57 protein-coding genes and 1 tRNA gene (2 of these 58 cut by a window edge) are annotated in these 54,394 nt (G+C 65.3%); 29 read left to right on the top strand and 29 right to left on the bottom strand.

Going from position 1 to position 54,394, the window contains the following annotated elements:
- The 7 genes from ACFDR6_RS29000 to ACFDR6_RS29030 all read left to right on the top strand — a co-directional run.
- Window positions 1-221 carry the 3' portion of a response regulator transcription factor gene (locus ACFDR6_RS29000; RefSeq protein WP_317243670.1) on the top strand. Its footprint begins 427 nt before the window's first position, so only the last 221 of its 648 coding nucleotides appear in the window; the start codon falls outside the window, past its left edge; it ends in the stop codon at window positions 219-221.
- Between the two features lie 179 nt (window positions 222-400).
- Complete coding sequence (locus ACFDR6_RS29005) at window positions 401-802, top strand: curlin subunit CsgB (RefSeq protein ID WP_212092822.1); 402 nt, start codon at window positions 401-403, stop codon at window positions 800-802.
- A gap of 121 nt (window positions 803-923) precedes the next feature.
- A complete protein-coding gene (locus ACFDR6_RS29010) occupies window positions 924-1,316 on the top strand; it encodes a curlin (RefSeq protein WP_375860339.1) in 393 nt (130 codons plus the stop codon).
- 26 nt (window positions 1,317-1,342) lie between these two features.
- Window positions 1,343-1,753, top strand: coding sequence for a curlin (locus tag ACFDR6_RS29015; RefSeq protein ID WP_375860340.1), 411 nt, complete (start codon window positions 1,343-1,345; stop codon window positions 1,751-1,753).
- 45 nt (window positions 1,754-1,798) lie between these two features.
- Window positions 1,799-2,260, top strand: coding sequence for a curlin (locus ACFDR6_RS29020; RefSeq protein WP_375860341.1), 462 nt, complete (start codon window positions 1,799-1,801; stop codon window positions 2,258-2,260).
- A 12-nt stretch (window positions 2,261-2,272) separates the two neighbouring features.
- Complete coding sequence (locus tag ACFDR6_RS29025; RefSeq protein ID WP_212092825.1) at window positions 2,273-2,551, top strand: hypothetical protein; 279 nt, start codon at window positions 2,273-2,275, stop codon at window positions 2,549-2,551.
- A gap of 175 nt (window positions 2,552-2,726) precedes the next feature.
- Window positions 2,727-3,167, top strand: coding sequence for a hypothetical protein (locus ACFDR6_RS29030; RefSeq protein ID WP_212092826.1), 441 nt, complete (start codon window positions 2,727-2,729; stop codon window positions 3,165-3,167).
- Window positions 3,168-3,173: 6 nt separating this feature from the next.
- Here ACFDR6_RS29030 and ACFDR6_RS29035 read toward each other — a convergent pair whose 3' ends face one another.
- Window positions 3,174-4,016, bottom strand: coding sequence for a GNAT family N-acetyltransferase (locus ACFDR6_RS29035; RefSeq protein WP_375860342.1), 843 nt, complete (start codon window positions 4,014-4,016; stop codon window positions 3,174-3,176).
- Window positions 4,017-4,132: 116 nt separating this feature from the next.
- Here ACFDR6_RS29035 and ACFDR6_RS29040 point away from each other — a divergent pair, with 116 nt between their 5' ends.
- Window positions 4,133-4,837 carry an SDR family oxidoreductase gene (locus ACFDR6_RS29040; RefSeq protein ID WP_375860343.1) on the top strand — a complete coding sequence of 235 codons (705 nt, stop codon included), beginning with the start codon at window positions 4,133-4,135 and terminating at the stop codon, window positions 4,835-4,837.
- A 269-nt stretch (window positions 4,838-5,106) separates the two neighbouring features.
- Window positions 5,107-5,931 (top strand): outer membrane protein, encoded by an 825-nt coding sequence (locus ACFDR6_RS29045; RefSeq protein ID WP_375860344.1) that lies wholly within the window; start codon window positions 5,107-5,109, stop codon window positions 5,929-5,931.
- 60 nt (window positions 5,932-5,991) lie between these two features.
- On the opposite strand, the gene ACFDR6_RS29050 is transcribed toward ACFDR6_RS29045, so the two are convergent.
- Window positions 5,992-7,053 (bottom strand): serine hydrolase, encoded by a 1,062-nt coding sequence (locus tag ACFDR6_RS29050; protein WP_375860345.1) that lies wholly within the window; start codon window positions 7,051-7,053, stop codon window positions 5,992-5,994.
- A 283-nt stretch (window positions 7,054-7,336) separates the two neighbouring features.
- On the opposite strand from ACFDR6_RS29050, the gene ACFDR6_RS29055 reads away from it, so the two are divergent.
- Window positions 7,337-7,726: an ArsR/SmtB family transcription factor gene (locus tag ACFDR6_RS29055; RefSeq protein WP_317243676.1), complete on the top strand. Its 390-nt coding sequence runs from the start codon at window positions 7,337-7,339 to the stop codon at window positions 7,724-7,726.
- Window positions 7,726-8,217 carry an SRPBCC family protein gene (locus ACFDR6_RS29060; RefSeq protein ID WP_212092832.1) on the top strand — a complete coding sequence of 164 codons (492 nt, stop codon included), beginning with the start codon at window positions 7,726-7,728 and terminating at the stop codon, window positions 8,215-8,217. Before ACFDR6_RS29055 ends, ACFDR6_RS29060 begins: the two co-directional genes overlap by 1 nt.
- Before the next feature lie 49 nt (window positions 8,218-8,266).
- Here ACFDR6_RS29060 and ACFDR6_RS29065 read toward each other — a convergent pair whose 3' ends face one another.
- The 4 genes from ACFDR6_RS29065 to ACFDR6_RS29080 are packed head-to-tail and all read right to left on the bottom strand — an operon-like array spanning window position 8,267 to window position 12,627.
- Window positions 8,267-9,490 carry an ABC transporter substrate-binding protein gene (locus tag ACFDR6_RS29065; RefSeq protein WP_375860346.1) on the bottom strand — a complete coding sequence of 408 codons (1,224 nt, stop codon included), beginning with the start codon at window positions 9,488-9,490 and terminating at the stop codon, window positions 8,267-8,269.
- Between the two features lie 19 nt (window positions 9,491-9,509).
- Window positions 9,510-10,490, bottom strand: a complete 981-nt coding sequence (locus ACFDR6_RS29070; protein WP_375860347.1) for a Bug family tripartite tricarboxylate transporter substrate binding protein — start codon at window positions 10,488-10,490, stop codon at window positions 9,510-9,512.
- Between the two features lie 54 nt (window positions 10,491-10,544).
- A complete protein-coding gene (locus ACFDR6_RS29075; RefSeq protein ID WP_212092835.1) occupies window positions 10,545-11,741 on the bottom strand; it encodes a CaiB/BaiF CoA transferase family protein in 1,197 nt (398 codons plus the stop codon).
- A 1-nt stretch (window position 11,742) separates the two neighbouring features.
- Window positions 11,743-12,627 (bottom strand): IclR family transcriptional regulator, encoded by an 885-nt coding sequence (locus tag ACFDR6_RS29080; RefSeq protein WP_375860348.1) that lies wholly within the window; start codon window positions 12,625-12,627, stop codon window positions 11,743-11,745.
- A gap of 211 nt (window positions 12,628-12,838) precedes the next feature.
- Here ACFDR6_RS29080 and ACFDR6_RS29085 point away from each other — a divergent pair, with 211 nt between their 5' ends.
- Window positions 12,839-13,681: a hypothetical protein gene (locus ACFDR6_RS29085; protein ID WP_212092837.1), complete on the top strand. Its 843-nt coding sequence runs from the start codon at window positions 12,839-12,841 to the stop codon at window positions 13,679-13,681.
- A gap of 101 nt (window positions 13,682-13,782) precedes the next feature.
- Here ACFDR6_RS29085 and ACFDR6_RS29090 read toward each other — a convergent pair whose 3' ends face one another.
- The 4 genes from ACFDR6_RS29090 to ACFDR6_RS29105 form a co-directional block, all read right to left on the bottom strand.
- On the bottom strand, window positions 13,783-14,994 hold the full coding sequence (locus tag ACFDR6_RS29090) for an ABC transporter substrate-binding protein (protein WP_375860349.1): 1,212 nt from the start codon (window positions 14,992-14,994) through the stop codon (window positions 13,783-13,785).
- A 42-nt stretch (window positions 14,995-15,036) separates the two neighbouring features.
- Window positions 15,037-15,888: a fumarylacetoacetate hydrolase family protein gene (locus ACFDR6_RS29095; RefSeq protein ID WP_375860350.1), complete on the bottom strand. Its 852-nt coding sequence runs from the start codon at window positions 15,886-15,888 to the stop codon at window positions 15,037-15,039.
- A gap of 24 nt (window positions 15,889-15,912) precedes the next feature.
- On the bottom strand, window positions 15,913-17,421 hold the full coding sequence (mhpA, locus tag ACFDR6_RS29100) for a bifunctional 3-(3-hydroxy-phenyl)propionate/3-hydroxycinnamic acid hydroxylase MhpA (RefSeq protein ID WP_375860351.1): 1,509 nt from the start codon (window positions 17,419-17,421) through the stop codon (window positions 15,913-15,915).
- Between the two features lie 75 nt (window positions 17,422-17,496).
- On the bottom strand, window positions 17,497-18,288 hold the full coding sequence (locus ACFDR6_RS29105) for a DNA-binding transcriptional regulator (protein WP_375860352.1): 792 nt from the start codon (window positions 18,286-18,288) through the stop codon (window positions 17,497-17,499).
- A 143-nt stretch (window positions 18,289-18,431) separates the two neighbouring features.
- Here ACFDR6_RS29105 and ACFDR6_RS29110 point away from each other — a divergent pair, with 143 nt between their 5' ends.
- On the top strand, window positions 18,432-19,415 hold the full coding sequence (locus tag ACFDR6_RS29110) for a VOC family protein (RefSeq protein WP_375860353.1): 984 nt from the start codon (window positions 18,432-18,434) through the stop codon (window positions 19,413-19,415).
- Between the two features lie 19 nt (window positions 19,416-19,434).
- Here ACFDR6_RS29110 and ACFDR6_RS29115 read toward each other — a convergent pair whose 3' ends face one another.
- On the bottom strand, window positions 19,435-20,097 hold the full coding sequence (locus tag ACFDR6_RS29115) for a response regulator (protein ID WP_212092843.1): 663 nt from the start codon (window positions 20,095-20,097) through the stop codon (window positions 19,435-19,437).
- A complete protein-coding gene (locus ACFDR6_RS29120) occupies window positions 20,094-21,476 on the bottom strand; it encodes a sensor histidine kinase (RefSeq protein ID WP_375860355.1) in 1,383 nt (460 codons plus the stop codon). The genes ACFDR6_RS29115 and ACFDR6_RS29120 overlap by 4 nt, the downstream gene beginning before the upstream one ends.
- Window positions 21,477-21,668: 192 nt before the next feature.
- On the opposite strand from ACFDR6_RS29120, the gene ACFDR6_RS29125 reads away from it, so the two are divergent.
- Window positions 21,669-22,565, top strand: a complete 897-nt coding sequence (locus ACFDR6_RS29125; protein WP_212092845.1) for a DUF3280 domain-containing protein — start codon at window positions 21,669-21,671, stop codon at window positions 22,563-22,565.
- Window positions 22,566-22,638: 73 nt separating this feature from the next.
- Here ACFDR6_RS29125 and ACFDR6_RS29130 read toward each other — a convergent pair whose 3' ends face one another.
- Genes ACFDR6_RS29130 through ACFDR6_RS29140 form a run of 3 tightly spaced genes read right to left on the bottom strand, consistent with a single transcriptional unit; the run spans window position 22,639 to window position 25,672 of the window.
- Window positions 22,639-23,670: an L-idonate 5-dehydrogenase gene (locus ACFDR6_RS29130; RefSeq protein WP_375860356.1), complete on the bottom strand. Its 1,032-nt coding sequence runs from the start codon at window positions 23,668-23,670 to the stop codon at window positions 22,639-22,641.
- 23 nt (window positions 23,671-23,693) lie between these two features.
- Window positions 23,694-24,461: an SDR family oxidoreductase gene (locus ACFDR6_RS29135; protein ID WP_212092847.1), complete on the bottom strand. Its 768-nt coding sequence runs from the start codon at window positions 24,459-24,461 to the stop codon at window positions 23,694-23,696.
- Window positions 24,462-24,472: 11 nt separating this feature from the next.
- Window positions 24,473-25,672, bottom strand: coding sequence for a mandelate racemase/muconate lactonizing enzyme family protein (locus ACFDR6_RS29140; RefSeq protein WP_212092848.1), 1,200 nt, complete (start codon window positions 25,670-25,672; stop codon window positions 24,473-24,475).
- 172 nt (window positions 25,673-25,844) lie between these two features.
- Between ACFDR6_RS29140 and ACFDR6_RS29145 the strand changes: the two genes are divergently transcribed.
- Window positions 25,845-26,609, top strand: a complete 765-nt coding sequence (locus tag ACFDR6_RS29145) for a GntR family transcriptional regulator (protein WP_212092849.1) — start codon at window positions 25,845-25,847, stop codon at window positions 26,607-26,609.
- Window positions 26,610-26,632: 23 nt separating this feature from the next.
- Window positions 26,633-27,997 (top strand): MFS transporter, encoded by a 1,365-nt coding sequence (locus tag ACFDR6_RS29150; protein ID WP_375860357.1) that lies wholly within the window; start codon window positions 26,633-26,635, stop codon window positions 27,995-27,997.
- A 51-nt stretch (window positions 27,998-28,048) separates the two neighbouring features.
- Here ACFDR6_RS29150 and ACFDR6_RS29155 read toward each other — a convergent pair whose 3' ends face one another.
- The 4 genes from ACFDR6_RS29155 to ACFDR6_RS29170 all read right to left on the bottom strand — a co-directional run bounded on the left by ACFDR6_RS29155 (window position 28,049) and on the right by ACFDR6_RS29170 (window position 33,623).
- Complete coding sequence (locus tag ACFDR6_RS29155; RefSeq protein WP_375860358.1) at window positions 28,049-28,285, bottom strand: hypothetical protein; 237 nt, start codon at window positions 28,283-28,285, stop codon at window positions 28,049-28,051.
- A gap of 97 nt (window positions 28,286-28,382) precedes the next feature.
- A complete protein-coding gene (locus ACFDR6_RS29160; protein WP_375860359.1) occupies window positions 28,383-29,633 on the bottom strand; it encodes an arsenic transporter in 1,251 nt (416 codons plus the stop codon).
- 25 nt (window positions 29,634-29,658) lie between these two features.
- The gene (locus ACFDR6_RS29165) at window positions 29,659-30,933 is read right to left on the bottom strand and encodes an MFS transporter (RefSeq protein WP_375860360.1); all 1,275 of its coding nucleotides are present in this window, start codon (window positions 30,931-30,933) and stop codon (window positions 29,659-29,661) included.
- A 212-nt stretch (window positions 30,934-31,145) separates the two neighbouring features.
- Window positions 31,146-33,623, bottom strand: a complete 2,478-nt coding sequence (locus ACFDR6_RS29170; RefSeq protein WP_375860361.1) for a hybrid sensor histidine kinase/response regulator — start codon at window positions 33,621-33,623, stop codon at window positions 31,146-31,148.
- A gap of 222 nt (window positions 33,624-33,845) precedes the next feature.
- Here ACFDR6_RS29170 and ACFDR6_RS29175 point away from each other — a divergent pair, with 222 nt between their 5' ends.
- The 4 genes from ACFDR6_RS29175 (at window position 33,846) to ACFDR6_RS29190 (ending at window position 38,393) form a co-directional block, all read left to right on the top strand.
- Entirely contained in the window at window positions 33,846-34,931 is a 1,086-nt protein-coding gene (locus tag ACFDR6_RS29175; RefSeq protein ID WP_317243693.1) for a zinc-binding metallopeptidase family protein, read from the top strand.
- Window positions 34,932-35,096: 165 nt separating this feature from the next.
- On the top strand, window positions 35,097-37,112 hold the full coding sequence (locus ACFDR6_RS29180; RefSeq protein WP_317243694.1) for an acetyl-CoA carboxylase biotin carboxylase subunit: 2,016 nt from the start codon (window positions 35,097-35,099) through the stop codon (window positions 37,110-37,112).
- 118 nt (window positions 37,113-37,230) lie between these two features.
- Window positions 37,231-38,097 (top strand): isocitrate lyase/PEP mutase family protein, encoded by an 867-nt coding sequence (locus ACFDR6_RS29185; protein ID WP_317243695.1) that lies wholly within the window; start codon window positions 37,231-37,233, stop codon window positions 38,095-38,097.
- Entirely contained in the window at window positions 38,094-38,393 is a 300-nt protein-coding gene (locus tag ACFDR6_RS29190) for an acylphosphatase (RefSeq protein ID WP_317243696.1), read from the top strand. Before ACFDR6_RS29185 ends, ACFDR6_RS29190 begins: the two co-directional genes overlap by 4 nt.
- 70 nt (window positions 38,394-38,463) lie before the next feature.
- On the opposite strand, the gene ACFDR6_RS29195 is transcribed toward ACFDR6_RS29190, so the two are convergent.
- Window positions 38,464-39,984, bottom strand: coding sequence for a PAS domain-containing hybrid sensor histidine kinase/response regulator family protein (locus ACFDR6_RS29195; RefSeq protein ID WP_375860362.1), 1,521 nt, complete (start codon window positions 39,982-39,984; stop codon window positions 38,464-38,466).
- A gap of 144 nt (window positions 39,985-40,128) precedes the next feature.
- On the opposite strand from ACFDR6_RS29195, the gene ACFDR6_RS29200 reads away from it, so the two are divergent.
- Genes ACFDR6_RS29200 through ACFDR6_RS29210 form a run of 3 tightly spaced genes read left to right on the top strand, consistent with a single transcriptional unit; the run spans window position 40,129 to window position 42,801 of the window.
- Window positions 40,129-40,686 carry a GbsR/MarR family transcriptional regulator gene (locus ACFDR6_RS29200; protein WP_375860363.1) on the top strand — a complete coding sequence of 186 codons (558 nt, stop codon included), beginning with the start codon at window positions 40,129-40,131 and terminating at the stop codon, window positions 40,684-40,686.
- Window positions 40,687-40,702: 16 nt separating this feature from the next.
- The gene (locus ACFDR6_RS29205; RefSeq protein ID WP_317243699.1) at window positions 40,703-41,368 is read left to right on the top strand and encodes a DUF4166 domain-containing protein; all 666 of its coding nucleotides are present in this window, start codon (window positions 40,703-40,705) and stop codon (window positions 41,366-41,368) included.
- The gene (locus ACFDR6_RS29210; protein ID WP_375860365.1) at window positions 41,365-42,801 is read left to right on the top strand and encodes a TIGR01777 family oxidoreductase; all 1,437 of its coding nucleotides are present in this window, start codon (window positions 41,365-41,367) and stop codon (window positions 42,799-42,801) included. Before ACFDR6_RS29205 ends, ACFDR6_RS29210 begins: the two co-directional genes overlap by 4 nt.
- Window positions 42,802-42,806: 5 nt before the next feature.
- Here the strand turns inward: ACFDR6_RS29210 and ACFDR6_RS29215 are convergent, their stop codons facing one another.
- Complete coding sequence (locus ACFDR6_RS29215) at window positions 42,807-43,661, bottom strand: LysR family transcriptional regulator (protein ID WP_375860367.1); 855 nt, start codon at window positions 43,659-43,661, stop codon at window positions 42,807-42,809.
- Window positions 43,662-43,773: 112 nt separating this feature from the next.
- Here ACFDR6_RS29215 and ACFDR6_RS29220 point away from each other — a divergent pair, with 112 nt between their 5' ends.
- A complete protein-coding gene (locus ACFDR6_RS29220; protein ID WP_317243702.1) occupies window positions 43,774-44,196 on the top strand; it encodes a tautomerase family protein in 423 nt (140 codons plus the stop codon).
- A gap of 40 nt (window positions 44,197-44,236) precedes the next feature.
- Here ACFDR6_RS29220 and ACFDR6_RS29225 read toward each other — a convergent pair whose 3' ends face one another.
- Both ACFDR6_RS29225 and lipB read right to left on the bottom strand, forming a co-directional pair.
- Window positions 44,237-44,950, bottom strand: coding sequence for a DNA helicase (locus tag ACFDR6_RS29225; RefSeq protein WP_375860368.1), 714 nt, complete (start codon window positions 44,948-44,950; stop codon window positions 44,237-44,239).
- 171 nt (window positions 44,951-45,121) lie between these two features.
- Window positions 45,122-45,859, bottom strand: coding sequence for a lipoyl(octanoyl) transferase LipB (gene lipB / locus ACFDR6_RS29230; protein ID WP_317243704.1), 738 nt, complete (start codon window positions 45,857-45,859; stop codon window positions 45,122-45,124).
- 67 nt (window positions 45,860-45,926) lie between these two features.
- On the opposite strand from lipB, the gene ACFDR6_RS29235 reads away from it, so the two are divergent.
- Together ACFDR6_RS29235 and ACFDR6_RS29240 are read left to right on the top strand one after the other, a co-directional pair.
- Window positions 45,927-46,169, top strand: a complete 243-nt coding sequence (locus ACFDR6_RS29235) for a FliM/FliN family flagellar motor switch protein (RefSeq protein WP_018647371.1) — start codon at window positions 45,927-45,929, stop codon at window positions 46,167-46,169.
- A 202-nt stretch (window positions 46,170-46,371) separates the two neighbouring features.
- Window positions 46,372-46,456: transfer RNA gene (locus tag ACFDR6_RS29240), tRNA-Leu, on the top strand.
- Window positions 46,457-46,563: 107 nt separating this feature from the next.
- Here ACFDR6_RS29240 and ACFDR6_RS29245 read toward each other — a convergent pair.
- The 4 genes from ACFDR6_RS29245 to ACFDR6_RS29260 form a co-directional block, all read right to left on the bottom strand.
- Window positions 46,564-46,764, bottom strand: a complete 201-nt coding sequence (locus ACFDR6_RS29245) for a hypothetical protein (protein WP_375860370.1) — start codon at window positions 46,762-46,764, stop codon at window positions 46,564-46,566.
- Between the two features lie 12 nt (window positions 46,765-46,776).
- Complete coding sequence (gene zigA / locus ACFDR6_RS29250; RefSeq protein ID WP_375860371.1) at window positions 46,777-47,982, bottom strand: zinc metallochaperone GTPase ZigA; 1,206 nt, start codon at window positions 47,980-47,982, stop codon at window positions 46,777-46,779.
- A 470-nt stretch (window positions 47,983-48,452) separates the two neighbouring features.
- Window positions 48,453-48,575 carry a hypothetical protein gene (locus ACFDR6_RS29255; RefSeq protein WP_317243707.1) on the bottom strand — a complete coding sequence of 41 codons (123 nt, stop codon included), beginning with the start codon at window positions 48,573-48,575 and terminating at the stop codon, window positions 48,453-48,455.
- 90 nt (window positions 48,576-48,665) lie between these two features.
- Window positions 48,666-49,388 (bottom strand): hypothetical protein, encoded by a 723-nt coding sequence (locus ACFDR6_RS29260; protein ID WP_375860372.1) that lies wholly within the window; start codon window positions 49,386-49,388, stop codon window positions 48,666-48,668.
- Between ACFDR6_RS29260 and ACFDR6_RS29265 the strand changes: the two genes are divergently transcribed.
- Window positions 49,388-50,677, top strand: coding sequence for a c-type cytochrome (locus ACFDR6_RS29265; RefSeq protein ID WP_375860373.1), 1,290 nt, complete (start codon window positions 49,388-49,390; stop codon window positions 50,675-50,677). The two genes, ACFDR6_RS29260 and ACFDR6_RS29265, sit on opposite strands and share 1 nt — an antisense overlap.
- Window positions 50,678-50,684: 7 nt before the next feature.
- Here ACFDR6_RS29265 and ACFDR6_RS29270 read toward each other — a convergent pair whose 3' ends face one another.
- Entirely contained in the window at window positions 50,685-50,984 is a 300-nt protein-coding gene (locus ACFDR6_RS29270; RefSeq protein WP_249154118.1) for a hypothetical protein, read from the bottom strand.
- A 33-nt stretch (window positions 50,985-51,017) separates the two neighbouring features.
- Entirely contained in the window at window positions 51,018-52,997 is a 1,980-nt protein-coding gene (locus ACFDR6_RS29275; protein WP_375860374.1) for a 4Fe-4S binding protein, read from the bottom strand.
- 218 nt (window positions 52,998-53,215) lie between these two features.
- On the opposite strand from ACFDR6_RS29275, the gene ACFDR6_RS29280 reads away from it, so the two are divergent.
- Window positions 53,216-53,902, top strand: coding sequence for a biotin/lipoate--protein ligase family protein (locus ACFDR6_RS29280; RefSeq protein WP_317243915.1), 687 nt, complete (start codon window positions 53,216-53,218; stop codon window positions 53,900-53,902).
- Window positions 53,899-54,394: the 5' portion of a DUF6505 family protein gene (locus ACFDR6_RS29285; protein WP_375860375.1), read on the top strand. The gene runs 44 nt beyond the window's last position; the window shows 496 of its 540 coding nt (coding positions 1-496); the start codon lies at window positions 53,899-53,901; the stop codon falls past the right edge of the window. Before ACFDR6_RS29280 ends, ACFDR6_RS29285 begins: the two co-directional genes overlap by 4 nt.

Below are 54,394 nucleotides of genomic sequence, written 5' to 3' on the forward strand. Positions count from 1 at the left end.
TCGACACGCTGACGGTGCGGGAGCGCGAGATCATGCTGCTGATGGCCGAAGGGCTGGTCGCCAAGCAGATCGCGGCGCGGCTTGGCGTGAGCGAGGTGACGGCGAAGGTTCATCGCGCCAGGATGATGCGAAAGCTCGAGTTGCGCACGCCGATCGAAGTGGTGCGGCTGATCGACAGCATGGGGCGCGAGGCGCAGAGGACGTGCACAGGCATGGGATAGAATCTGCTCTTGCGCTTCCATGTGCCGACATTTCGCGCAGGCGTCTAGTCCGTATCGATTAGCATGAACTGCAGTCTGTCGCGCAGGCCACGGTCGGTTCACAGTATCCCTACGATGTCGGCCTCTTCCAAGACGGCATCCGTACTCAGTCAGACAACTTGGCCAGAAAGGGATACTCCATGCGCAAATTGTTTTTTGCTTCCGTTGCATTGTTCGCCCTGTCCTCCGCGGCGCAGGCCGCCAACACCTCGACCACGGTGCAAGTCGGCGTCGCGAACGGTTCGTCCGTCACGCAGAACGGCCTCACCAACTCCACTTCGTCGACCAGCCAGCTCGGCCTCGTGAACAGTGCGAGCACGATGCAGGGCACCAGCGCGGCCTCGCTCAACAACGGCAGCACGGTGACCCAGATCGGCGTGCAGAACTCGGCGACCACCGGGCAGGTGGCGTTCGGCAACAACGGCAGCTCGATCACCCAGGACTCGTTCGGGCCTGCCGCGCTGCAGAACAACGCCGCCGGCGTCGGCCAGCTCAGCGTGTTCGGCACCAACGGCAGCACCGTCACGCAGACGGCGCACTGACCCACGCAACCGTTTGGCCGGACGCATCGAGTTGCGGTGCGTCCGGACCATTCCCGAATGCACCGCAATCCGGGCGGCCGATCAATTGCGATGGCCCGCTTATTCTCGCGGAGGAAACGACATGCGGATCACCTATTTTATTGCCACGGTTGCAGCGTTCGGTGCGCTGACGGCCGCCGATGCACAAGCCGGCAACAGCGCCAGCGTGCTGCAATTCGGAACCACCAACACTTCGTTCATTTCGCAGAGCGGGTCGACCAGCAACAGCGCCACGACGATGCAGTTCGGCGCGACCAATAGTGCGACCACCTTGCAGACGGGCTCGCTCCTGACCGTCAACAATTCGGTGATCGGGCAGGGCGGCACCACCGCGACTGCGTCCAACACCGCGCTGGCCGGCCAGGTCGGCGGCTCCAATTCGAGCCTGATCGGCCAGATCGGCGCGAACAACACGGCCGGCGTCGGACAGCTCGGTATCCTGAACGGCTCCACGATCATCCAGCAGGCTCCGTGAGTCGATCCGAAGTGACGAGGCATGTCATGAAATATCATTCGGGATGCGCGGGCGCCGTCATGCTCGCTCTGTGCTCGATCGGTGCCGGCTCGGCCGGCGCCCAGACCGCCGACATCAAGACCATCGTCTCGGTCGGCGGGCCGCCCGTCGTGCTGAACCAGAACAGTCAGCTCAACATGGCGGGCGTGTTCATGATCGGCGGCAGCACCAGCGCGACCGTGACGCAGAACGGCACCAACAATGCCACGGGCGTTCTGCAATTCGGCGGGACCAATTCCGCAGCGATCGGGCAGGCCGGAGCGAACAATTTGGCCTTCGTCGGTCAGACCGGCCAGTCGGCGACCAGCCTGATATCCCAGCTCGGCACGATGAATGCGGGCACGGTGGCGCAGTTCGGCGCGGTCAACGCGTCGACGATCGTCCAGACCAATCCCTGATACGCAGGCGGTCTCGCCGGCGTCGACAACAAACGGGGCAGTGCGATGCGATACGGCAAGCGGGTCCTGAGACGGGTCTTCGCCCTGGCGGCATTGGTCGCCGCCATCGGCATGGCAACGCAGGCGTGTGCCGGCTCGGTCCAGCGCAGCGTGACGAGAGGGAATGTCAGCATCGAAACGGTCGTGCAGTTCGGCGACAACGTTCAGCCCGTGACGATCGAAGAGAACAGCCGCATCAACATCGCGCGGGTGATCCAGATCGGCGAGACCGGAACGGTGGACGCGACCATCATCCAGAACGGCACGCGCAATTATGCCAATGTGATCCAGGTGGGCGGCACCACCAATGCGGTGATCGGTCAGTCCGGCGTGAGCAACACCGCCGAGATCACCCAGATCGGCAATTCCACCAACGCGCTCCTGCTCCAGATCGGAGACATGAACACGGGAGCCGTGAGGCAGTTCGGGCGATTCAACTGGCTGGCGGTCTTTCAGTTCAGCCGATGATGGAGGTGTGACATGAGATTGCTCCTGCTCGCATCCGGAATAGGACTCATGGGCGTGGTTGCGGCGGCGCCGGCGGGCGCCGGCGACGGCCACACGACGGTGGTCCAGGACGAGAACGGCACGTCGGTGATCACGCAGAGTGGCGATCCGGCACAAGCCGAGGTCAAGATCGAGAAGGAACCCGGGCGCACGACGGTCTATCGCCGCAGCGGCGGCAACACCGCGATCGTGACGCAGGGCACCGGAACGGCGCAGGACATGCTCGACTGGCTGCGCAAGCAGGGCCGTTGATGCACGAAAGCCCACCGTCGCAGCCGGGGATTCCGGGCGTCTTGCCGCAGCGGTTCCGCGGTTAATCCCGTGCCTTAACCAATAATTAATTATACGTTTGCGGGTGGGCGACGGCCCGGCCTAGCGTAGCTGCGGGGAGCCGCTATCGCTTAAGCCAAACGAGTTGGTGCGTATCATGACGTATAAAATGCATGGGGCCTTGCTCGCCTCGCTCAGCGCAGCCGCGCTGCTCCTTCCCGCCAATGACGGTTTTGCCGGACCCGGCGCACAGCAGGGCCTGGCGGCTGCGCCGTCCGGCGCCATGGCGCGCGCGCCGATCGGACCAGGCGCGCGGTTTCACCGGCGCAGCAACCCCTGGGTCTACTGGCCCGGCGGCGGCGGGTACTTCAATGGCGGTGCCGCCTACAGCCAGCCGTTCGGCGAGACAGCTCATTCGTTCTCCGGCGACGTGCGCTACACCTATTCCTATGACGTTCCCTGGGACTGGACGCATCGCTTCCCGCCGAATGTCGTGCCGTCCGACCGGCCCTATGTGCCGAGCTGCCCGACGGAGCAGGTGACGGTTCCCGGCCGCGGCGGCAGCGAGCACACCGTCAACATCATGCGCTGCTATTGAGCGACGCTAGCCGAGCTCAAAGCTGGTCACGCCGAAGACGCGGTCGATGCGCAGAGGCGCGATCGGCCCCGTGTACATCCGCGCGGTCTCGAACACCGGCTTGAGGCCGAGCGCCTCCGCAAGCGCGATGGCCTCGGGACTGACGGCGGGGACATCAAGGAACACTTCGCCAATATTTGCGCTCGCAAACAGGGCCTGGACGATCGCCTCCGCCGCCGCGCGGTCGTCGGCGACCAGCGGGCCGATCTTGTGACCGGTCCGGCACGGCCGGATCACGCCCCATGCGGCGAGCTTGCCGTCGCGCACCAGTGCGCGGCCGAGATGGCCCGGTGTGTTGATCCAGGCCCGCAGGAAGGCGCTGCGCCGGGCCGGGAAGACACTGGCGTCGTCGGCTTCCACATTTGCAAACGGGATTTTGTCGAGCGCAACGACATCGGCGGGCGGCCTGAAGGGCGCGGCGGCGATGCCGCCATAGCGGATATTGGCGTAAGCGAGCTGGAAACCGGATTTCCTGTAATTGTCCTGCTGTGCCACGACACCGTCGAGCCCGATCACGCGCGCGCCCGCATGCGCGATCGCCGCGTTCCAGATGCGCAGGCCGTGGCCAGAGCCGCGCAGATCTGCGCGCACCATGTAGAAGCCGAGGAAGGCGAAGCGGTCGTCGTAATTGACGCAGGAGATTGTCGCCACCGGCTCGCCATCGATCTCGCCGACGAAGAAGCCTTGCGCGTCGGGAGCCGCGAAGCAGGCGGCATCGGAGAGGCCGGGATTCCAGCCCTCGGCCGCGGCCCAGTCGATGGCGATGGAGATCTCCTCGGGGGTTAAGTTGCGGATCTGCAAATCACTCATCTCGCTTTGCTCATGAGGTGTGTCCTCTGGCCATGGACCTGCCGACAGGTCTGGCGGTAGAAGGCCTCATGATAGGCCGAGCCTGCGGCTCGCCTCAACTCGAGGGATGATCGGTCATGGCAGCAGAGAAGGTTGCGCTCGTTACCGCCGGCGGCAGCGGCATGGGGGCAGGCGCTGCGCGGCGGCTGGCCGCGGACGGGTTTCGCGTCGCGATCCTGTCGTCCTCCGGCAAGGGCGAGGCGCTGGCCGCCGAGCTCGGCGGGCTCGGCGTCACCGGCTCCAACAGGGAGAACGACGATTTGAAGCGTCTCGTCGATGGCGCCATGGCGAAGTGGGGACGGATCGACGTGCTCGTCAACAGCGCCGGGCACGGGCCGCGCGCGCCGATCACCGAGATCACCGACGAGCAGTGGCATGCCGGCCTCGACACATATCTGCTGAACGCGATCCGCCCGACGCGGCTGGTGACGCCGATCATGCAGGCGCAAAAGGGTGGCGCCATCATCAACATCTCCACCGCCTGGGCCTTCGAGCCCAGCGCGATGTTCCCGACCTCGGCGGTGTTCCGCGCAGGCCTTGCCGCCTTCACCAAGATCTTCACCGACACCCATGCGGCCGACAACATCCGCATGAACAACGTTCTGCCGGGCTGGATCGACAGCCTGCCGCAGACTGACGCGCGCCGCGACAGCGTGCCGATGAAGCGCTACGGCAAGGTCGAGGAGATCGCGGCGACGATCTCGTTCCTGGCCTCCGCGGGTGCGGCCTACATCACCGGCCAGAACATCCGCGTCGACGGCGGGCTGACGCGCTCGGTCTGAGGCAGAGTCGAATCGGGTTCAGGGATCCTGTCGTTGTGCGACGCGGGTGTGTGCTGCGCGCCGCGGGTGGCGGCTTGACGCGTGGCCCGCCGGCCACAGTTGGCATCCGTTCGCACGATCCGAAGCTCACACTACGTCACAGTCCTAGTGAACTTCGCCGCAGCCCAAGACGAGCAGCCGCACACGCCCTATCCCCTCTCTGCGACGGTTGCCTGGTACAGGCGCGCATTCGGAACGCGAGGTTGATCGCGTGGGGCAAGGAGATTGATATGAACAAGTTTTTGCTGGCGATCGCTTCGGTTGTCCTGGGGACCGCATCCGTTCAGGCGGCCGACCTCGCGGCGCGTTACACCAAGGCGCCGGTGATGGCGGCGGCCTATAACTGGACCGGCTTTTACGTCGGCGGCAATGTCGGCGGGCAGTGGGGCAGTGCGAACCCCGCCACCACCACGCTGTTTCCGGTGGCTGCCTATTTCGCGGATTCGAGCGTGACCGCCATCGGGTCGGTCGGCGCCCAGCACATCAACAGCTCCAGCGTGACCGGCGGCTTCACCGCCGGCTACAATTGGCAGGTCAACAACGCCGTGCTCGGCCTCGAAGGCGACATCAACTATTTCGGCTTCAAGGGCAGCGCGAGCAGCACGGCCGTGTATCCCTGCTGCGCGCCCAGCACCTTCACCATCAATTCGTCGGCCTCGGCCGATTGGCTCGCCACCATTCGCGGCCGCATCGGCTTCCTGGCGACACCGAGCTGGCTGATCTACGCCACCGGCGGCGCCGCCATCGCCGAAGTGAAGGGCAATTTCAGCTTCACCGACACCTTTGCAGGCGCGACCGAGTCCGGAGCGATCCGCGACACCCGCGTCGGCTGGACGGCAGGCCTCGGCGGTGAATACGCCGTCGGCAACGGCTGGTCGTTGAAGGCCGAATATCTCTACGTCGATCTCGGTCGCAGCAGCATGACCAGCAACAATCTGAACGTCGGTGTGGCGCTGCCGGCCCAGACCTTCACCCATTCTGTCGATCTCAAGTCGAACATCGTGCGCGTCGGCGTGAACTACAAGTTCGGCGGACCGGTCGTCGCCAGATACTGAGCATCCCGTTCCGACTCTGGTGTGGAAAGCCCCGGTTCGCCGGGGCTTTTTGTTGCGGCGTCAGCCAGCGTGCGATGCCACCAGACGCGCCAGCGCGGGCAGGATCTTGTAGCGGGCGATCTCGTGCGGATACTCGCCGCGATTGGCGAGCAGGACGATGGCGATCCGCCGCGCCGGCACCAGTCCGATATAGCCCGAGGCGTTGTTGAGGCCGCCCGGCTTGTCGACGATCGTGGCGTCAGGGAGATGCACGGTCTCCCAGGCCATGGCCTGTCCGAACTTTTCGTCGATGCGGAAGGACTCACGCTGCGTCATCCGCAGCGTCTCGCGCAAATGCGGATCAATCGCGCGGCCATCGATGCAAGCCGTTGCGAAAGTGGCAAGATCCCGGGCGGACGAGAACATCTGGCCCGTGCCGGCAAAGTCGAAATAGCTCTGCTGGCTGCCGATCGGGCCGATCGCCACGCCCTGGTCGGAATAGCCCTGGACCACGCGCTGCATCCAGGTCTCGTCCATGACAGCGCGATTGTCTGCGCCGCGTTCCGGGAGGAAGGTGGCCTCCATGGCGAGGGGACGGAGAATGCGGTGCTGGATCAGCGTGCGGATCGGCTTGCCGGTGCAACGTTCGAGCACGAGCTGAAGCACCACGTAGCCGGCATGGGTGTAGATGCGCTGCCGGCCGGGCGCGACGCCGGACGCCGGCGCGAAGGCGTTCAGCATGGCCATGAACTGCTCGCGCGTGTACTGCTCGTTCGGCCAGGGCGGATGGTCGGTTGGCAACAACAGCCCCGAGGTATGCGTGACAAGCTGGCCGACGGTCACGTTGCGGATATAGCTGCCGTCCAGCTCGGGCAGGTATTTCGGCAAGCGGTCGTCGAGCCGCAGCTCGCCGCGCAGCACGCCGAGCGCGACAAGAGCCGCCTCGAACGGTTTTCTCAAGGAGGCGAGATTGAACAGCGTGTCCGGCGTCACCGGCCGCCGCGTGACATCGTCGGCAAGACCATAGGTGAAGAACTCGACATGGCGCCCGGCATAGAGGGCGGCGGCGAGGCCGCCCGCATGGTCCGGCGTCGCGGTCGGCGCCAGCTCGTGCGCGACGATGTCGCGCATCTGCGCGATCATGTCGGAATCCGCCGAGGCACGGCGGGGCCAGGCGAGGGCGAGGGGAACGAGCGCCGCCCGGGAGAGCGCACGCCGGGTGAGGTGCGATGAAGTGACAACGGCTGGCACGACTCTGACGCATGCAGGATGCGCCCCCAAAGCCTTCTTAGCGTGAAGAGGGCGGGCGTCCCAATTCACGATTGCGCGTTGTCGGGTTCCGCCTGGTGGGAGACGCGGCAAAATAACTTAGCCGTTCAGCTAACAATTATTGACGTCGGATCCTGGCGGCTCTATAGTTAGCTTCATGGCTAACCAATTATCCCCCCTCGATCAGGTCTTCTCCGCGCTCGCCGATCCGACGCGGCGGGCGATCGTGATGCGGCTATGTGACGGCGAGGCGTCGGTCGGCGAGCTCGCCGATCCCTTCGACATGGCGTTGCCGAGCTTCATGAAGCACATCCACGTGCTGGAGACGAGCGGGCTCATTCTGTCGGAGAAGTCCGGGCGCGTGCGCACCTGCCGGCTCAGCCCGGATGCGCTCCTCGGCGCCGAGGATTGGTTCCAGCGGCAGCGCGCGATCTGGGAGGCGCGGCTCGACCGGTTCGAAGCCTATGTGATGAAGCTCAAGAAAGAGAAGGAGAGGGCGGCCGCCAAGCGGCCGTCCCGAGCAACCAGGAAGAAAGGTTCTGAGTGATGACGAATTCTGCCAATCCCGCTCTGTCGCAATGGTCCCTCGACCGCGAGATCGTGATGTCCCGCGTGATCGACGCGCCGCGCGATCTGGTGTTCGAGGCCTGGTCCGACCCGAAGCATCTGCCGCAATGGTTCGGGCCGAAGGGTTTCAAGGTCGAGACCTTCGAGATCGACGTGCGGGTCGGCGGCGTCTGGCGCTTCAACATGATCGGCCCCGACGGCACGGTCTATCCGAACCGCATGCGCTTCCGCCGCATCGAGCGGCCGTCGCTGATGGAGATGGATCACGGCCTCGACCAGGACGATGACCCCGGCATGTTCCGCTTCACCGTCACCTTTGCCGAGCAGAGCAATGGCAAGACCGTGCTGATGATGCGTCAGCTGGCCTCGAGCTCCGAGCAGCGCGACGGCATGATCGGCTTCGGCGCCGTCGAATACGGCTACCAGACGCTGGACAAGCTTGCAGCCTATGTGGCGGGCATGAAGCGTTGAGGACAATGCGGTCCCGGCTGAGGACAAGCCGGGACCGCATTCGCGCGCCTCACTCCCTGGCCTCGTCTGTCACGATGTCGCCGAGTTTCTGCCAGCGCTGGCCGTCGAACTGGACCATCTGGAACTGCTTGTTGACGCGATAATCGGTCGGCGACGTCGAGACCGAGATGCCCGGCAGCGTCAGGTCGAGTTCGACATTCCTGAGGTTGGCCGCCTGCCGCATCACGTTGTCGCGGGTGAGGTCGTCGCCGCATTGCTTCAGCACCTGAATGAGCAACTGCGCGGTGATATAGCCGTAGACGTTCAGGTTCGAATCCTTGTCGCCCTCGGGATAGTACTTGGCCATGAAGGCGAGGTAGCGCTTCATGCCGGGATCGTCCTTCCATTCGGGATCGGCGGCATCCTTGACGTAACCGACGCTGACGACGCCCTTGGAATTATCCAGGCCCGCCGGCTTCAGCACGGCGCTGAGCGAGGAGGCGTTGATGTCGATGATGTGCAGCGGCTTCCAGCCGATCTCCGCGACCTTCTTGATCGCCTGGGCCGCCTGTTTAGGGGTCGTGGCGCTGAACAGCACGTCGGCACCGGCATCCCTGAGCCGCAGGATCTGCGAGTCGATCGTCGGTTCGGTGATCTCGTAGGACGTCTCGGCCACGACCATATTCGCGGCCTTCTCGCCGAGGCCGGCCTTGAGGCCGGCGAGATAATCCTTGCCGAGGTCGTCGTTCTGGTAGAGCACGCCAATTTTCGCGTTGGGGCGGTTCTTCAGCAGGTACTGCGCGTAGATGCGGCCCTCCACGAAGTATGAGGGATTGAAGCCCATGGTCCAGGGAAAGTTCTTGGGATCGGTGAAGCGCGCCGCTCCGGTCGCGGCAAACAGCTGCGGGATCTTCTTGGCGTTGAGATATTTCTGAACGGCGACGTTCGGCGCGGTGCCGATGATCTGGAAAGTCAGCAGCACCTCGTCGCTCTCGACCAGCCTGCGGGTCTGCTCCACGGTTTTCGGCGGCGAGTAGGCATCGTCATACTGGATCAATTCGACCTTGCGGCCGTTCACCCCACCCTGATCGTTGATCATCTTCATATAGGCGGCCTGAGTCTTGCCGATCACGGCGTAGGCCGAGGCCGGGCCGCTGAGCGGCACGGTCTGACCGACTTTGATCGCGGTGTCGGAAGCGCCGGGATCGTATTTCTTCTGCGCCTGCGCCGCGGCGCTCGACAGCCCGAGAAGCAGGGCGAAGGCCGCGATGTGTTTGAGAATGACGCTTGTCATGTCCGGTCCCTCCCGATTGCTATTCGCCCTTGAGACCGGCGTCGCGGATCAGCTTGGTCCATTTCTGCGTCTCGGCGTCGATGAACCGGCCGAACTCGGCCGCATTGCCGGCGCGCACTTCGAGGCCCTGAGCGGTCAGCTTGTCCTTGATCGCAGGTTCTGCCAGCGCGCGCAGAACTTCGGCCTGGAGCTTGTCGACGATCGCGCGCGGCGTCGTCGAGGGCGCCATGAAGCCGTACCAGCCGGCAGCAGCAACGTTGGGAAAGCCCTGCTCGCGCAAGGTTGGCGCCTGCGGATAGAGTGCGCTGCGCTCGGGCGAGGCGACGCCGAGCACGATGAACTTGCCGCTCTGGATATAGGGCAGGGCAGTCGGCAGCGCCGTCAGCGTGGCATCGACGCGGCCGGCGAGCAGCTCGGTGTAGGAGGCGGCATCGCCGCGGAAGGGGATGTTGAGACCCTTGACACCGGCGTCGCGAAACAGGAGCTCGCCGGCAAGGTGCGGCTGTGAGCCGGCGCCGGGCGAGGCGAAGGTCAGCCCATCGGGTTTTGACTTGCCATAGGCGATCAGCTCGGGAAGCGTCTTGAACGGAGCGTCGGCGCTGATGATGAGAAACAGCGGCGCAACCACGACCATGGCCACCGGCTGCAGATCCTTGCGGTCATAGGTCAGCTTGCCGAACAGCGCCTCGGCGGTGGCGTAGGGAGCCGCGACGTAGAGAATGGTGTAGCCGTCGCCCGGCGCATGCGCGACCATGTCATTGGCGATGCGGGTGCCGGCACCCGGCTTGTTCTCGACGATGAATTGCTGACGCAGGCTGCGGCCGAACTCTTCGGCGAGCAGGCGCAGCGAGATGTCGTTGGAGCCGCCGGGCCCGTAGGGCGAGATCAGCCGCACCATCCGCGAGGGCCAGGCATCCTCGGCCTGTGCCGTCAGGCCGGGGCCGGCGACCAGGCTGCCTGCGATGGTGCCCAGCAGGGCTCGGCGTGTGAGCGATGTCACTGTCTTCTTCCTCCCCTTTTTATTGTTGGGTTCTTGTTGGTCTTGCCGCGACGTTCAGATCACCTTTCGCTGGGTGAGCCGTTCGATCTCGTCCTCCGAAAGGCCGAGCCAGTCGCAATAGACTTCGCGATTGTCCTGCCCGATGTCGCCGGCTGCGTGACGCATTCGCGTGGGATCGACGGTGAAGCGCGGAACGACGTTGGTCATGGCGACCGTGCCGAAATCGCGGTCAGGGACGCGCGTGATGACTTCGCGCGCCTTCATTTGCGGGTCGTCCGCGATCTGGTCGATCGAATAGATCGGGGCGAGCGTTCCCTGCGCGGCGTTGAATCTCGCGAGCACCTCGTCGAGGGGATGCGCGGCGCACCAGCCGGCGAAGATGTCGTTGAGCTCGGCGGCATGCTTGACGCGCCGGTCGTTGGTGGCGAAGCGCGGATCGTCGATCAGGTCGGGCCGCTCGATCGCCCGGCAGTTCGCCGCAAAGAGGGCGTTGGTCGAACCCGCCAGCGTCACCCAGTGATCGTCGCTGGTGCGAAACACGGCGGCCGGCGCCGAATAGCCGTTGGCGTTGCCGATCCGGCTGCGGACGGCGCCGAGCTGATCGTGCTCGATGGCGAGGACGTCGAGCAGGCGGAAGGTGGCTTCGGTCAGCGAAAGATCGATCTCCTCGCCGGGCGCATCGGGGTCGTGCGCCCGTTTCCAGAGCGCCGCGAGCACGCCGACGGCACCGAACAGACCGCCGATAGAATCCCCGATCGGGTATCCCGGATGGGTCGGCTCGCCGTCGCTCTCCCCCGTGATATAGGTGAGCCCGCCCATGGCCTCGAAGATGCGGGCAAAGCCAGGCCGCTCGCGATAAGGGCCATCCTGCCCGAAGGCGGTGGCGCGCAGGATCACGAGGCGCGGCTGGATCGACCACAGCACCTCCTTCGACAGGCCCCATCGATCGAGCGTCCCCGGACGGAAATTCTCGATCAGCACGTCGAAGCGGGAAACGAGCTGCTTGAACAGCGCAAGACCGTCCGGTGTGCGCAGATCGAGCGTGGCAAACTTCTTGTTGCGGTTGGCCGCCTTCCACCACAGCGGCTTGCCGTCCTTGAACGGCGGAAACGCCCGCACGCCGTCGCCATGCCCGGGCATTTCGATCTTGAGCACCTCGGCGCCGTAGTCGGCCAGCAGGGTTGCGGCAAAGGGCGCTGCGATGATCGTCGCGATGTCGAGAACCTTCAGTCCCTCGAGCGGTCCAGCCATGTCACGTCCCGGCGCTTGTGATTTTCTTGGTTTTGCGCGGCGGCGTGAGCTCTGCCTGCCCGACGATGGCGCGGATGCTGTCGGCGAGCGCCGCGATGCGCGGTCCGATCTCGCCCTCGAGCTGCCCCGGCTGCAACCGGAACGCGGGGATGCCGCAATTGATCGAGAACGACTGCTTCGATTCGCCGGCGTGAAACAACGGCGCGGCGACGGCATGGATCGAGGCCATGTATTCGCCCCAGCAGGTGCAGAAGCCGCGGCTTTTGCATTGCGTGATTCCGGCGCGATACTTGTCGCGAAAAGCCGACCACAGCTCGGTGTCTTCCGAGGCGATGTTCCGTTCGAGCCGCTCCGCGTCGGCCGGCGGCAGGGTCGCCGCCGCGGCGCGTCCCATCGCGGTCATCACCACGGGAATCGGCATGCCGATGTCGGGCGCGTGCGGCCCGACATCACCGGAGCGCGCGGTCTCGACATAGATCATCGAGGTGGCGTCGAGCAGGCCGATCGAAACCGTGCCGCGGACGCTGAGCGCGAGCTCCTGCATCATCGGCCGCGCCATTTGGCGGAATTGCATCCCGGCAAGCAGGGGATGCGCGATCCGCAGCGCCCGCGCACCGACGCGGTACTTGGCGCGTTCGGCGTCGTAGCGGAGGTAGCCGAGTTCGGCCAGCGTGTGGGTCAGCCGCGCGACCGTCGGCCGCGGAATTCCGGTGAGCGTCGACAGCTCCATGTTGCCCAGCAGCGTGCTGCCGGCCCTGAACGCCTCGAGCACGACGAGCCCCTTCGCCAGCGTCGTCGCGAAGGCGGCGTCGTCGACACTCTCCGCCAGCACTGCGGCGGCGGAGGAGAGCGGATGTCGAGGTTTGGCGGAATCTGTCCGAGGCATTCCTAACTATCGGACGAACGAATGTGGGATGTCCAATTAATTCGCCGATGCGGCAAAAGATGTCCGCTATGTGGACGGTACGGTTGCGCCGGGGTTTCGCTGAAGCGCGCGCTCGACCCACCAAACACACAGATTTTTGTCGTGATTGCATGCCCTCCTGTGACAGGATTATTACGTCGGCATGTCAGATCGATAATTCTTGGAGCAGTTCATGTTGCAGTGGCAGCAGCGGTCGAATCCCCTCGCGTGGTGGTGGGGATCCCTCACGCTTGTGAGCGGCGCCAACATCCTCGTCTGGTTCATGCTGTACCGCGAGTTCTACCCCACGCCTTCGGGCAGCCTCGGTGGCGGCTCGGACATCGGGCTAATGTTCCTGTTGTGCGCCGGTTATGTGTTCGGCTGCGCGTTTCGCTCGGTCCTGCCGCGCGCCGACGTGCAGCGCATCTGCCTGTTCGACACCTGGCTGTCGAGCGTCGTCGTCGGACGAACGGTCGCGACCGTGGCCGAGCTCTGCTTCGTCGCGCAATGGGCCATCATCCTGCATCAGCTCGGCAAGATGACCGGTGCGGAGACCGCGGTGAACATCGCGCTCGTGATCGTGCCGATCATCATCATCGCGGAGTGCTTCTCCTGGTACGCGGTGGTGACGACCAACTTCCTCTACAACGCGATCGAGAACTCGCTCTGGGCGGTGACCTTCTTCCTGGCCGGCATCGCGCTGTGCCGCCTGATGCCGGAATTCCAGGGCCCCGTGCGCTGGGCGCTGATGTCCGGCATCGTCGGCATTGCCTGCTTCCTGGCCTTCCTCATCACCGTCGACGTGCCGATGTATTTCAGCCGCTGGCGGGCAGGGCACGCCGAGGGCAACAGGTTTCTCGGCTTCCTCGAAGGCCTGCACGATGTCTCGACGCGCTGGGTGGTGACCCACGACATCGCGCATTGGAAGGGCGAGCTGACCTGGATGTTCCTGTATTTCAGCGCCGCCGTGTGGTCGAGCCTCGCGCTCTGCGCGCTCTACGCGATGGAAGGCTATCTGGCGCGCTATCTGGCCTGAGGGCTGGAGCACCATTCCGATGGAATCGGAGCCGTGCTCGGGATTCACGGTTTGACGCGTGTTCCTGACGCGAAATTGCGGGCACTTCGCTTGAATCCGCTCTACTTGCCCACCAGGCTGCACTTGCTGCGGTCGAGCGGACGGAAGGCCTGATCGGGCGGGATGGTCGCGACCAGCTTGACGAAATCCCACGGCCCCCGCGACTCCTGGGGCGTCTTGACCTGAACCAAATAGAGATCGTGCACCATGCGCTGGTCTTCGCGGATGCGGCCGTTGGGCGTGTACGCATCCGACACGGGGGTCGCCTTCATCTTGGCCATTACGGTCCCGCTGTCGTCGGAATCTGTGTCCTTGATCGCCTGCAGATAGTGGCGCACGGCGGAATAGACACCGGCCTGGATCTGCGACGGCATCGCCTTCCGCCGCGCATAGAAGGCGTCGGAGAACTTCCGGGCTGCCGGCGAGACGTCCTCGAAGAACGAGGTGAGGATGAGGTCGCCCCTGGTTGCCTTCAGCCCGACCGCTTCAATGTCGACGTTCTGAAACGACATCGGCACGATCTTGATACCCTGATCGGCGAGACCGAATTCCTCGGCCTGCTTGATCGCGGTGGCGTTGTCTCCGGCCACGTTGATGGCGAGGATCTTCGCGCCCGAGGACTGGGCCTGCAGCAGGAACGAGCTGAAATCGGGCGTGCCGAGCTGCGCCTTGACGCCGCCGGCGACCTTGCCGCCGAGCTCGCCGATGCGGGCTCGTGCCGTCGCCTCGATCGAATGGCCGAAGGCATAGTCGCCGGTGATGAAGAACCACGGCTCCTTGCTGGTCTGCATGATGCCCGAGACCACGGCGGTCGCGGTGGAATAGGCGTCCTGGGTCCATTGCACGCTGGTCGGCGCACAGGCCTCATCGGTGAGCTGATTGGCGCCGGCGCCGGAGACGAGGAAGATTTTTCCGTTGCCGCGGACGAGCTCCTGCACCGCGAGGGCGGCGCCGGAGCTGCCGCCGTCGGCGATTGCCTGGACGCCGTCGCTGAACCATTTGCGGGCCAGCGATGCCGCAAGATCCGGCTTGTTCTGGTGATCGGCCTGCAGGATCTCGATCGGCTTGCCGTTGATCTTGCCGCCAAACTCCTCCGCGGCCATCCGCGCCGCCTCGACCGAGCCCGGCCCCATGGCGGTGGCGAACACGCCGTTCATGTCGGTGAGCACGCCGATGCGGATCAAGTCGCTTTTGATCTCGGCGCGCGCAGGCGGTCCTGCGAGCGCCAGCGTGACCAGCAGGATGGTGGCGGACGTCGTGCGGATGTTGGCCATGGCGTTTCCCGGTTTGTCGTTCTTGATTGTGCGAAGACGTGGTCAGGCCGGTTCGGCGATGACCGTGTTGCGCAAGGTTCCGATGCCGGAGATCTCGACCTCGACGGTGTCGCCCGGGCGCATCCACAGTGGCGGAGTGCGCTTGGCGCCGACCCCGCCCGGCGTGCCCGTCACGACGACGTCGCCGGGGACCAGCGGGCAGATCGTGGAGATGTAGGCGATCAACTCGGGGATGGCGGTGATCAGGAGGTCGGTCGTGGTGTCCTGCACGACGGCGCCGTTCAGGCGCGTCTGCAAGGCGAGCTTTGACGGATCTGGAATTTCGTCCGTCGTCACCAGCCACGGGCCGAAGCTCCCGCTTTCGGCAAAGGTCTTGCCGGACAGGAACTGGCTGGTGTGCCGCTGCCAGTCGCGGATGCTGCCTTCATTGTAGCAGGAATAGCCGGCGATGTGGTCGAGCGCGCGGCTCGCCGGGATGTGCCGGCCTTGCTTGCCGATGACCAGCGCGAGCTCGCCCTCATAGTCGAAATCGTCGCTCACCCTGGGCTTCACGATCGGCTGGAGATGGCCGACCTGGCTGCAGGGAAAGCGCACGAACAGCGCCGGCTTCTCGGTGACGGTGCGGCCGGTTTCAGCCACGTGGTCCCGATAGTTGAGGCCGACGCAGATGATCTTGCCGGGATCGGGGATCACGGGGGCGAAGCTGATCTTGTCGAGGGGATGATCGGGCGCGGCGGATGCGACCAGCTTCGTCGCCTCGGCGACGCGACCGGCTTCGAGCAACTGCCGCAGCGTGGTGCAGGGCGCCATGCGCGCGCCGAGATCGACGACGCCGTTGTCCTTGACGGCGCCGAAGGAGGCGCGGCCGTCGGCGATGAAAGAAAGCAGCTTCATGAGATATCCCTGAGAATTGTTCGGTCAGGCCGCGGACGGCACCTGGGCTGGAGGCATGATGGCGGCGATGAGCTGGTCGAGTTCGGTCCCGTTACGGGCAGTGCCGCGCACGTAGCGGTCTGGACGAACCAGCGCGGCGGTGATGCCGTGCTTGCGCAGCCAGTCGCCGATGGCTTCCGCGTCATCGTTGGTCAGGATCTTGATCCCTGCCCGTGAAAGAGCGAGAGGCGATGAGAGCGTGGCCGCACTCTCGATCAGGAGCACGTGGCTGTAGCCGACCCGGTCGTCGCTGCGGCCGCCGTCCGTCAACGCGAATTGCGGCGCGAGTTGTCCGGCCAGGGGCGACGTGCCGAGCGCGAGCCCGGGGCCCAGCAGGGGCTTCTTCACCTCGAGCTTGACCGGCGCGTTCTCTCTGGCCTCGCCGGCGGCAAGGCCCGCTTCGATCGCCTTGGTGTTGATGACGCCGCCAAGACGGATGGCGAGTTCGATGAATTCGCGCACATGCGGCTGACGTTCACTCTGGTACGTGTCGAGCAGATCGGGCGGAGCGCCGCCCCGGATGATGGCACCGAGCTTCCAGGAGAGGTTCGCGGCATCGCGGATGCCCGCGCACATGCCCTGGCCCAGGAAGGGCGGAGTCTGGTGTGCGGAGTCGCCCGCGAGCAGCAATCGTCCGTTCCGCCATTGCTGTGCGATCACCGAATGAAACGTGTACACCGCGGCCCGTTCGAGCTCGGCATCGTCGGGCGTGATCCAGCGCGACAGCAGCTCCCAGACCTTTGCCGGTTGCGCGATCTCCTGGGAATCCTCGTCCGGGAGAACCGTGATCTCCCAGCGCCGCCGCGTCCCGGTGCCGCGCACATAGGTCGCCGGCCGGCTGGAATCGCAATGCTGGAGACTGTAGTCGCCGAGATCGTCGCGCGCGCGCTTGAGCAGGACGTCGATCACCAACCAGCGTTCGTGGAAGCCGAGATCGTCCATGCCGGAACCGATGAACCGGCGGACCAGCGAGCGGGCGCCGTCGCAGCCGACGACATAGCCGGCGCGAACCTCGCGGAGCTTGCCGTTGGAGAGGTCTTCGTAGCGGACGCGCACGCCATTCTCGTCCTGATCGAGCGCGAAGACGTCGCAGCGGCTCTGCAATGAGACGTGGGGAAAGCGGGCGAGGCCGCCGATCAGGACGTCCTCCAGATCCGGCTGGTGGAAGCGGTAGCTGAGATGCCAGCCCATTGGCGTCAAAGTCTGCGGACGCGACCAGTCCAGCAGCATCTTGCCGTTGGCATCGAGAAAGAGCATGCCGGGGCTGAGGATGACGAGCGGCGAGATCGCGTCGGCGAGGCCGATGGTCTGGAATACGCGCATGCATTCGTCGTCGAAATGCACCGCCCGCGGCAGATGATAGGTCCGCGCCTCGCGCTCCAGCACCAGCGTGCGAAGGCCGCACAGGCCGAGCAGGTTGGCGAGCGTGGCGCCGACCGGGCCGCGGCCGACGATCACGACATCAAACTCCTCGGGGGCGGATTTATCTTGCATGGGGTATCTCTTCCCCAAGCCAGGCCGTCCGTTCAACGCCGTCGCGCCAAGTGTCCGCCCAGCGGACGGATCGGCCTAGACCTCGACGGGAATGGCTGCGGCCGTCTCCTGAAGCTGCACTGCAAACTGCGCAATCGCCTCGTCGATCCCCAGGGCCGAGCGAATCCAGATGATGGAGATGCAGCCGAACACGGCATCGTTGCGCACGATGGGCACGGCGATCGAAGCCGTTTTCGGATTGTATTCGCCCTCGCTGCGAACCGCGTAGCCCCGGGCCTGCGTCTCGGCGATCATGCGCTCAAGGTAGGATTGGTCGAGGAACGGGCGGTCGTCGGCATCGTCGATGCGGCGTAGATGATTCACGATCAGATCGCGTTCGCGCGCGGGGCAGGTGGCGAGATAGGCGCGGCCCGCGGAGGTGCGCAGCATCGGCAGGCGCTTGCCGATCATGCCGCGGTCGATCGAGAGCGGGCTCCGCGCGTGGGTGGTCTCTTGGACGACCATCGCCGCGTTCTCGTAGGTCGAGAGATCGACCGGCCAGACCAGGGTCTTGCTGAGCTCGGCGAGATAGGGCGCCGCCGCCTGGCAGATCACGACGCCGGGATCGTAGCCGTCGCCGAGGCTCAGCGCGCGCCGGGTGACGCGAAAACGGTCGTCGCTGGCGCTGCGGGCGATGTAGCCGAGTTCTTCCAGGGTTTCGAGCAGGCGGTAGACGGTGGGACGTGGCAGGTCGAGCGCGCGGGCGACGTCGCCGGCGCGGATGCCGCCGGAGCGGTTGACCTCTCGCAGCACATCAAGCCCGCGCTTGAAGGCGCGGACGCCTTCCGATTGCCGCGGCGCCCTCGGCCCCGTCCGCTCCTTGGACACTTCGCATTTCCTCCCTTGTGGCGCACGGTCCAGCGATTATCGTTGCGAACGCGAAGCGATTGCGGATCGCACCGTAGGATCGTGCGCGGTCGGTATCAAGTTCGCCGTATTGCGGCATACGCGATGCCTTCGGGAGGACTTCAATGGAAATCACCGCGCTCGGCTATATCGGGATCAATTCATCGCAGCTCGACCAATGGGGCCGGATGGCGACGGGACTGCTCGGCATGCAGCAGGTCGATCGCGGCGGCAAGATGCGCGCCTTCCGGATGGACGATCGCAAGCAGCGCCTGATCGTGGACGGCAGCAGCGACGCCGGTCTTGCGGTGATGGGCTGGGAGGTTCCGTCAAGTGCAGAGCTCGATCGCCTCGCCGGGCGGCTGGAAAGCCACGGCGTGAAGGTGTCGCATGGATCGCGCGCGCTCGCCGACGAGCGGCATGTGACCGGGCTGATTTCGTTCGCCGATCCCGCGGGCAATCGGCTCGAGGCGTTCTGCGAGCCTGAGATTGCGGCCGAGCCCTTCAAGCCGGGCCGGCCGATCTCGGGCTTCCGCACCGGTGCGCTGGGCATGGGGCATGTCGTGCTCAATGTAGAGGATGTCGAGCCGCTCTTGCCGTTCTACCGCGACGTGCTCGGCTTCCACGTCTCGGATTTCGGACTGAAGCCTTACGGGCTGTACTTTTTTCACGTCAACGGCCGCCACCACAGCTTCGCGATGGTCGGCTCGGGGCGGAAGGCGCTGCATCATTTCATGGTCGAGCTCGGCAGCCTCGACGATGTCGGTCAAGGCTACGACCTCGCGCAGCTGGACGAGGGCCGTATCGCCTACACGCTGGGCCGGCACACCAACGACCACATGACCTCGTTCTACGTGAATACGCCCTCCGGCTTCTTCATCGAATATGGCTGGGGCGCGCGCGTGATTGATCCCGAGACCTGGCAACCGCACGAGACGTTCGACGGCCCGTCGCTGTGGGGTCACGAGCGATTGCACATGCCGGAAGAGCAGCGCAAGCGCCTGCGCGACATGCGGCTGGATGCGGCCGCGCGCGGCGTCCGCGTAGCCGATCCGCGCGTGCCGCCGCTCAACTGCGCGTGGCTGGACCAGGTGGTTGCGCGCGAGTGATATGCTGGCGGGAGAACGCTCACGCCTCGCCGAGATCGAGCTCGGTCAGCAGTCCCTGGCGCAGCGCGAGGCGGACCAGCTCGATGTCGGAGCCGACGCCGAGCTTGTCCTTGATCAGGGAATGCAGGTTCGCCACCGTCTTCGGGCTGACATGCAGCGTCTCGGCGATTTCGTCGGTCGTCTTCTCCGCGAGCAACAGGCGCAGCACCTCGAACTCGCGTGCGGTAAGGACGTCGGCGGCCGAGCTTTCGCCGCCGAGCCGGCTCAGCGCCAGCTCGTGGTCGATGTCGGGACTGATCGCGATCTTGCCGGCGAGCACGTCCATCACCGCGCGCACCAGCGTTTCGGGCGGGCTGGTCTTGGTGACGTAACCCCTGGCGCCGGCGCGGATCGCCTGCACGGCGAAGCCCGCGTTCTGGTGCATGGTGAAGATGAGGATCCTTGCGCCCTTGTCCCACTGCCTGATCCGCCTGACGGCCTCGATGCCGCCGATGCCGGGCATGCTGAGGTCCATGATGACGAGATCGGGCGCCTCGGATTTGTACAGACGGTAGGCTTCCGCGCCGTCGGCCGCTTCCGCGATGACGCGCAGGCCCGGCTGCTTCTGGAGCACGGAGCGATAGCCTTCGCGGACAACGGAATGGTCGTCGACCAGCAGGATGGATGCGTCGGCCGCGCTCATGCCGCATGCTCCAGCGCCTGCCGGTCGGCGGCGGCGAGCGGAATGACGACGCGCAGCGCCGAGCCGCCGTTGGGGCCAACTTCGAAGTTCATCCGGCCGCGCAGGGCGGCAACACGCTCGCGCATGCCGAGCAGGCCCATGCCGGATTTGACTGCCGCATCACTTGGCCGGCCGTCGTCGTCGATGGCCAGCGCGATCTCCTCTGCGGCCATCGTCAGATGCAGGCCGACCTTGGTGGCGCCGGCATGCTTGGCGGCGTTGGTAAGCGCCTCCTGCACGATGCGGTAGAGGTTGGCGCTGATCGCGGCGGGCAGGGTCTCGAACGCGCCGTCGAAATCGATCGTGAAGCGCGTCTCGCCGCGGCTGCGTCCGTTCCAACCCGCGACGAGACCTTCCAGACTCGCGACGAGGCCAAGTTCCTCGACGTCGGGCGGGCGGAGCCGGAACAGCGCGCCGCGCAGCGTCTCCATCATGCCGGTCGCAGTCCGCGCGATCCCGTCGCATTCGCCGAGCAAAGCGGGGCAATCCTGCGCGGCGGTCTGGCGGGCGGACGAGGCCAGCGCGCGGATGGCGGCCAGCGACTGACCAAACTCGTCGTGTAGCTCGCGGGCGAGATGGCGGCGCTCGTCGTCCTGCAGCGCGATCAGCTTCCGCGTCAGCTCGCTGCGTTCGGCAAGCGCGTTGTCGAGGCTTTCGGCGAGATGGTTGAAGCCGTCGCGGATCGCGGAGAGTTCGGCGAGATCGAACGGCGGCAGCCGCGCCGTGAGGTCGTTGGCCGCGATCCGCTCGAGGCCGGTACAGATCAGGCGGGTCGGGCGCAGCGCGCGCGCCAGCGCGGCGTAGACCAGCAAGCACAGCAGCGGCAGCGCGATCGCAAACGCAATCATCAGGCGGCCGGCCTCGTGCCATGCCTCCGCCGTCTGCACGGCCGGATCGACCGACACCACGGTCTCGCCGAGCTTGGCTCCGCGCACGATCACAGGCCGTGCCGCTTCGCGGCCGGGATCGAACAGGCTGCGATAGAAGGCCGCGAAGGCCTGTGGCGGCGGGGTGGCCGGAGCAGGCGCACCGCTGCAGAACCGCTGCAGCATCTCGCCGCTCGCGCCGCGGAATGCCAGGCAGAGGCCGGGCGTCATCACATAGGCGGCGACGGGGTCGAGGTTGGGAAAGTCGCGCGGTCCCGCCACCCACTGGATCTTGCCCTGTTGCAGCTCCAGCGACTTCGCCACGATCGCGGCGATGCCGTCGATGCGCGCGTGCACCGCGCGGTCGGCCGCGATCAGGAAATAGGCGGAGATCGCGGCGAAGCAGGCGGCCGTGATGGCGGCCACGCGCAGCGTCAGACGGACCTTGAGATCGAATCTCGGGCGTTTCCACATCGAGGGCACCTGGTGCGAAGCGGGCTCGTTGCCCGGCATTAAACGGCAGAACGCGGGCGGCGGGAAGCATTCCTGCCTTACCGCAATGCAAACTCGTGAAATTTTCCCGGCATTCGTCGGGACAGCGACGGCTGCATGGCCTCGAGCGACCCGTTCAGATTTGCAGCGCCGCTCACCCCATGAGGCCCATTCATGCACCGCTCCGGCCTGTTTCTCTCTGCTTTTCTCGTCTTTGTCCTGGCTCACTCGCCCGTCCACGCCGGGGTCGCCATTGGCGTTGCCATGGATGATTTCAGCTATACCGATACGTCGGGCGAGCCGACCAACCAGACCGCTGCTCACGACCGGCGGCTGGCAGCGTTCATGGCCGCGCTCAGACGGGACATCGGCGAGGGCGGGCGCTATCGGCTGGTGCCGTCCGCCCAGGACGGCGCGGCATTCAAGATCATCGGCGGGATCCAGAAGACGAGCACGCTGGTGCAATGGGCCAAGGTCGCCGTGATCGACGTCGGCGCCAAGAAGCTCGTGATGGACAAGCTCTACTCCTTCCGCGGCGACAGTGACGAAGCATGGGAGCGCGCCGAGATATTCCTGTCCCGCGAGATCATGGGTGCGCTCGGCACACAAGCGCCGGTCGCGCTTGCCGTGTTCGATTTCGAGCTCGAGGACATGACCGCCGCCTCGGGAGGCACCTTGGCCGCTTCAGACGCCTCGTACCTGGCCGAGGCGACGACCGGCGTGCGCGACGTCCTCGGCCAGTCCGGCCGCTACCGTATTGTCGACGTCGGCAGCGCGAGCAGCGAGGCGGCGAAGGGGGGTGCTTTGCACGACTGCGGCGGTTGCGAGGCGGCGATTGCGCAAAAGCTGGGGGCCGATCAATCGTTGATCGGCGTGGTGCGGCGGGTCAGCCGCACCGAATACACGCTCGGGTTCCTGGTGCGCGACGCCGGCACCGGCGCGGTGCTGGCGCGTGGCGACAGCGGTCTGCGCCTGGGCGCCGACTATTCGTGGAAGCGGGGCGCCGTGCGGCTGGTCAGTGATCGGCTGATCGAGAGCCAGCAAGCCGCCGAAAAAGCCAAAGAGCGATGAGATTCATCGCTCTTTAGATCTCTTGTTCGAGCATGATCCTTTCGGAAAACCGCTGTACACTTCCGGATCATGCTCAGAAGGTAAGCTGCACCTTCATCGATTGCGAGCGGTCGCTGGCGAGCTCGAAGGCGGCGACCGCATTCTCGAACGGCATGGTCGCCGTGATCAGCGGCTTGACGTCGATCAGGCCTTCGCCCATCAGCCGCACCGCAAGCTCGAACTCGGGATCGAAGCGGAAGGTCCCGCGGAGCTGCAATTCCTTGGCGACGATGGAGTTGATCGGCAGTGTCATCTCACCGCCGAGGCCGAGCTGCACCAGCGTCGCGCCCGGCCGCATGACGTCGAGCGCGGTGCGGAGTGCAGCCTGATTGCCGGAAGCTTCGAACAGCGTGTCGAACACGCCCTTGCCGGCACGCCAGGGATCGAGTGCCGTGGGATTCGCTGCGACGTCGATGGCGCGACTGGCACCGAGCTTCTTGGCAACCGCGAGCGGCGCCTCGGCGACATCCGTCACCACGATCTCGGCGGCACCGCCGAAACGTGAGACCAGGATCATCAGCGCGCCGATCGGGCCGCAGCCGGTGATCAGCACGCGCTTGCCGAGCAGGGGACCGGCCTGCTTGCCGGCATGCAGGCACACCGCCAGCGGTTCGGCGACCGCGGCTTCCGCCAGCGAGAGCTTGTCCGCGATCGGCACGGCCTGACTGGCATCCACCGTGATGAATTCACGGAAACCGCCTTGCACATGGGGAAAGCGCATCGCGCTGCCGAGAAAGCGCATGTCGAGGCACTGGTTGCGCATGCCTTCCTGACAATGCAGGCACCGGCCGCACGGTCTGCTCGGATTGACGGCAACGCGTGTGCCTGCCGCCACGCCAGTGACGCCGTCACCGACGGCTGAGACCACGCCGGCGATCTCATGGCCCAGCGCCATCGGCTGCTGGATGCGCACGACGCCGAACCCGCCGTGATGGTAGTAGTGCAGGTCGGAGCCGCAGATGCCGCCATTGGCGATCTTGACGCGGACCTCGCCCGGGCCGGGAGCGGGATCAGGGTAGTTGTCGATCCGCAGGTCTTTCGGGGCGTGAATGACGACGGCGCGCATGGTCTCGTTCCCTGTTTCGCGGGTTACATCGCTGCGATCATGCCGCCATCGACATAGATGATCTGGCCGTTGACGTAAGTGGAGGCGTCCGAGGCGAGGAAAATCGCGGCGCCCACCAGCTCGTCCGGCTTGCCCCAGCGCTTCGATGGGATACGGCCCATCAGCCAGGTGTTGAAATCGGTGTTGTTGACCAGCGCCTCGTTCATGTCGGTCAGCATGTAGCCGGGGCCGATCGCATTGGCCTGGATGCCGTGCTGGGCCCATTCCACCGCCATCGAGCGGGTCAGGTTCTTGATGCCGCCCTTGGCCGCGGTGTAAGGCGCGATCGTCGGGCGGGCGAGTTCGCTGCCGAGCGAGCCGATGTTGATGATCTTGCCGTGCTTGCGCGGGATCATACGCTTGGCTGCCTCGCGGCCGATCACGAAGGCGCTGGTGAGGTTGGTCTCGATCACCTTGCGCCATTCGTCGGTGGTGAACTCCACCAGCGGCTTGCGGTGCTGGATGCCGGCATTGTTGACGACGATGTCGACGGCAATCCCTTGTCTGTCGAAATCGTTGAAGGCAGCGACGATCGCGGGTTCGTCGGTGACGTTGAACGCGGCGCCTTCGGCCTGATGCCCGGCGGCACGAAACTCGGCGACCGCCTGCTCGACTCGCTTGGGGTCGACGCCGTTGACGATGATCCTGGCGCCGGCCTTCGCCATGCCCTCGGCGATGGCGCGGCCGAGCCCGCGGGAGGAGCCGGTCACGAGCGCGGTGCGGCCGGAGAGGTCGAAGAGGGACGTGCTCATCTCGAGAATCCTTAAACGTTGGAGCGGCGCACGCTCAGATCGGAGCGCTCGAATACGGCGGGCAGAAGGTCGACGCCGAGGCCGGGGCCTTCCATCGGGAAGACGTAGCCGTCCTTGATCACGGGCATCGTGGTGACGAGCTCGTTGTACCAGCCATTGTAGAAGGCGCGCACCGATTCCTGGATCAGCGTGTTGGGCTGGCTGAACGACATGTGGATGGCGGCGATGAAGCCGATCGGTCCGATGCAATCGTGCGGCGCGAAGGGACGGTGATAGGTCTCGGCCATCGCCGCGATCTTGCGGCCCTCGGTGAGGCCACCGGTCCAGCACAGGTCGGCCATCACCACGTGCATGGCGTCGCGGTCGAGCATGTCCTTGTAGGGGAAGCGCGAGCCCAGCGTCTCGCTGGCGCAGACCCAGACATCGGTCGAGCGGGCATATTCGGCCAGTGCCTGCGGCGAGTTCATCCGGATCGGGTCCTCGTACCAGGTCGGCTTGTAGGGCTCGAGGGCGCGCGCGATCTGCTTGGCGGTCGGCAAATTCCACAGCGAATGGAGCTCGACCATGATCTCCATCTTGTCGCCGACGGCTTTGCGGATCTTCTCGAACGGCTCGATCGCCTGCTTCATCTGGGCCGCCGTGATGTAGAGGCCCTTGTTCTCCTGCGCGGCCGGATCGAACGGCCAGATCTTCATCGCGGAGATGCCGCTCTCCAGCAGGTTTTCGGCAAGCGCATCGGCGCGGTTCATGAAGCCGTCGAGATCCTCGTAAGGCCCCTTGTTAGCACCCAGATTCCAGTTCGCGACCGGGCTGATATTGGTGGAGCGGACATATTGCGTGCCGGCGCAAGTGTTGTAGATGCGCTGCTTGTCGCGGCAGAGGCCGCCGAGCATCTGGTGCACCGGCTGGCCGCAGACCTTGCCGAACAGATCCCACAGCGCGATGTCGATCGCAGAGGCCGCGCGATATTCGACGCCGGTGGACGACTGCGCCATCGGCAGGTTCAGCATGTCGCGGTGGATCGCTTCGATGTGCAGGGGATTGCGGCCGAGCAGGCGGCCGGCAAAAGTGTCGTGGATCTGCGCTTCGACCGCGCCCGCGCCATAGAAGGTTTCGCCGAGCCCGATCACACCCGTGTCGGTATGGACGCGCACCCAGATGACGTTGGAGAACTCCTCTGTGCGCAGGGTCTCGATCGACATGATCTTCACGGCAACAATCCTCCCGTCGGGTCTATAGCGCCCGCCTTGTTTGTCATTTCTGCGCCGCATTGCCGGCGAGAGCCGAGACCGTCTTACCGTCGCTTGTAATATATCACAACATGTTTTAAGGATATCACAAATGGCGCCGCCCCGCGAGGCGACGGGCTGACGGGAGGACGACATGGCACGGCGCAAGCGTACGCTCGAGGTGGTGAGAAACGACGACGGCGAGGGCAGGCCCTCCCGGCGCAACCGCCTCAACTTCTTCGAGCTGGCCTATCAGAAGATCGAGGAGCTCCTGGTCCATTGCGAGCTCAAGCCCGGTCAGTTCATGACCATGCTGGAATTGCAGGAGATGACCGGCTTCGGCCGCACGCCGGTGCACCACGCCGTCAATCGTCTCTCCGCCGACACGCTCATCATCATCCGTCCGCGCCACGGTCTGCACATCGCGCCGATCGATCTGGCACGCGAACGCATGCTGCTGGCCTTGCGCCGCGACATGGAGCGTTTCGTGATCCGCCTCGCGGCCGATCGCGCCAGCCTCTCGCATCGCAATCAGGCGCTTCACATCGAGCGCCTCCTGCGCGAGCGCCGCGCCAACCTGACGCTCGACGAATTCAACAGCATCGATCGCCGCATCGACGCGCTGGTGCTGGAGGCGGCCGGGGAGCCGTTCCTGGTGCACACGCTGCGGCCGCTGCACACGCTGTACCGGCGCATCGGCTACATCCACCACCGTTTCATGCCGGGGCAGGCCGACCTGTCAGGCACGATCGATCGTCATGTCGCGATTCTCAACGCGGTGGCCAACCGCCGCGTCGAGGAAGCCGTGCAGGCGAGCGATGCCCTGATCGACTACATGGGCGAGATGTTCACGGGCATGGAGGTGGGGATCGACCCGCGCCTGCTCGATTGCAGCATCGAGCCGCTGCTCGGGGCGTAAGAGTTCCCAGGAGAAGACCAGACATGTCAACGATGGCGATGCCACAACCGACCGCGAGCGAAGCCGCGGTCCGCTACCTCATCACGAACTACAGTCCCAAGGGCAACAAGGTCGGCTGGCTGATGATGGCCTCGATCCTGGTCGAAGCCTGGGATCTGTATTCGATCGCCTTCGTGCTGATCTTCATCAAGGAGCAGTACAATCCCGATCCGCTGATGCTGGGTCTGGCTGCAGCCGGCACGCAAGGAGGCGCGCTCATCGGCGCGCTGTTAGGCGGCTGGCTGTCCGACAAGATCGGCCGCCGCGTCATGTTCCTGGTGACGATGGTGATGTTCATCGTGCTGGCGCTGGCGCAGGCCTTCGTGCCGGATGTGTTCTGGCTGGTCGTGATCCGCTTCCTGCTCGGTATTCCGCTCGGCTCGGACATTTCGACCGGCTACACCTACATCATGGAATCCATGGCCAAGGGCGAGCGCGAGGTCATGGGCAACCGCTGGCAGTTCATGTTCGCCGTCGGCGAAGTCCTCACCATCGGCGTCATCGTGATCTTCCTGCTGATCGACATGCAGCACGAGATGCTGTGGCGCGTGACGCTCGGTCTCGGCGCGCTGCCGGCGCTGATCATCCTTCTGATGCGCCACGACGTGCCTGAGACGGCCGTCTGGCTGGTGCAGAAGGGACGCTACCGCGAGGCCAAGCAGGTCGCGCGCGAGATGTTCAACGACAGTCTCGACATGCTGCCGGACCGGGACGTCGAGGTGCCGAAAGTCTCGACCCGCGCCTTCCTCGCCGACCTCAGGAAGGATCCGATCCGCTGGCGCGCCACGGTGTACGGCTGGATCGCCTGCTTCGCACAAGCCAGCGAATTCTCGACCTTTGCGTTCTATCTGCCGGTGCTGTTCGTGATGGTCGGCGTGTCGAGCGTGCTCGGCATCAATCTGGTGACGATGGCGCTGTTCTCCTTTGCTGCCCTGTCGGGCTGGGTCGGTCCGCTGCTGACGCCGAAGATCGGCCACCGCGGCATCTCGATCGCGGGCTTCGGAATCGTGCTGGCCGCGCTGCTGGTCGCGGCCTTTGCGCTCTACACGGACAACACGATCCTGCTGCCGTTCGCGGCCGCCGCCATGTTGTGGGGCCATTATTGGGACGCGTCGAACTGCATGACCATCCCGACCATGGTCGCCAAGCCGCAATATCGCGGCACCGCCAGCGGCTTCGCCTACATGTTCGTGAAGCTGCCGTCCTTCCTGGCGATCTTCCTGTTCCCGACGGTGTTCGCCGCGATCGGGCAGGCGAATGCAACGCTGATGGTCGCGATCTTCCCCCTGATCGGATTGCTCGCCGCAATCTTCATCCTGCCGGAAGTCTACGGCTACGAGAACGACTGACGACGTAGGCCCCGGTCGCGGCGGCATCGCCGCGATCGGGTCCCGACGGGGCTACGGGCTCAGGAAGACGGGATCAATCCCGACGCCATGGCCGAGCAGGCCGATCGCCTGGAGCTGGGCGCTGTGCAGGTCGATCTCGACGATCGCGAACAGGGTCAGCAGGACCACGGCCGTGACGAGGAGCAGCGGGTGGGACCTTTCCGCCCCGCCCTCGCTCGGCGCAGTGAAGCTCTGAAACGCGCGACGCAGGGAAAAGCTCTGCGGCAATGCCTTTGACCGGATCTGCATGATGTACCTCCTTGCCGCGCCCTGTGAGGCCGCGCGACAAGTTGAAGGTTAGCTCCGGCCGTAGCGGCGGCATTGATACGCCGCAAACGGCGTGCGTCTATCGGATCGCAGCCGCCAGCGCCGCGATGAGGGCGGGCGGCGTCACCAGCAGGCCGAGCTTGAGGAACGGCCAGGCGCCGACCTCGATCTTTTCCCGGCGGAGCGCGACCAGCCAGAGGATGGTGGCGAGCGATCCTGTCACCGACAGATTGGGGCCGAGATCGACGCCGATCAGGATGGCGCTGACGACCGGGGCTGGCAAATGATCGCTGGCGGCAACCGAGCCGGCGACGAGGCCGACGGGAAGGTTGTTGGCGATGTTCGTGGCGATGGCGGTGGCGATGCCCACACTCCAGGCCGCCTGCGGGACCGATTGCGCCACCGCCTGATGCAGCAATGCGCTGAGCTGCGCGATCACGCCGGTCCTGATCAGTGCTTCCACCATGACAAAGAGCCCGCCGACCAGCGGAAGCACGCTCCAGGACACGCCGCGCAGCACGGGCCATGGCGATTGCCGGCTGAGCAGCAGCACGATCGCGGCCGTCATGCCGCCGCAGATGAAGGTCGGCAGGCCCAGCTGCTTATCCAGCGCCGACGCTGTGACCAGCACGATTCCGATCGCGACGATGCCGATGGCCGTCAGCTTGCCGCCGCGGCCGAGCTTGGGATGCGGCACGCTGCGCGCAATCGTCTCCTCCTTCAGCGCGCGGTGCTGGGTCAGGCGCAGCACGATGTAGGTCAGCAGGATGGAGGCGGCCGAGGGCAGGGCGAACAGGCGCAGCCATTCGGTGAGCTCGGGCATGCGCGCGCCGAACACGACGAGATTGGCGGGATTGGAGATCGGCAGCACGAAGCTCGCGGCATTGGCGATGAAAGCGCAGACGAACAAATAAGGCAGCGGTTTTGCGCCGGCCGCGCGCGTCGCGGCATAGACGGCCGGAGTCAGCACGATCGCGGTGGCGTCGTTGGAGAGCAGCACGGTCACGAGCGTGCCGACGAGATAGATCAGCAGGAACAGCCGCTGCGGCGAGCCGTCAGCATATTCCACCGCGAGCGCGGCGAGATAGTCGAATAGGCCCTCGAGCCGCGCCAGCTCTGCAATCAGCATCATGCCGATCAGGAAGAGGTAGACGTCGAGGCCTTTTTCGATGCCGGTGAGCGCGTCCCGCCATGGCAGCAGGCCTGATAGCACCAGGGCGCCCGCACCGATCACGGCCCAGACCGCCTCCGGCAGGCGAAAGGGGCGGATGATGACGCACGCGGTCGCGACGACGATGATGCTCCAGGCCCAGATGGCGTCAGACGGCACGGTCAGTTCTCGAAACGGGTTGGCTTCATTCGGCAGCGATAGCCGATGCCGACGCCGCTGTCTTCCCCCGTGGGCGAGGGGCGCCATGTCGTGTCTCGGGCAGCGCGAGAATGCAAATGACGGCACCGATCGCAGCGACGGCGCCGAGGCTGATGAACGCCGCGCTGTAGCCTGCAGCGACCACCACGACGCCTCCCAGCGTCGTCGACATTGCGGCACCGATGCTCTGGGCCGTGATGACCGCGCCTTGCGCGACGTTGAAGCGTCCAGTGTTGCGCATGAGGTCGGCGACGATCACCGGGAAGATTGCGCCGAAGATGCCCGCGCCGACGCCGTCTAGCAACTGCACGCCGACCAGCCAGAACGGATTGTCCGAGAGCGTGTAGAGGGCGGCGCGAACAGGCAGGATCAGCAGGGCGGCCAGGAAAAAGCGCTTGTGGCCCCAGCGGTCGGCCTTCGCACCGACCAGCATCGCGAACGGCACCATCACCAATTGCGCGGCGACGATGCAGGCCGACATCAGGCTGGTGCCCATGTTCTTGTCCTGGAGCGCCAGCTTTTGCCCGACCAGCGGCAACATGGCCGCGTTGGCGAGATGGAAGAGCAGTACGCAGATTGCAAAGACGAGCAGGGGGCGGCAGGTCAGAAGCACGGTGATGCCCGACGGCGCGTCCCGCCGCGCATCGGCGTCTGCACCATTCATCCCACGGGCCAAATCATGATCGATGGCGCGGGCAGGGATCGCGAGGATACTGAGGAGGCTCGCGATCGCCATCGCGCCAAGGAGGAAGAAGACGACAGTCGGGCCCACCCAATAGGCGGAGACCCCCGCCAGCGCGGCCGCGACCGCATTGCCGGCGTGGTTGAAGGTCTCATTGCGGCCGATCCGCCGGGTGAAGGCGGCATGACCGAAAATGCCGAGCGAAACGGCTGCGATCGCTGGCGGAAACATCACGGCAGCGGCCTGCGCAATTCCTTGCGAGATCGCGACGGGGAGGAAGCTCGGAAACAACGGCAGCGACAGCGAGGCCAGCGTCACCATGATCGCAGCAATCACCATCACCAGCCGCTTTGCCCGGGTCGCATCGACCAGGGCGCCGGCCGGCGTCTGCGCCACGATGCCGGCGACGGTTGCGATCGACATCACGAGGCCGATCCGCGCCTCGTCCCAGTGCTGCTCGGTCAGAAGATAGACCGCGAGATAGGGCCCGAGCCCGTCGCGGACGTCGGCGAGGAAGAAATTGGCTGCATCCAGCGCGCGGCCGGCCTGTCTTGCCTGATCGGGATTCTCGCTGGCCATCGGTCTCTCGATCGTCGTTGTGCAAACCAGCGTGCCAACCAATCCGCAGTCGTCCCGGACAAGCGTAAGCGCAGATCCGGGACCCATAACCGTTTGGCGAAGATTGGTGGCTAGCAGTTGGCCCGGTCACCGCTTCCTGTGGATATGGATCCCGGATCGGCGCGCGCTCGAGGCGCGCTTGTCCAGAACGACGGTGGAGTGTTTGGCTACATTCACCGCGCCACCGAGAGCTTCTCCGTGATCGCCTTGCGCAGAATCCGCGAGAGCGACTCCACGGAATATGGCTTCTGAATCAGCTCGAACCCGCGATGGGCGTTCTCGGCGAGCACGTTGCTGTAGCCGCTTGTGAGCACCACGGGCAGGCCCGGATAGCGCTCGCGGATGACGCCGGCGAGCTCGACGCCGTTCATGCCGGGCATGATGACGTCGGAGAAGACGAGGTCGACGGAGAATTCGTTCTCGCCCAGGATCGTCAGAGCAGCGTTGGCGTTGGCGACGCGCCGGACGACGTAGCCGAGATCTTCCAGAAGCTCGGTCGAGAACTGGCCGACATCGTCATTGTCCTCGACCACGAGCACGCGGTAGCCGCGCCCCGTGATCGCAGCCTCGTGGGTGAGCGCCGCGGTTTCCTTCTCGGCGGCGGGGCTTTGCGCCTGGGGCAAATACATGGTGAAGGTCGCGCCGTGGCCTTGTGTGCTCGCCACCGCGATGTCGCCCTCGGACTGCTTTGCGAATCCGAAGGCCTGGCTGAGGCCGAGACCGGTACCCTTGCCGACCTCCTTGGTGGTGAAGAACGGCTCGAAGATGGAGTCGAGATGGTCCGGCGCGATGCCGCTGCCGGTGTCGGCGACGGAGATTGCGACATAGTCGCCGCCCCGCGCCGATTGCGCGCGCAGGCTCGGAATGCCCTGAACCTTGCGCACGGCGATGGTGAGGCGGCCTTCGCCGTCCATGGCGTCGCGGGCGTTGATGGCGAGGTTGATCAGCGCGGTCTCGAACTGGGCGATGTCGGCGACGGTGAAGCAGTCGGCATCGTCGATCTCGACGACGATCTCGATGCGGCCGCCGACCAGCGGCCGCACCAGTTGCGCGACGCCCTCGACCTGGCTGCCGACGTTGAAGATCTGGGGTTTCAGCGGCTGCCGGCGCGCGAACGCCAGAAGCTGCGCGGTCAGCTTGGAGGCGCGCTCGACCGTCTCGGAGATGGCATCGACATAGCGGCGGCGGCGCTCTTCCGGCAGCTCCCGCCGGCGCAGGAAATCGGTGGCCGAGCGGATGATGGTGAGGAGATTGTTGAAATCGTGTGCGACGCCGCCGGTGAGCTGGCCGATCGCCTCCATCTTCTGCGATTGCCGCAACGCCTCCTCGCCGCGGCGGCGCTCGGTGATGTCGACGGCCTCGGGCACGGCGCCTGTGATGTTGCCGTGACGGTCGAGCACGGGGCGCATGCCGAAGTCGAAATCGCGCTCGCCGACGGGAAGGCGTAGCCGCATCTCGAGCCGCACCGCTTCGCCCTTGAGCACGGTGTGGAAGGCGTCCTGCACTTGCGCGCTCATGCCCTCCGTCGCGCTGAACCAGGGCGTCTCCCACAACGGCTTGCCGATCACATCTGAAGAGCTCGCATCGATGCCGTCGAGTGCGGTCTTGTTGGCGTAGAGAAGCTCGCCCCTGAGATTGACCAGACCCTGATACTGGTTGCTGGTTTCCAGGATCGCGCGCAGCCGCGCCTCGTTGGATTCGAGCTCGGCGGTGCGTTGTGCGATGCGCTCTTCCAGCGTCTCGTTGAGCTGCCGGAGCTCGATCTCGGCCTGCTTGGCGACGGTGATGTCGTGGGCAACGCCGATGAAGCCGATATGCTTGCCGGTCGGGTCCCAGCGTGGCTGCGATTCCGAGCGCAACCAGCGCCATTCGCCGCTGGCGTTCTTGTACCGCGCTTCGAGCACGAAGGGCTTGAGTGACGCTTCGCCCTGGACGGATTGCTGGAGCACGTGCGGCAGGTCGTCCGGATGCAGCACCTTGCGCCAGTCGAAATCGATGGCCTGATCATAGGGCAGGCCGACGAAATCGACATAGGCCTGGTTGGCGAAGGACCGCTTGCGATCGAGCTTGGTCACCCAGATCGGTACCGGCGCGCTGTCGGCGATCAACCGAAAGCGTTCCTCGCTCTCGCGCAGGGTCTCGCGCGCGAGCATCTGGTCGGTGATGTCGATATGGGCGCCCACGAGGCGGATGGCGCGGCCATCCTTGTCGCGCTCGATCTTGGCGACGACCCGGATCCAGCGGGTCTCGCCGTCATTGGGGCGGATGATGCGGTATGCGGCGGTGTAGTCTTCGCTCGTGCCGGCGAGCGCCTCCAAGAAATGCTTGACGGTTGCTTCGCGATCCTCGGGATGGAGCCGATTGACCCAATCCTCGTGCGATTCGTCGGCGGCCTCGGGCGGCAGGCCATGAATCATGAGATATTCGGGCGAGCGGCGGTTCTTGAACCCTTCGCGGAAGTCGACCTCGACGCCGCCGACCTTGCCAATGCGCTGGATGCGTGCGAGCTCGGCCTCGCGCTCCTGAAGCGCACGATAGGCGTTGTCGCGCTCGCGCGCGACGTCTTCGAGATGCTGGCGCAGCCTTTCGGCGGCGATGGTTTCGGGCAAGGGATCGTTCAAGGCATCGGCCGTTGTCATGCGGTTGCGCACGTGCCGAATGGATATTCACACAGACGGAGCGTGATGACCATTGTTTAGAGGAAATAGACTGTCTGGAAAGGCTGGCGGCGAGCCCGGCATGCGGGAAAGTGTGGTAGGCAACGCCGGTTTTGGCATTTTGTTCCTGAAATTGGAACGATGCAGCTGCGGATGCGTCTTCGCGAGGCGCCACACCTCTCGTCGTTCAAATCACCTTTCCGAAGAGGCTAAATCTTGAAGCTCTTTGTCTGCCAGGCCTGCGGCAACGTCCTCTATTTCGAGAACCGTGTCTGCGAACGCTGCGGCCATCAGGTCGCGTTCCTGCCGGAGAGGGAGACGATGTCGGCGATCGAGCCCGACGGAGAGGCCTGGAGGACGCTGGCAGACAAGGGCGAAAGCCGGATGCTGTGCCGCAATGCCGCGTACGATTCCTGCAACTGGCTGACGGATCCAGGCGAGGGCAACGGCTATTGCCGCGCCTGCCGCCACAACGGCATCGTACCGGATTTGTCCGACCCCGCCCAACTCGCCGGCTGGCGCGAGCTGGAGGTGGCGAAACACCGTCTGTTCTATTCCCTGATCCGCTGGAAGCTGCCGCTCCAGACCCGGCAAGACGACCCCGAGCATGGACTGATCTTCAATTTCCTCGCTGACGATCCCAACAGCGGAGAGAAGATCTTGACCGGCCACGACAACGGCCTGATCACGATCGCGCTCACCGAGGCCAATACCATCGAGCGGGAGCGGCGCAGGCTCGAGATGGGTGAGCCGTACCGTACGCTGCTCGGGCATTTCCGCCACGAGGTCGGGCACTATTTCTGGGACGTCCTGGTGCGGGGCGGCGGCAAGCTCGATGAATGCCGCGCGGTATTCGGTGACGATTCCGCCGATTACGGCCAGGCCCTGCAGCGCCACTATGCCGAAGGCCCGCCGCCGGACTGGCAGCAGAGTTACGTCTCGGCCTATGCCACGACCCATCCCTGGGAAGACTTCGCCGAGACCTGGGCGCACTATATCCACATCGTGGATGCTCTGGAGATGGCGGGCGAGTTCGGCATGGAAGTGCGCCCCAGGGTGGACCGCGACGGGGAGTTGACGGCGCGCATCCGTTTCAACCCCTACGAGGCAAGGGACGTCGACGCGCTGCTGAGCGCATGGCTACCCTTCACGTTCGCCATGAACAGCGTCAACCGTGCCATGGGCCTGCGCGACCTCTATCCCTTCATCCTGTCGCCCGCGGTGGTCGGCAAGCTCGGCTTCGTTCACGGCCTGGTCCGGGACGTGGCCAAGGAGCCCAAGGGCGCCGCAGGGGGGCTCTAAGGGCTTGCGAGCCCATTCGGTCTTGCGCTGGTACGCCAGAAGCGGGCCGGATTTAGACCGTTGCCTCCGGCCGATTTTGATGTACCACGGGAGCCACACGGCCCGTCCCAATAGGCCCCAACGGCCGGGGAAGGGTCCCGCCCAAGGTCGAGACTCAAGAAAAGCATGTTCAAACGCATCCTGATCGCCAATCGCGGCGAAATCGCCTGCCGGGTCATCAAGACCGCTCGCAAGATGGGAATACAGACGGTTGCGGTCTATTCCGAGGCCGATCGCGACGCCCTCCATGTCGAGATGGCCGACGAGGCCGTGCTGATCGGCCCGCCTGCGGCGGCCGAGAGCTATCTGGTGATCGAGAAGATCGTGGAAGCCTGTCGCAAGACGGGCGCCGAGGCCGTGCATCCCGGCTATGGCTTCCTGTCAGAGCGTGAGGCGTTTCCGCGCGCCCTGGAAGCCGCCGGCATCGTCTTCATCGGCCCGAACCCGGGCGCGATTGCGGCGATGGGCGACAAGATCGAGTCGAAGAAGGCGGCCGCCAAGGCCAAGGTCTCGACCGTGCCCGGCTATCTCGGAGTCATCGAGGACGACAAGCACGCGGTCAGGATCGCCGACGAGATCGGCTACCCCGTGATGATCAAGGCCTCCGCCGGCGGCGGCGGCAAGGGCATGCGCATCGCGCATTCGACGGCCGAGGTCGCCGAGGGCTTCAATCTCGCCAAGGCCGAGGCCAAGGCCTCGTTCGGCGACGACCGCGTCTTCGTCGAGAAGTTCATCGTTGATCCCCGCCACATCGAGATCCAGGTGCTGGGCGACAAGCACGGCAACGTCATTTATCTCGGTGAGCGCGAATGCTCGATCCAGCGCCGCAACCAGAAGGTCATCGAGGAGGCGCCGTCGCCGCTGCTCGACGAGGCCACCCGCCGCAAGATGGGCGAGCAGGCGGTCGCACTGGCGAAAGCCGTGAATTACGACTCGGCCGGCACCGTCGAGTTCGTCGCCGGGCAGGACAAGAGCTTCTATTTCTTGGAGATGAACACGCGCCTCCAGGTCGAGCATCCCGTCACCGAGCTCGTCACCGGCGTCGACCTCGTCGAGCAGATGATCCGCGTTGCCGCCGGCGAGAAGCTCGCGCTGGCGCAGAAGGACGTCACGCTGACAGGCTGGGCGGTGGAGTCGCGCCTCTATGCCGAAGATCCGTTCCGCAACTTCCTGCCCTCGATCGGGCGGCTCGTGAAATATCGTCCGCCGGCGGAAGCCAGCCAGGACGGCATCACCATCCGCAACGACACCGGCGTGCAGGAGGGCGGCGAAATCTCGATCCATTACGATCCGATGATCGCCAAGCTCGTCACCCATGCGCCGTCGCGCGCCGCCGCCATCGAGGCGCAGGCCACCGCGCTGGATTCTTTCTATGTCGATGGCATCCGCCACAACATTCCGTTCCTGTCGGCGCTGATGCACCATCCGCGCTGGCGTGAGGGCCGGCTCTCGACCGGCTTCATCGCCGAGGAGTTTCCCAAGGGCTTTGCGGTGCGCGTGCCGGAAGGCGAGGTCGCGCGGCGGATCGCCGCGGTCGGCGCCGCCATCGATCACGTGTTAGGGGAACGCAAGCGCCAGATCTCGGGCCAGATGGGCGGCCGCATCGTGCAGCGCGAGCGGCGCCGCGCGGTCTGGCTCGACCGCCAAGAGATACAGCTCGAGGTCGGCCGCGAGGGTGAGGCGATCGCGGTGCGTTTCGTCGATGCCGCCGGCAAGGTCGGCAATGTGCATCTGTTGCAGTCGCCGTGGAAGCCGGGTGATGCGGTCTGGCAGGGCACCATCGACGGCCATTTCGTCGCGGTGCAGGCGCGGCCGATTCCCAACGGCATTCGTCTGGCGCATCAGGGCGTCGAAGTGCCGGTCTATGTCTGGACCGAAGCGGAAGCCGCGTCCGCGCGCCTGATGCCGGTGACGACGGCCTCCGACAGCGGCAAGAAGCTGCTCTGTCCGATGCCCGGCCTCGTGGTCTCGATCGCTGTGACCGAGGGACAGGAGGTCAAGGCCGGCGAGACGCTCGCGGTGGTCGAAGCCATGAAGATGCAGAACGTGCTTCGCGCCGAGCAGGACGGCACCGTGAAGAAAGTCCACGCCAGCGCCGGCGCGACGCTTGCGGTGGACGCGCTGATCCTGGAGTTTGCGTAGGAGCCCCTTCGCGACGAAGCAATCCAGTCTGTCTCCGCGGATGCATTCCTGGATTGCTTCGCTTCGCTCGCAATGACGGAGTATGCTGCGGCCTCCGTGACCTAATCGAGACAGCGCCATGGCCTTTCGTTCCCGCCGCGAAAAACTGCGCTCCGTCCTGTCGGGCGCGACCTGCGTCCATCCCGGCTCGGTTTACGACGCCATCTCGATCCGCATCGCCGAGGACCTCGGCTTTCCGCTCGGCATGTTCGGCGGTTCGGTGGCCTCGCTCGCGGTGCTCGGCGACCCCGACATCACCCTGATCACGCTCACCGAGCTCGCCGAGCAGATGCGGCGGATGTCGCGGGCCTCGGCGCTGCCGGTGCTGGTCGATGCCGATCACGGCTATGGCAATGCGCTCAATGTGCGCCGTACCGTGCAGGAACTGGAGGCGGCGGGCGCCGCCGGCCTCACCATCGAGGACACGCTGCTGCCGGCCGCTTTTGGCGAGGCGAAGACGCAGCTGATCTCGCTCGAGGAAGGCGTCGGCAAGATGAAGGCCGCGCTCGACGGTCGTAGTGATGGCTCGCTGGTCATCATGGGCCGCACGGGTGCTGCTGCGATCAGTTCGATCGAAGATGCGATCCGCCGCGCCAGGGCATACGAAGCCGCCGGTGTGGATGCGCTGTTCTTCACCGGAATCAAGTCGCGCGCCGAACTCGAGGCGGTTGCCGCTGCGACGCACCTGCCGATCGTGCTCGGCGGGGCGCCGGAAGAGCTGAACGCGCTCGATTATCTCGCCGGTCAGCGCGTACGCATCGCGCTCCAGGGGCACGCGCCGATCGCAGCCGCGACGCAGGCCGTGTATGAGACTCTGAAGGCGCTCCGCGAAGGCGCGCCGCCGAAAAGCCTCAGAGGGATCGCATCGTCGGAGCTGACGGCCCGCGTCATGCGCGAGACCGACATCAAGGCGCGCAGCGCCGAGGTTCTCGGATTGAAAAAATGAGCCGGGCGATTCTCCAGGTCATGATCCGCGGGCGCGTGCAGGGCGTCGGCTATCGTGCCTGGGTCGAGTATCAGGCGACAACGAGCGGCCTCGAAGGCTGGGTCCGCAACCGCCGCGACGGCAGCGTGGAAGCGCTGTTCGCCGGCACGCCGCAGCACGTCGCCGACATGGTCGCGCTGTGCCGCCACGGCCCGCCATCCTCGCGCGTCGACAGCGTCACCAGCGAGACCGCGAGCGTGGATGAGCTGAATTTGCGCCGGGCAGGGGAGAAGTTCTCGGTGCTGCCGACGCTGTGAGAGCCATGGTTCTCGCCGCGCCGAAGGTCCGCTCCCTCGCCTCGTTCTTACGGGGACAGGTTGAGAGACTTCACCGCGGCAGCTTGGCGATCGCTTCGCTGAGCTCGTGAATCTCGTACGGCTTGCGCAGGATCGGGAAATCCCCGCGCACGCCGGCGGCGACCTCGCTGTAGCCGGTGGCGAGCAGGATCGGCAGGCCGGGGCGGATCTGGCGGAGATGATGGGCGAGGGTGAGGCCGTCCATCTTGCCGGGCATGACGATGTCCGAGAACACGAAGTCGACGCCGTTGTTCTCGATCTCGCGCAAGGCGGCTTCGGCATCGGCGACCCGGCGCACCTGGTAGCCGAGCTGCTCCAGCAGGCCGATGCTGACAACGGCGACGTCCGGATTGTCCTCCACCAGCAACACGGTACCGCTGCCCTGAAACGCGGGCTCCGCCGTCGTGTCGGACGATGGCGTGTCTTCTCCGCGGGGCAGGAGGATGGTGAAGGTCGTGCCCTTGCCGAGCTCGCTTGCGACGCTCACCGTGCCGCCGGCCTGGTGCGCGAAGCCGTGCACCTGAGACAGGCCGAGGCCCGTGCCCTTTCCGATCGGCTTGGTCGTGAAGAACGGCTCGAAGATCTTGTCGAGAACGTCGGAGGGAATGCCGAGCCCGGTATCGGTGACGTCGATCGCGACGAAATCGCCCGCGAGAGGCGCCTCGTCCAGCACGACCTTGCGTGCGCCGATCGTCACGGTGCCGCCGTCGGGCATCGCGTCGCGGGCATTGATGACGAGGTTGAGCAGCGCTGTCTCGAGTTCGGACGCGTCGGCCTTGATGGGCCAGACGTCGCGGTCGATGTCGAAGACCAGGCGTACGGAGCTGCCGACACCGGCATCGAGCACGTCGCGAATTGCCGCGATGCGGTCGGCGAAATCGATCGCCTGCGGATTGACGCTCTGCCGCCGCGCGAAGGTGAGGAGTTGGTTGGTCAGCGCCGCCCCGCGCTTGGTGGCGGTTTCGATGGCCGAGATCGCGCGCTGCACCTTGGCCCCGTCGTCGGCTCCTCGCTTCAGCATATGGAGGCTGCCGCTGATGATCATCAGAAGGTTGTTGAAGTCGTGGGCGACCCCACCTGTGAGTTGTCCGAGCGCGTCGAACTTCTGGGACTCGGCGAGCTGCTTCTGCATCGCCTCAAGCTTGATCTGGGTATTGCGGCGTTCGGTGATGTCCCGCGTGATCTTGGCGAATCCGACCAGTGCGCCGTCCTCGTAGATCGGATCGATCACGACGCTCGCCCAGAAGAACGTGCCGTCCTTGCGGACGCGCCAGCCTTCCTCCTCGTAGCGGCCCTTGTCCCTGGCGATGCCGAGCGCACGGGCCGGCTTGCCGTTGGCGCGGTCGGTTTCGGTGTAGAAGCGGGAGAAATGCTGGCCGAGGATTTCGTCGGGTGAATAGCCCTTGATGCGTTCGCCGCCGATGTTCCAGCTGGTGATGATCCCCTTGGGATCGAGCATGTAGAGGGCGTAGTCAGCGACTCCCTCAACCAACAGCCGGAAACTGCGTTCGCTCTCGAACAAGTCTCTCTGTTGACTGACTTTTTCGACCATTCCGGGACCCCGCCTCGACTGGAGCAAACGCCGCGGGCGCCGGATGGTTCCCCGAGGGTGGGACATTTTTAAGCAGATTTCCCCGCCTCGCATGCCGATGGCGTTGCTCTTGACAGCAGATCGGTATTATCAGATATTTCTGTCATGACAGAAATAACCGGGAAGAAGAAACTCCCCGCCGCCGTCGAGCGCTTCATCCTGCATTGGGGCGACATGGGGGACGAGTGGGGCGTCAATCGCTCAGTCAGCCAGATCCACGGGCTGCTCTACCTTTCCGAAGCACCGATGACCGCCGAGGATATCGCCGATACGCTCGGCATGGCGCGCTCCAACGTCTCCAACTCGCTGAAGGAACTACTCGCCTGGAACCTGATCCGGCGCGTGCCGATCCTGGGCGACCGCCGCGACCATTACGAGGCCGAGACCGACATCTGGGAGGTCGCGGCCAGAATCGCGGCGCGGCGCAAGGAGCGGGAGCTCGATCCGGCGATCGCGGCGCTCAGGGCCTGCGTGTCCGACGCCACCGACGATCCCACCATCAATCCGGTCGCCAGCAAGCGGCTGAAGGAGATGCTCGCCTTCACCGAGCTCGCCGACCACTGGTTCATGCAGATGCTGAAGGTGCCTCGGCCGCGGCTGGTCGCCTTGATGCGGCTTGGCGAGAAGATCGTGAGCCTGCTGCCGCTGGGCAAGACCAAATAGTCTCGAGGAGGGTACGATGACGTCGGCAAGATTATCAGGCTGCAACGCATCGACCTCCGCTCACATCAAGTTGCTCGACGATCGCCGCTTCCGCGCATTGCTGTCGGACCAGGATTGGGGCCGACTGCCGCTCGCGACCTGGCGGCGCTTCTCCAAACGCGTCGCCGACGGCGATAGTGTCGTCTACGTCGGAATTGTCGACGAGATTTCCTTCAGCGACATCGGCTGGTGGCTCGCGCAGGCGGCACGCATGATCGGCGGGCCGCTGCCGACCGGCCGTGACACCGGCGTGCCCATGATCGTGACCGTGACCGAGGATGCCGCAACCGGCGGTCAGACCTGGACGCGCATCTGCGCGCGCAAGCGTGGATTTCCGCAAGTGATCCATTCCGCCAAGCGTTTTGCCGGTCCCACCGGACTCGAAGAATATGTCGGCTTCGGCGTTTCGATGGCGCTCCGCATCGCGGTCGAGGACCAGGCGCTGACCTTTCGCAGCGCCGGCTATGGGCTCCAGCTCGGACGCCTGTGGATCCCGCTGCCGCAATGGCTCACGCCGGGCGATCTCACCGTGACGCACCGCGACCTCGGCGAGGGCGCGTTCCGCTTCACCCTCGACGTCATTCATCCGCGTTACGGCGCACTGATCCACCAGTCCGCCACCTTCCGGGAGGCCGTGTCATGACATCGCTGTTGTGGACGCTCATCTCCATCCAGATCGTGATGGGCGTGTTCGACACCTTCTATCACCACGAATTCACCGAACGACTGGCGTGGCGACCATCGCAACGCTTCGAGCTGAAGCTGCACGGCATCCGTAACATGCTCTATGCGCTGCTGTTCCTCGTGCTCGGCTGGCTCGAAGTCTATGGCGTTCTGGCGCTCTTGATCGTCGCGGTGCTCATTGCCGAGATCGTCATCACGCTGATGGATTTCGTCGAGGAGGATCTGAGCCGAAAACTGCCGCCGAGCGAGCGGATCAATCACACGCTGCTCGCCATCAACTATGGCGCCATTCTCGTGCTGTTGCTGCCGGTGCTGACCGACTGGACGATGCAGCCGTTCGGCGTGATGGTCGTTTATCAAGGACTGCTGAGTATCGCCGCGACCGCCTGCGCGGTCGGCGCGGCGCTGTGCGGCGTCAGGGATTTTGCGGCGATGCGCCGATTGGGTCGCATGAAGAGTGTTCCGGCAGCGGCCCTCGTCGAAAAGATTCCCGGCCGCAAGACCGTGCTGATCACGGGAGCCACCGGATTCATCGGCAGCCGGCTGGCGGCAGGCCTCGGCGGGGCCGGGCACGACGTGATCGCGTTGGTCCGCAACCCCGCCAGGGTTGAGATGCTGCCGCCGCCGGTCACGCTGATCACGAGCCTCGATCAGCTTCCCGCGGACACGAAGATCGACGCCATCGTCAATCTTGCGGGCGAGCCGATCGGCAATGGCCTGTGGACCGAGGCCAAGCGCGCCAGGATCATCGACTCCCGCGTCGACATGACCGGCGAAATCGTCAAGCTGATCGCGCGGCTCGAGCGCAAGCCCGAGGTGCTGGTCAGCGGCTCTGCGATCGGCTGGTACGGCCTGTGGGCCGACCAGGTGCTGACGGAATCGGCGAAGTCGCACGCCTGCTTCAGCCACGAGCTGTGCGCGGCCTGGGAGGCAGCGGCGCGGCCGGCGGAGGAGTTCGGTGTGCGCGTGGCCTGTTTGCGTATCGGCCTCGTGCTCGGGACGGAAGGCGGCTTCATCACGCGCATGCTGACGCCCTTCGAGTTCGGCCTTGGCGGCCCGCTCGGCACCGGACGGCAGTGGATGTCCTGGATCGAGCGCGACGATCTCATTCGCCTGATCGCCTATGTGATGGCCACGTCCGATCTCACCGGCCCCGTCAACGCCACCGCCCCGATCCCGGTGACCAACGCCAAGTTCACCGAAGAGCTCGGCCGCCGACTGCACCGGCCCGCGGTGTTCCGCATTCCCGGCGGCCTCTTGCGCCGGATCGGCGGCGGCTTCGCCGACGAGCTCTTGCTCGGCGGCCAGCGCGTGCTGCCGAACAAGGCGCTGAGCCGCGGCTTTGTTTTCCGGCACGAGACGCTGCGCAGCGCGTTCGAGGCGATCCTGTAAGAATTTCAGGTGGCCGCCGCGCTCCGAAACGTCGCCGCCACCGCGCGCAGCGCCGCTCGCTTGGCGGGATCGCTGACCTTCGAATGCAGCATCACCTTCGAGCTGCCGAGTTTCGGCAGCCTGTGCGCAGGCCCGATGTCGATCAGCCCGGGAGGTGCGATCCGCCGTGCCAGCGGCGCGATCGCAAGTCCGGCAAGCGCGGCGGCAACCACCGCCGTGACGCCGCCGCCGACGAAGCGCTCGCGCCAGGCGATGTTGGCCCTGTCGAGCATACGCACCGCGATGGCGCGGACGCCGCAGGGCGGGGCGAGCGTCGCAAGCGGCAGCGGCTCGCCCTTCGGTAGCGTAAGGCGACGTGTGGCGAACCAGCCGAACTCGTCCTCGGTCAGCATCTCGCCGCCGCGGCGGCTGCCTTCCTGGCGGACGATCACCGCATCGAGCTGACCTGCGTCATAGGCATCCTGCATCTCCCGCGAGAAGCCGATGGTGACGGCGAGGGTGAGGTTCGCCGACATCGCGTGCAGCCGTTCGAGCAGCGGCACGAGCTCGGGGCCGGCCGCGTGATCGGAGATGCCGAGCGAGAGCGACTGCACGGCCGGTGCCTCGCCCGACAGCGCGCGGTCGTGCGCGGCGATCAGCGCACGGGCGCGTTCGAGGAAGCCGGCGCCGTCGGCGGTGAGCCGGACCGCGCGGGGTGAGCGCTCGACGAGACGTTTTCCCAGCAACGTCTCCAGCCGTTGCAGCTTGAGACTGACCGCCGCCTGCGTCGTGCCCAGGGCTTCGGCGGCACGGGTAAAACTCTGGAGATCGGCAACCAGCAGGAAAGCCCTGATTGTGGCGATGTCGAGCGTCGGTGTCATTACGGATTCTTATCACTGATATCAACAGAGATAAGATACCAAAATGACGAGCGGAGGTCTAGCTTCCTACCAACGCCGCGCCAACCGGCGCAGCATCTTAAGGAGAACGACAATGCCCCTGATCACCGTGTCCTACACCACGTCCCGCGAGTCGCCCTCCCTGAAGGCCGACATCGCGAGCGCCGTGTCCGAGCTCACCGCAAGGATCCTGCACAAGGACCCCAAGGTAACGGCCATCATCGTCAAGCCGGTGGGCGCCGATGACTGGTTCGCCGGCGGCAGGTCGCTGGCCGAGCAGAAGCTTGCAAGCTACTGGATCGACATTCACGTCAGCGAAGGCACCAACACCAAGGACGAGAAGGCGGCCTATCTCGCCGCCATGTTCAGGCGCATGGCCGAGATTTTGGGCCCGCTGCATCCCGAGACCTACCTGCATGTCGACGAGGTCAAGGGAGACGCCTACGGCTTTGGCGGCCTGACCCAGGAGCGCCGCTACATCGCCGGCAAGCTCGAAGTGCCGCTGCAGGCGGCGTAAATCTGCAGGCCGCGGGTATGGTCTCGCCCGCGGCCTTCCGTCAGCTCGCCGCGCCGAACCGGACTTCCGAATTGTTCAGGAAGCACGTCTTGTCGAACAGCTTCAGGTCCAGCGGATTCGGCAGCCTGACGTCGCTGAGATCGGGGCAGGGCTTGACCTGGGGATCATAGGATCGGTCGATCTGCGAGATGAAGACGACGATCAGTCCTTGGTCGCGCGCGAAGGATTTCAGCGCGCGTACCTGAACGGTGAGGTCGGGGTTTTCCCGCCTCTGGTCGAGCAGCTGCAGATAGTCGATCACCACGACCGTGCCGCGGGGCGCCGTCGCCATCTGCTTGACGACGTAATCGGCGCTGATGGCGTCGGAGCAGTCGACCTCCAAGAGTGTGTCGAATTGCGCCGGCTTCACGCCGATCGCGCGCAAGCGATCCAGAACATCCTTCTCGGTGTACTCGAGTGAGAAGAACGCGGCCCGATGGCCCGACTTCATCGCCTCCACCGCAAGTTCGAGGCTCATCAGCGTCTTGCCCTGGCCGGGCCGCGCGCCGACCAGCACCAGATCGCCAGGCATGAATTGCGGGAACAGCCTGTTCGCGAGCGTCAGCGCGGCGGCTTTCGCTGCGAGCATGCTCCAGGCGGAAAACCCTTCCGTCCTGGCGACGCGGTCGAGTGCGTCGTGCAGTGGAATGCCTTCCTCGCGGGACAGGCGTCTCGCGCGTCGCTTCAGATGATAGATCGGCGCAGAGAGTCTCATCGTCCAAACCTCCCGTTGCGAGCTGAAACGCAATCCCTCCTTATGCCCAGCGCTCGAACAGTCGGCCCGTGATCTCATCGCCCGGCATGAGGTCTGCTTTCCCGGCGGAGGGGGGAGGCGTGGGCGGCGCCGGAATCGAGCATAGCCGATTCCGTGAAGAACGCGGAGGCGTCAGGCGGCCACTTCCGGCAGCAGCGCGCGGGTCGGCCCGAACAATTCCTCGAACGCCTGCCGGAGCGCGACGTCGACATCGGCCATGGTCACGAGCTGGCCGAGGTCGACCAGCGAGGTGACGCCGTAGCGGGCGTCAGTGACGCCGCACGGCACGATGCCTGCGAAATGCGACAGCTCCGGCTCGACATTGATGGCGATGCCGTGGAACGATACCCAGCGCTTCAGCCGGACGCCGATCGCCGCGATCTTGTCCTCGTAACCTTCGCCCTTGTCGGGCCGCTTGACCCAGACGCCGACGCGGTCCTCGCGCCGTTCGCCCCGGACGTTGAAGGCGGCGAGCGTGCGCAGAATCAGCTCCTCCAGGCTCGCGACATAGGCCCGGACGTCCGGCCGGCGGCGCTTGAGGTCCAGCATGACATAGGCCACGCGCTGGCCGGGCCCGTGATAGGTGAGCTGGCCGCCGCGTCCCGTGGTGAAGATCGGGAAGCGGGGATCGCGCAGGTCGGCTTCCTTGCCCGAGGTGCCGGAGGTGTAGAGCGGGGGGTGTTCGAGCAGCCAGACCAGTTCCGCGGCCTCGCCCGCCGCGATGGCGGCGACCCGTGCCTCCATGGCGGCCACCGCCTCGGGATAGGGCACCGGTGCGTCCGAGATCCGCCACTCGACAGGCTCGCCGCCGGCGGCGGAAAACGGCGTCAAATCGAGCTCTTGGCGGGGGTTTTGCGGCGAATTAACCATTGGCTAACCATAACGTGGTGATCATCTCGGGAGCAAATGCCAGTCTCAAGTTGCGGCGGTCCTGACAGTGCCCACTCTCGATAAAGTCACCGTGGATCTCATGGTCGTCCTCGGAACGACCACCATGCCGATTCATCAAGTATTACGTCTTTCCCGCGGCGCCATCATCGAGCTGGACGCAACCGAGGCCGACGAGGTCAAGGTTTTGGCCAATAATCTGCCGGTCGCCTCCGGCGTCGTGCTGGTCGACCGCAACCGCATCGCGGTGGAGGTCAAGCAGATGTTGCCGCGCTCACCAGGCACGCGGTAGCGGCCTGGGCACCCGGTAGGGGCCGGGGCACCCGGTAGCGGCCCGGGCACATGGGCAGGGCCGATTCGGGCAAGTCGCCCGAACTTTCGTGCAAAGCTTGTGGAATTCAGGGCCTTTGCAGGCTTGTACCCCTCTGATGGATTTGTTAGATCGGCGCCGTTGATCCGGCCGGCCCTCAAGCCTCAAGCCGGCATCCCCAAAAGCGCTCGTGGCGGAACTGGTAGACGCGCTGCCTTGAGGTGGCAGTGAGTAAAATCGTGGGGGTTCGAGTCCCTCCGAGCGCACCATAATCACCTTACCGTTGTTTGATTGGGCTTTTGCAGCCGCCCTGCGCGGTTGACGGGCGTTTTGCGCGCACATCCATCACCGCAACCTGTCGGCAGCCGCAATTTCGTCAGTCGTTGTCGACCGCGGATTTTCGCGAGGGAGTGTGGCCCGAGGGGGACGCTTGGGTCTCTCGCCCGGGACCCTCATCCGCCAGCGCGGCGGCGGCGGCGATCGGTGGGAAGATGCTGTCGTAGATCGCGCGCGCCTCGCGGATCAGGCGCTCCCGTTCGCGCTCGGATTTCGAAACGAAACGAATGACATTGTCCATGCGCGCTCCCGCCTAGGCGGCTTCGTCCGCGCGACGCCAGATCGGAAATGGGTCGGCGAGCTTCGCCCATTCGGCGACGTTCATGGCGAGTTTCCCCGGTACGAGGCATGCGTCCAGCCGAGCACGAAGCGAAGGCTCGTCCATGCCGGTGCCGATGAACACGATTTCCTGGCGGCGATCGCCATAGATGTCGCTCCAGTTCTCGCGCAGCCGCTTCCGCCAGAACGGATCGTCCGGCCATCGCTCCGCCGGCAGGCTCGCCCACCACGCGCCAAGAGCCTGGGTGCGCGTGATCGAACCGGCCTGACTGATTTCACCAAGCCAATGCGGGCGCGTCGCCAGCCAGAAATGTCCCTTGGCGCGAATGACACCGGGCCAGGGCTCCTTGATGAACTTGTCGAACCTGGCTGGATCGAAGGGCCGGCGCGCGCGATAGACGAAGTTCTTCACGCCGTATTCTTCGGTCTCCGGCACATGATCTGCAGAGCCGTAAAGCTCCTTGTACCAGAGCGGATGTTGCTGTGCCCTTTCGAAGTCGAACCGGCCGGTGTCGAGAATGCGATCGAAAGCCACCCGGCCGTGGTTGGCTTCGACGAGGTCCGCTTCCGGATTGAGGGCACGGATGATCCGTCGTGCCGCTTCGCGCTGCTCGGGCGAGGCGTCGTCGACCTTGTTGAGAACGATCACATCGGCGAACTCGATCTGCTCGACGAGCAGATCGACCAGCGTGCGGCGGTCGTTCTCCAGCGCTTCGCCGCGTTGCTCGAGAAAATCGGTCGACGAATAGTCCTTGAGCAGGTTCACGGCATCGACCACGGTGACCATAGTGTCGAGGCGTGCCACATCGGAGAGGCTTTCGCCAGCCTCGGTGCGGAAATCGAAAGTCGCCGCGACCGGCAGCGGCTCGGAAATGCCGGTCGATTCGATCAGCAGATAGTCGAACCGACCGTGTTCGGCGAGTGCGCGAACCTCCCTCAACAGATCGTCGCGCAGCGTGCAGCAGATGCAGCCGTTGGTCATCTCGACGAGCTTCTCATCGGTCCGCGATAGATTCGCACCGCCATCGCGAAGCAAATCCGCATCGATGTTCACCTCGCTCATGTCGTTGACGATCACCGCCACCTTGAGGCCGTGCCGGTTGTTCAGGACATGGTTCAGCAAAGTGGTCTTTCCAGCCCCGAGGAAGCCGGACAAGACGGTGACGGGGAGTTTCTGCATGGAGATCGAAGAGCCTTTTCAAGGGGATACGGCGACGGCGCGTGGGATCGGGCATTTGAACCAGTAATGTAATGTTATAACATTACATTACGTGCGCGAGCCTTCGTCAAGCCGTTTTGCGGCTCAGCTGGAATTCATACGGGCATTGAGGTGATTGATCTCGGCACGGAGCAGTCGCGCGAAGGGCACCTGCGGTGTTGACGATGGCATGAACTGAACATCGAGCAGGTTGCTCGTCACTGCGGCAGGGACACCAGCAGCAAGGCGCCCGGCGCGTGAGCGATCAACAAAGCCGGCTGAGAGAGTTCTCTGCGATGTGAGAGAAGGGCCGAGATGAGCGGATGGTGCTGAGGCTCGCGCGCAAGAGCGTCACGTCCGATCCTTGGCCCGACCACCTGCTGAAGCGCTTCCGGGATGCTGTAGATCTCGTGCCGCCGACAATATCGACACGATCCTGGAATCTGGGTGCCTCAGAGACGTACGCCGGTTGTGGCAAACGCTTGCGCGACCGGCTCCTGGACTCGATTCAAGATCACCATCCCCGCAATCGCGATGACCAAGGCCGCGAGGCAGCCAAGAGAAAACGCTTTCATCCGCAGCCTCCATCGAAGATGCATCAAAGTACTTATACGACACGGCTTCCCGCGAGCAAGCTCGTTGATCGCATCAAGCCGCGAACGCTCCTACGGGCTCTTGAAGATGGGATCGGCGGAAAATGCATCGCCCATCAGGCCGAGGGACTGAAGCGTGGAGCGATTCCGGTCGACCTCCAGGATCGCGAGAAGAAGCGCAAGCACGACGGCAATGAGGATCAGCGCGGGCGAGGTGTCCCGGGAAGCGGGCTCCTGCGACCCGTCAAGCCCGCGCAAAGCGCGAAGTCGCGCCAGCATCTGCAAAAATGGCCGCGTTCGCCCCTGCACGCCGTCCTCCTTGACGTCACCAGACCAGCGGAAGCGTAGTGCCCGGCTCCCCGAGCACTCAAGCAGCATCTGCAAGGCCAGTCTGTTGCTGCGCACATTCCGGAACGGAAGCGGTGTCAGCTCGTTTGGTACGTGCATCGGAGGATCCGACGTGAAATTGCTGACGACCATTTTGTGCTTTGCAGCACTCTGCCTCTTCGAAAGCGCCTCCGCGCAGACCGCGCAACCCAACTCGTCTGCCGCGCAAACCCCTCCGGAGGATAAGGGGCAACGCCAGCCGCAAGGCTGGACGGGCCCCATCAACACCGGTTCGGGGGGCGCGCCCGCCGAAAGCCCCCAGGGGCAAAGTCCGCCGGGAATGCAGCCCGCGCCTGAGGGATCATCCAAGGTCACGACGGCACCGGCGAAGTAGATCGGATATTCATCTCCGCCTGCTGTTCTGGCAATCTCGAGGGCATCAACGTGACCAGGGCCGGTGAGGGGCAATGAGGTTACCTTTCTGCGCGGGTGGCGCCGCAGTCCTGTGGGCCATCGTCGCAGTATCGCCCGTGCATGCCGACATGGCGGGACATGGCGGCCCGGTCCGGGCGCTTGCTGTTTCCCTCGATGGGAATGAGCTCTTGTCCGGCGGCTTCGACACAGCGGCCATTCGTTGGTCGCTGGAGACGGACACGGCGGAGCAGGTGCTGCGGTATCATGCCGATGCCGTCAATGCGGTCGCCTTCCTCAAGGACGGCCGCATGGTCACGGCAGGTGCCGATGCACGCATTGCGGTGTGGACGGTCGGTCGGCAGCAGCCGGACCGGGTGCTCGAGGGACATGAAGGGCCGATCGTCGCGCTGGCGGCTTCTCCCGAGGGGACGCTTCTCGCATCAGCTTCCTGGGATCGCACGGTGCGGCTGTGGTCGCTGTCGGACGGCACCTCGCGCGTGCTCGCAGGGCATTCGCAGAACGTCAACGGTGTCGCGTTCACGCCGGACGGCAAGTCGTTGATCAGCGCCGGCTATGATCTGACGATGCGCATCTGGCGTTTGCCGGACGGTCAGCCGGAAATCGTGACCTTGCCGGCGCCGCTCAATGCCGTGGCCGTGGCGCCGGATGGAGAAATCGTTACAGGCGCGGTCGATGGCATGGTGCGCATGCTGACCACGGACGGCAAGATCAGCGGCGAGGTCGCGGCCGGCACGACACCGGTGGTGGCCGTGACGATCTCGGCGGACGGCGCGTTAATTGCCGCGGCCGGCATCGGCGGCACGGTAGCCATCATCGACCGCAAGTCGCGCAGCCTGCTGCGCACGCTGATCGAGCCTCGACTTCCGGTTTGGTCGGTCGCTTTCCTGCCAGATCACGAGACGCTGATCACGGGTGGTGCGGACGGCAAGATCCGGCGCTGGAATGCGCGTACGGGCAGCCCGATCAGCTCAGGCCAACCAGGCAAAGCGGCTGATCCGCTGGCGACCTATGCTGGCGATCACGGTGCGGAGGTATTTCGTGCGTGCGTTGCCTGTCACACGCTGTCGGACAAGGAGGTTCAGCGTGCGGGTCCGACGCTTGCGGGACTCTATGGCCGCAAGATCGCATCGCTCCCGGGCTATCGTTTCTCCGAGGCACTGAAGACGATGGACATCATCTGGACGCCGGAGACGGTCGCAAAGTTGTTCGAAGTCGGACCGAACACTTACACGCCCGGGACGAAGATGCCGGAGCAGCGCATCGGTTCGGCCGAGGATCGCCGCGCATTGACCGACTTCCTTGGTCGCGCCACGTCGCGGTAACCGCCTCTCAGATCGAGTCCCAATTGTCCATCGGGAGATCCCTCATCTCCGGATGCTGCTTGAGGATCTGAATGACGTCGATGACGGGATGCTCCTTCAGCGCTTCCGCAACGCAGTGATTGACGTATTTCCGGCGCGACAGCCACGCGATTTTCTTGCCCTTGGCTTCGGCCTTGCAGGCGACAATGGCCTGTTTCACCGCGGTCTTCTGCGCCTTGGTCAGGGGAGGGGCGGCGGCTTCGGCTGATCCGCCGGCAACAGCAATCGAGATCATGCACGTCGACAGAGCTGCGATGAAACGAGACATGGTGATGCTTCCTTGGTTTCCGACCCTGCGAGATTATCCGTTGTTGTCCTTGCCCTCGCGCTGGCGCAAATAGTCGTCCGTGGTGCGCGGTGGCGTTCGTTCGGGAACGCCCTTGAACGGATCGAATTGCTGTTCGCTCATGACGATGACGCGGCAGTCGGCACACATCCTGAGTGCCGCGACGCGCTTATCGCCCGCCGGATACATCCAGTGCCGGCCTTCGAGCTTGGCGGCGATGCGGTCGATCGTGCTCTTGACGCCGAAGGCCGTGCCGCAGCGGACGCAGTGAGCGGGCTCTTCTTCCTTGATGACCACGGCGGAAGCGCGCGCCGCGCGGAAATCGATCTGCGGCTTGAGACTGATGACCTTCTCCGGACATGTGCTCTGGCACAGGCCGCATTGCACGCAGGCATCCTCGACGAATTTCAGCACGGGGCGCTCGGGATCGTCGCGCAGCGCGCCGGTCGGGCAGGCAGAGACGCAAGAGAGGCACAGGGTGCAGCCGCCGGTATCGACACTGATCGCGCCGACCGGCGCTCCCGGCGGCAACGCGATCACGTCCACGGGTGTCGGCGCCAGGCGGTGCAGCTCGCTCAGTCCGAATCGCAAGAGGTCGCGCCGCTTGCCGACAGTCTTGAAGGTCGCGGGCGTCGCGACGGCGGCGAGCGCGCCGATCTCCGTCAGATGTGCGCTGAGCACATCAGGATCGTCCGTTTCGATCGTGGCGAGGCGACGGCCGGCAAATCCGAGACCGCTGAGGATGGCCTCGGCCATGCCGATCGTCTGCAACAATCCCGTCAAATCGTGCCGCGGCTTGGCACGCAGCAAGAACCGCACCGCCGATACGCCATAAGCAAACGCGCCGACGATCGCCTCCAGTCCGAGCTGCGTGAGCTCGTTGAGGGCAAAGGGAAGCACGTTCGCCGGCAGGCCGTCGCCATGTCGCGCCAGGGCATCGATCAACGGCGTGCCGTGCGGGTTGTCATGAAGGAGCAGCACGGCATTCGTGCCGCCGGCCTCGTGGTAGGCGAGCAGCATGGCGCGAATGCGATGGAGCTGCGTATCGGCCGGCGGCAGCGTGTAGGCCGCGGCGCCGGTCGGGCACGCGGCGGCGCATTGGCCGCAGCCCGCGCAGATGTTCGGATCGATTGCGACATGATTGCCGGCGGGCGTGATCGCGCCGGTCGGGCAGAGGTCGAGGCAGCGATGGCATCCCGTGCGCTTCGAGCGCGAATGAGCGCAGAGACTGGGCGTCACGTCGACATATTTCGGCTTGTCGAAGCTGCCGACGAGGTCGCGCGCGGTCAGCACGGTGCGCAGTATCGCCGTCGGATCGTTCGGATCCGCGCGAAGATAGCCGTCGCGCAGCTCGTGGGCAGGAAATAGCGGCATCCCGCCGGAGAGATCGAGCACGATATCGCAACGCGAGGTGACCCCGCTCCGCGCCGCGTCCAATACGAAGCGGTCACGCGAGGAGGGGCGGGGACGCGCATAATCGTCGATCGAAAGCTCGAAGGCGCCGAAATGTCCCTTCGCGGAGCGGACCGTTCCCTTCACGATCGGGAAGACCGTGGCTGTCGGCGGCACTATCCCGTCGAGCTGCTTCAACATCACCGTGACGTCGAGGTGATCGGCAAGCAGGCGGCCGGCCTCGATCGCGGCCTCATTGCGCCCGTAGATCAGGACCACACCTTCGCTCGACAAGGTGACGAGCGGATAGTCCGGGATCGGGATGGACGCGGACGCGAGCAGGGCAGCCATTTTTGCTCCGGCTCGGGCGCCGTCGTGCGACCATCCCGCTGTCTCGCGAATGTTGACGAAGCTGATCGGCTCGGGGCGTTCGCCGGCCTCATCCGCGAATTGTGTCGCCTGTTGCGTGCAGGCGACCGTCAGTGCGCCGCCGGCGACGGCTGCCGCGCGGAAGTGATCGAGCTCGGTACCGCAGAGATGGCGGAAACCTCTGATCTCGCTGTTGGAACATCCGCGCTTGATCGCGGCCACGTCGAGACGCATCGTGTCTTCGCACGAGCAGATCAGGACGGTCTTCGATGGCTGCTCCAGGTTAACCCCTCCGCCATTCGGACGACGACGACGGACTCGCGCCGCCCTTTCGTCTCGTATAAACATTATCCATCGGGAAGAAAAGGAAAGCGGAGAACGGTCTGTCCTCGACCTTAGTCAGCCACGTTTCCCTGGCGGAACCGATTCACCTGCCGCCGCCGTTCACATTGGTGCGGCTGCGCGAGAGTGGCGACGCTTTTGCCCACGCATGCCGCATTGCACCGGAGAGTGGCGCCGGGACGCTCGTCTATGTCGGCCGCTTCGACCTGGCGGAGTTCGCGGTGGTGCTCGAGCCGGCCGAGCCGCTGCGCAGCGCGCGGCGCGCAATCTACGCCGGCATGGTCGCCCTCACTGATGCCTTGCGCGCCTACGCGCCGCCGAGCAAGCCCATCACGATCGGCTGGCCGGACGCGGTCAGGATCGACGGAGGCTTGATTGGCGGCGGGCGCTTGGGTTGGCCTGTCGCGGCCAATGAGGAGGCGGCGCCGCCATGGCTGGTGTTCGGCGCGATGATCCGGACGGTCGCCATGAACGACGAGGAGCCGGGTGTCCATCCGCTTGCCTCGGCGCTCGACCAGGAGGGCTTTGGCGAAACTGGTGCGGCGCAGATCACCGAGAGTTTTGCCCGGCATCTGATGCTGGCGTTCGACGGCTGGCGGGCCGATGGCTTTGACGGCGTCGCGCGCGAATATCTGTCCCGCATGCCGCGCGAACGGCAGACCGTCCAGCGCATCGACGATGACGGTGATCTCCTCACGCGCCGGATCGGGGCGGGCACGATTGAACGTCGGAATCTCGTGCCGGCGCTCGCGATCCCGTCCTGGTTCGATCCGGCGCTCGGAGGTCCGCGGCGATGAAGCTCCTGCGGACCATCGCGCTCGATCCTTCCGATACATTCGTGTTCGACGCGGCGGCGGAGCCGGGCGAATGGGCCGTCTCCGGTGCCTTCCGCTTCTGGGATTGCGATGTAGCGACGCTCGAAGGCAAGGCGCGCGCGGCGTTTCGCGGCGGTTTCCTCGGGGTCCAATCCTGGGGCTGGTCGACGCTGGCGCAGATCGTTCCGGCGACCGAGGACGATTATCGCAGCCTGGTCGATCTCCTGGCCGGGCAACTTGTCGATCGCTTCGGTGCGCCGGACGTGGCGACCGCGAAGGCGGCGGCAGAAGAGGAGGTGGCGTTCTCCCAGTCGCTTTGCAGCCATCCGATCAGCTCGCTTATTGCAGTGCACCGCGCGGTGAGCGAGGGCGAGGTCCGCGAGTCTTTCCGCCGGCTGCAACTTCGCGAGGGGCAGGGACACGGCAAGGCGTTCTCGTTCATGGAAATGGAGGATGAGGTCGAGCCTGACAGCA

This window comes from Bradyrhizobium tunisiense, from assembly GCF_042263385.1.
Taxonomy (GTDB): domain Bacteria; phylum Pseudomonadota; class Alphaproteobacteria; order Rhizobiales; family Xanthobacteraceae; genus Bradyrhizobium; species Bradyrhizobium tunisiense.

Excerpts from the sequence above, each read along its gene's own strand:
- ACFDR6_RS29095 (WP_375860350.1), bottom strand. The coding sequence starts at position 15,888 with ATGAAGCTGCTTTCTTTCATCGCCGACGGCCGCGCCTCCTTCGGCGCC.
- ACFDR6_RS29190 (WP_317243696.1), top strand. The coding sequence starts at position 38,094 with ATGAGCCGGGCGATTCTCCAGGTCATGATCCGCGGGCGCGTGCAGGGC.
- ACFDR6_RS29130 (WP_375860356.1), bottom strand. The coding sequence starts at position 23,670 with ATGCGCGCCGTCGTCATTCACGCCCCGAAAGACCTGCGGATCGACAAC.
- ACFDR6_RS29135 (WP_212092847.1), bottom strand. The coding sequence starts at position 24,461 with ATGAGCACGTCCCTCTTCGACCTCTCCGGCCGCACCGCGCTCGTGACC.
- ACFDR6_RS29005 (WP_212092822.1), top strand. The coding sequence starts at position 401 with ATGCGCAAATTGTTTTTTGCTTCCGTTGCATTGTTCGCCCTGTCCTCC.
- ACFDR6_RS29125 (WP_212092845.1), top strand. The coding sequence starts at position 21,669 with ATGCACCGCTCCGGCCTGTTTCTCTCTGCTTTTCTCGTCTTTGTCCTG.
- ACFDR6_RS29145 (WP_212092849.1), top strand. The coding sequence starts at position 25,845 with ATGGCACGGCGCAAGCGTACGCTCGAGGTGGTGAGAAACGACGACGGC.
- ACFDR6_RS29205 (WP_317243699.1), top strand. The coding sequence starts at position 40,703 with ATGACGTCGGCAAGATTATCAGGCTGCAACGCATCGACCTCCGCTCAC.
- ACFDR6_RS29060 (WP_212092832.1), top strand. The coding sequence starts at position 7,726 with ATGACGAATTCTGCCAATCCCGCTCTGTCGCAATGGTCCCTCGACCGC.
- ACFDR6_RS29270 (WP_249154118.1), bottom strand. The coding sequence starts at position 50,984 with ATGTCTCGTTTCATCGCAGCTCTGTCGACGTGCATGATCTCGATTGCT.
- ACFDR6_RS29165 (WP_375860360.1), bottom strand. The coding sequence starts at position 30,933 with ATGGCCAGCGAGAATCCCGATCAGGCAAGACAGGCCGGCCGCGCGCTG.
- mhpA (WP_375860351.1), bottom strand. The coding sequence starts at position 17,421 with ATGCAAGATAAATCCGCCCCCGAGGAGTTTGATGTCGTGATCGTCGGC.
- ACFDR6_RS29220 (WP_317243702.1), top strand. The coding sequence starts at position 43,774 with ATGCCCCTGATCACCGTGTCCTACACCACGTCCCGCGAGTCGCCCTCC.
- ACFDR6_RS29020 (WP_375860341.1), top strand. The coding sequence starts at position 1,799 with ATGCGATACGGCAAGCGGGTCCTGAGACGGGTCTTCGCCCTGGCGGCA.
- ACFDR6_RS29045 (WP_375860344.1), top strand. The coding sequence starts at position 5,107 with ATGAACAAGTTTTTGCTGGCGATCGCTTCGGTTGTCCTGGGGACCGCA.
- ACFDR6_RS29155 (WP_375860358.1), bottom strand. The coding sequence starts at position 28,285 with ATGCAGATCCGGTCAAAGGCATTGCCGCAGAGCTTTTCCCTGCGTCGC.
- ACFDR6_RS29075 (WP_212092835.1), bottom strand. The coding sequence starts at position 11,741 with ATGGCTGGACCGCTCGAGGGACTGAAGGTTCTCGACATCGCGACGATC.
- ACFDR6_RS29210 (WP_375860365.1), top strand. The coding sequence starts at position 41,365 with ATGACATCGCTGTTGTGGACGCTCATCTCCATCCAGATCGTGATGGGC.
- ACFDR6_RS29195 (WP_375860362.1), bottom strand. The coding sequence starts at position 39,984 with ATGGTCGAAAAAGTCAGTCAACAGAGAGACTTGTTCGAGAGCGAACGC.
- ACFDR6_RS29255 (WP_317243707.1), bottom strand. The coding sequence starts at position 48,575 with ATGAAAGCGTTTTCTCTTGGCTGCCTCGCGGCCTTGGTCATCGCGATT.
- ACFDR6_RS29245 (WP_375860370.1), bottom strand. The coding sequence starts at position 46,764 with ATGGACAATGTCATTCGTTTCGTTTCGAAATCCGAGCGCGAACGGGAG.
- ACFDR6_RS29225 (WP_375860368.1), bottom strand. The coding sequence starts at position 44,950 with ATGAGACTCTCTGCGCCGATCTATCATCTGAAGCGACGCGCGAGACGC.
- zigA (WP_375860371.1), bottom strand. The coding sequence starts at position 47,982 with ATGCAGAAACTCCCCGTCACCGTCTTGTCCGGCTTCCTCGGGGCTGGA.
- ACFDR6_RS29200 (WP_375860363.1), top strand. The coding sequence starts at position 40,129 with ATGACAGAAATAACCGGGAAGAAGAAACTCCCCGCCGCCGTCGAGCGC.
- ACFDR6_RS29015 (WP_375860340.1), top strand. The coding sequence starts at position 1,343 with ATGAAATATCATTCGGGATGCGCGGGCGCCGTCATGCTCGCTCTGTGC.
- ACFDR6_RS29080 (WP_375860348.1), bottom strand. The coding sequence starts at position 12,627 with ATGCCTCGGACAGATTCCGCCAAACCTCGACATCCGCTCTCCTCCGCC.
- ACFDR6_RS29085 (WP_212092837.1), top strand. The coding sequence starts at position 12,839 with ATGTTGCAGTGGCAGCAGCGGTCGAATCCCCTCGCGTGGTGGTGGGGA.
- ACFDR6_RS29010 (WP_375860339.1), top strand. The coding sequence starts at position 924 with ATGCGGATCACCTATTTTATTGCCACGGTTGCAGCGTTCGGTGCGCTG.
- lipB (WP_317243704.1), bottom strand. The coding sequence starts at position 45,859 with ATGGTTAATTCGCCGCAAAACCCCCGCCAAGAGCTCGATTTGACGCCG.
- ACFDR6_RS29120 (WP_375860355.1), bottom strand. The coding sequence starts at position 21,476 with ATGTGGAAACGCCCGAGATTCGATCTCAAGGTCCGTCTGACGCTGCGC.
- ACFDR6_RS29275 (WP_375860374.1), bottom strand. The coding sequence starts at position 52,997 with ATGCGTCTCGACGTGGCCGCGATCAAGCGCGGATGTTCCAACAGCGAG.
- ACFDR6_RS29150 (WP_375860357.1), top strand. The coding sequence starts at position 26,633 with ATGTCAACGATGGCGATGCCACAACCGACCGCGAGCGAAGCCGCGGTC.
- ACFDR6_RS29065 (WP_375860346.1), bottom strand. The coding sequence starts at position 9,490 with ATGACAAGCGTCATTCTCAAACACATCGCGGCCTTCGCCCTGCTTCTC.
- ACFDR6_RS29115 (WP_212092843.1), bottom strand. The coding sequence starts at position 20,097 with ATGAGCGCGGCCGACGCATCCATCCTGCTGGTCGACGACCATTCCGTT.
- ACFDR6_RS29055 (WP_317243676.1), top strand. The coding sequence starts at position 7,337 with ATGGCTAACCAATTATCCCCCCTCGATCAGGTCTTCTCCGCGCTCGCC.
- ACFDR6_RS29110 (WP_375860353.1), top strand. The coding sequence starts at position 18,432 with ATGGAAATCACCGCGCTCGGCTATATCGGGATCAATTCATCGCAGCTC.
- ACFDR6_RS29265 (WP_375860373.1), top strand. The coding sequence starts at position 49,388 with ATGAGGTTACCTTTCTGCGCGGGTGGCGCCGCAGTCCTGTGGGCCATC.
- ACFDR6_RS29185 (WP_317243695.1), top strand. The coding sequence starts at position 37,231 with ATGGCCTTTCGTTCCCGCCGCGAAAAACTGCGCTCCGTCCTGTCGGGC.
- ACFDR6_RS29035 (WP_375860342.1), bottom strand. The coding sequence starts at position 4,016 with ATGAGTGATTTGCAGATCCGCAACTTAACCCCCGAGGAGATCTCCATC.
- ACFDR6_RS29040 (WP_375860343.1), top strand. The coding sequence starts at position 4,133 with ATGGCAGCAGAGAAGGTTGCGCTCGTTACCGCCGGCGGCAGCGGCATG.
- ACFDR6_RS29180 (WP_317243694.1), top strand. The coding sequence starts at position 35,097 with ATGTTCAAACGCATCCTGATCGCCAATCGCGGCGAAATCGCCTGCCGG.
- ACFDR6_RS29030 (WP_212092826.1), top strand. The coding sequence starts at position 2,727 with ATGACGTATAAAATGCATGGGGCCTTGCTCGCCTCGCTCAGCGCAGCC.
- ACFDR6_RS29090 (WP_375860349.1), bottom strand. The coding sequence starts at position 14,994 with ATGGCCAACATCCGCACGACGTCCGCCACCATCCTGCTGGTCACGCTG.
- ACFDR6_RS29025 (WP_212092825.1), top strand. The coding sequence starts at position 2,273 with ATGAGATTGCTCCTGCTCGCATCCGGAATAGGACTCATGGGCGTGGTT.
- ACFDR6_RS29050 (WP_375860345.1), bottom strand. The coding sequence starts at position 7,053 with ATGATCGCGCAGATGCGCGACATCGTCGCGCACGAGCTGGCGCCGACC.
- ACFDR6_RS29215 (WP_375860367.1), bottom strand. The coding sequence starts at position 43,661 with ATGACACCGACGCTCGACATCGCCACAATCAGGGCTTTCCTGCTGGTT.